A 57,671-nucleotide genomic window follows, 5' to 3' on the forward strand; every position below is an offset into this window, starting at 1 on the left:
CTCAAGGCCGTCTTGCGCGCCAAAGCCGAGCGAACCGTCGAGGGCTTATGGAATACTGTCGGCCAGATCGTCACGCTGTTTGAACCACAAGAATGTGCCAACTACTTCAAATCCTGCGGAGATGACCCCGAGTAAAGTGGACGCGCTCTAGCTTAGATTGTTAAGCTGTGAGGCCATCGAGAAGCGCGACTTTGGCGGCTTGGGTTTATGCATAACGATGCCTGTCTGCGATGATTTTTTGTTGGATGACAGCGGATCACAGATCCATCTTTGTGATCCAATAACTGCCTGCAGACAAGCCGCTTCTGTAACCCTGGCACCGCGATATGGGATCCAACGACGCTATTTTGCGCACGGGTAGGGGCTGGAGCATATTAATTGTACCAACCGTCACCCAAAGTGACTGACGATCATTGTGGCGCAACGCCACTCTAAACAGCTTACCAGATCGACTATGCCACTTTCACCTGCAATTCAATTTACGAGAGCAAAATTAAGATTCAAGTCAATATTAAGATTCCATAATGTTGCTCAACGGTGAACCCATACTCCCTGAAAAACCTCGATAACGCTGATGGTTGCGAGTGAGATGACTCTGCATGGCTTCGCGGGCTTGCACTGCATCGCGTGCGCTGATCGCTTCACAAATAGCGCGGTGCTCTACAACTGTGTTTTGTATATATTCCGGCGTGATCAGAGCCAGGTTGAAATTGCGTGAGAAAGCGGGCTGCGGCAGCATTTTCATGCTCATTACGCTGAAAAACTCGATAAAAGCGAGGTTGTTCGTTGCTTCCGCTATGCAGCGATGGAAAACAAAATCGAGTTCATCCAGCGCCGCTTCGTCATCCTGCGAGGTTTCGAATTGTTTGAGAGCTTCCCACATTTTGGCTTCCTGCGCCCAGGATCTGCGCTGTGCGGCCAGTCCTGCCGCATGAACCTCAAATGCCATTCGCAATTCAAGTAGGTCCATAAAGGGTAGGGATAAAAGACCGAGCGGCTCCAGAATGGTAGATGCTTCACTCTTTGCGTCATTGGTTTTGCCCTGATCGCGAACAAAGATGCCCACTCCATGTTTGGTCTCTAGCAGTCTGTCTGAGCGTAAGGCTGCTATTGCTTCGCGAATAACAGTTCGACTGACGCCAAGTGTGTCGCCGAGCTCTGCCAAAGTGGGGAGCTTGTGTCCATTTTGGAGTGTTCCATCGGTGATTAGCGCTTTACTCTACCGTATTTTTGCAAGGGTGAAGCAGATGACTAACTTATGGAAATTCACCCGCTTCGATGTTGCATTATTGTTGATTGTAAGTGAGACAGTTTTAGATTTTACCGAGACGCTTACGTAATTCCGCATTCTCAGCACGCAGCTTCTCGGCAAGCTCTTTGCGCAGCTTAATGTTTTCTGCTTCAAGAGCTACCAGCGTCGTGAGATCGTCACTTGGAGACTTGGTTGAGGGCGCAGGGGATGTTTTAGCGGCGGCATTTTTCCAGTTATAATAGGTTTGCTCACTCACTTCAGCTTGCTGCAATGCAGTCTTAAGCGTTATTGTCCCGCCTTTTGTTGCTTTTTCAATAGAGGCAAGGATAGATGCACGCTGGGCGGGTGTGTATTTGTTACGTTTGTTTTTTGCAGGCTTTGTTTCAACCGCTGCACTCTTTTCAGGTACTTTAGCGGGTTTGGCCGCACCCTTGGCTGCTGTCGAAGCAGAAGCAGGTTCTGTTACTTTTGTTTTTGACGCTGGCTTTTTCTGCTTTGGGCGTGCCTTTGATGTATCGTTGACAAGCTCAGCACTCTGAGCTTCAGTTACGTTTGTATCGGTGGTTGTGTCATTGGCCATGTAGTGTTTCTCCGTTGTTTAAATCGGGAATTGTTCTGTGGAATAATATACGGGTCTGTGTTAATTGTAAGAACAACATCAATCGCATAACTATCATAAAAATCAATCTGATTGACAAGTTATAGTCGCAAATTGAACCAATTATCAGAATTTGTAAAACGAGGCGCAGAACCTATAATTAGTCGCAAAAACTTGTGAACTCCTTTTATCTTTATTAGGATTGTATATCATAGTGAAAAAACCACTCCGAAATGTTGTTGTCGAATATAAGAATAAACGCTCTCGCAAGGCAAGTGTATCCATTTGGGGAGAGCTAGATTTAAATACTATCATTCGTGACGTCGAGACTAGTATGCAGCAATCCTCTACTAATGTCCGCGCAGGCTCGGATGCTGCTGAGGCGTTTGTAAACGTAGTAGAAGACACAGCTTCAGGCGAGTTGTCACCAATTGCATCTCCCGAGAGGTTGGAGATTGTTCAAGCGGAACCTGCTGCATCTGCCGCCGTCGCCGTGAAGTTTAAGAAGCCGGTAACTACTTCTGATGCGGTCCAAAAACCGCAGGTCGCCGAAGACGTTGTCGGAAGACAGAATAGGCGGCCTGTCCGGCGAAAGGCACAAGCAACTCTATCACCGCAACACGAGGCGGCAACATTTCCTACCAGAGATGCGGATATCATAAATGAATTGTCTGCTCTCGAAATTGAGAATGCTTCTTTAAAGCGCGAACTGATAGTATGGCTGGTTTCGGAAAATAGACATTTGGCGGTGATGCTCAAGCAGGTTGAGAAACGTACGGGACAGAAAAAGTGACATTGCCGTAACAACTCACGGTTCGCGCAGACTGCCGTTGATCTTTCGATTATGTATCAAAATAGTTTTGATTTCTGATCATGAATGTTATCAGCTTAATATCATTTAGTCCGCGCTGGTGTTGTGAAACAGCTCTATATTAAACTTTTCTTGTGCGCACACGGAGGTTGGTTAGCGATGAAATCATGGGGACTCGTATCGTTGAACGTCTGTTTAAGTCGGAGTCGTACAAAGAAGATGTGTTGGAAGATGAAACGCCCGCTGCTGTAAAAACCTTGCAAACCAATTCTCTGCAGCGTGATAATCTGCCAGATGAAGGCCTGCCGATAAAGGATGTTGGCAGAAATTTCTATCAGACAGGCATGGTTGCGCCTAAAAAAGCCGAGCCGATAACAGGCGCCACAAATGTCGCAATGAATGGTGACCAACCACATAGGTTTGACAGTCCGCCACCCGTAGTGCAGCCAGCGAATGAAACTACAGATAAACCTGAGACGAAGTTGTCTGTTCGTGAGGCAGCGCAAATGCTGTTCGATGAAAAGCCTGCCGGACAGGGTACAGCCCTCAATAATGAGAGGAAGCCTAATAAAGGCGGCCCGAAGCGGAGTAGTAGTAAGGTTCAAAAGAAAAAGCGTACCGATGCTCAAAGCGAGGAGCTCGTTCAAACTGAGCAAAAAAGTCGTTCAGAAGAGTTGGTGGTTCAGACACCTTCAGATGCCACGTCGCTATTGAAGCTTGAGCAGGCAACAGCTAAGCATTCGACAATTTATGATGCTAACACGCTGCCTCTGAAGCGCTCCCGCAAACAAAAGCCGAAAGCTGTGGATGAACCGGTTACAGATGAAGAACTGGCTGAACTCGAAGCAGAAAACGCTGGCCTTAAGCTTCTCCTTTATAACAGGACGTAGCCGTTTCATTGAGGCGCATTCACTCGTTCTTTAGCCGAGCGATCGCCATTATGACGAGTTTACCCATGAGTGTGGTGAAGGCTACGGTGCAGATTTCCTAGCTGTTTTCACAGCTATTCAGATGGTTAAAGCAATCTAATGTTAGGACTTATTATGCTGCGAGATCAGTAAGCGAATCGTATGCGAACCATTGTAATTTACGAAATGGTTTTAAGTATTATGTGAACCAATCTAATGCCCGCAATTGTGGTTGGAGTTAAATTAGATGTGTTAGCACCCAATGTATGTTTGGGATCGACCTAATGAAACTATGATCTTGTTGTGCAAACTATTTTAAAAATGTTTTGAGCCTTTACTCCACGCCGATTGAATGTGCTTTTATCAATGATAATATTTTCAGAGACGCCGTTGTTTTTAATAACTTTTTGGAAAAATAGTTGCTAGATAATGAGCCAAGTGTTCACAGCTTAAGCGTCTGTAACCCGCTTTGACAGCTGCTGCGCATGAAGTACAGTTCAGCGAAACCACGTTGCTTGATAATTATTTATAATACATTAAGTCATGATTTCCCAGAGCAGACGGAAAAATGAAATACTTTGAAGCCAATCGCCATGCTATTTTTGTCTATTACGCAAGGTTCTATCAGTTTGTGTAGTCCTCATCGGACGAAAAGAAGAGCTATAAAATATCTCCCTTAGCGTCATGTCCCTCGCTGTCATGGACTGCTCTTTGCCTGAACTGAGCGTCGTACATGGCCCGGACATCGCTGCCAGATGTAAGTGGCTCGACCACTGATTACGCGAATGATTAGGCCACTGGCTAATCTAATTTCAAAAAAAGCCGCAGGGAGACCAGTATGTATCTTTCTAGTAAATCCGTCACCAACAGTTGTAGCAACGGATGCTTCCCGCACTGCGCATAGTGGGGGAGTGAAATTAGTGCCTTTCTTCACAGCGATAGTTTAATTCCTCCCATCTACGTTAAGCTCTTTTCTAAAAGACACAAGAATGGTGCTGCTGGTGCAGGAGCTATTGTTGAAGATGTAATCCGACCGAAGATATGGTTTGTTCGGTTTAAGTTTGCTGGAGAAAAAAGGCGTTGGCCGGGCAGTGACACGGCTATCAAAGTCGCCGAGACACATGAACAGTTTCCGCAACTACCATTATTTTTCCGCGCCGCTATGTCTTTTATTTTTGCAACAAACGACCGACTGCGAACAAAAAATCGGCTGTACTGCTATAAATTGAACCGGGCCTAAAGGCTTCAAGAGCGTTTGTTAGCTTCTCATAATGATGCAATAGCCTAATGAGTCTCTTATTAATAAAAACTATTTTCATATAATAAAATAATAGATCAAAAAATGCATTACGGTGCCGTATTAAACTCAATGATAATAGAAGGATACAGAATGTTCCCACTTATGATTTTGTCAGGCCTTGTTCAGCAGATTGTATCTTTAACTCAGAATATTTCCGCACTTAGCATGATGAAACAGTCAGAGAAGCAGGCTGCGGAACGTCATGAGAAGTTCATGCAGGAATTTGAAAAGCAGCAGAAGAAAAATGCTCAAGACAATAAAAGTCTTTTGGATGCGTTGAAAAGCGATTCTAAGTTAGGCTTAAACGCTGCGCAAATAGTAAATTTTGGCCAGAGACAGGCCGAAATTTTTCAGCAAAACTGCTCTCATAACAACATGAAGTCAGCCGTTTCGAGTGATGGTCGTCAAACTGAGGTCCGTCGCCCGCTAGAACTGATTGCGCAGAGCTTGAACTGGAACTGTGGCGGCTCTAACCGTACTCCTTACGCCGCGTAATCACATGGTTCTTCAAAACGCTCCATTTTGCATTTAATCTTTGAAAGGAAGAACGATGGACCCCGCAATTATCACGATGATGAATCAGCAAAAGCAACAGCATTTAGAACAGATGATGCAAAGCCACATGATGTCGTCGCAAAATAGCGCGCAAGAGCATCAACAAAAAATGCTAGGCATGAGCTATGAGAGCCAGCGTGCTATTACGAATGATCACACGAAACGCTCTAATGAGATGCAGGCTGACTCCATGTCACTGCTTAAAGAAGCTACACAAAAGCTTGATAGTGGTGCATCTGCGTGACGTTATATTCCGCACTGCTTTGACCTAAACACCAGGTAAAATTCCAGCAAGATACCAGTCTGTGACGAGGTAAGTATGATAATAGAAGCGTTGCAGGGTGGTATGCCGACTACCCCCGGAGTAGATCTTGGACTGCAGCATCAGGCCAGAGCTTTTACTTTAGCTCAGTTGCAAAAAACTCGCGCATTGGACCGTCAACTAAGTGCTCGACTAACTACGCATCGCATGAATGTTGCGGGCTACGAAGTCGAGCGCGCCATTGCCAATGATCATTCAAAACGTCTGATGAGCGCGCTCGCTGGAAAATTTAATCTGATATCGAGAATTCAGCAGTCGATGGGTTGAACAGTTACTTTAATATATACGGTCTGGTGATCGCGTTCGTACCTTGGGGATTAATTCATGACCGGATTATTACCAGATATTTTTTATTTGCTTAGCTCTCTCAGTTTGCGGGCTAATTTTCACCGGAAGGCTCTTTCTTATGGGGCGGCATCCGTCGCCTTGTTTCCCGAAGAGACTCGTCATTACGAGAATTACGCTTACGCTTTGCTTTTAACAGGTCAAATACAAGAAGCATCTAGCGTTGTTGCTAAAGCACCTGCGTTATCCGCTAACCTACATTATTTAAAAAGTCGTATTGCAATTGTTCTCAGTGACAAATCTGATGGACAGAAAAATCTACAAAAATATCTGACCTTTGGGATTGTCTAATGAGTGAAGCTGTCAATAAAGTTTCCGTCCAGTCACGTCAGACGGATTATGATAACTATCATGAGAAGATCGCAAGAGCCGCTTCCCCCGGAGCGACTGTTTCGCCATTGTCAAATGATGTGGATGTGACATCCTATTCCGCGTTGCTGGATGAAGCTTATGACGGCGATCTATCGGAGTATATTGCAGTTGGACAAAGCGACCGACGCGCAGCTGATGTTTCGGACGTGCGCCGACCTGATATTGCGGAAGAGTTTGAACAGCAGGACGAAAAAGGTCCTGCGTTTATGCGAAAAGGTCATCTTGAGAAACTAAGCCAAAACAAACAGGTCCAACATATAGAAACGTCAAACGATGGTGCGTCAGAACATCGGCCCCGTATAAGTATTAAAAATGCACATGATCGTTTTATGCTTACATCGTCTCAACTCAACTGCACCGAAGCCGGTTCGCGAGCCTGCCTCAAGGCGTTTTTAACCGTCGTTACTGTTTTGCACCACCCCTCTTGGGAGCGCATGGATTATCTTGAAAGACATCTCGTTCAGAATCAGATGGCGGTTGTTTTGTAATGGCCTTTCACATTAAGTACATTCCATTTCTTAGGTTACTGACTGCAATTATAATGCTCAGCTTCGCAGCATTGCCCAGCATAGCAGATGCTGCGGACCGCATGGCAATTGAAGTCGGCAAAGGTATCTATGTGGAGGGTTTCCAAAATGTAGAAGCTGTTTTTGTCGCTGACACAACAATCGCGGATGTGACAAAATCCCCAGAAAATGCCATTTTTGTTCTCGGAAAGTCAGTCGGCGAAACAACGCTTATCGGTGTTGACGTGGCTGGAAGAAAATTGTTCAGCTACAATCTAATTGTAAGTGAGAACCTTGCCGGCGTGAGAGCAGCACTTTCAAGCCGGTTGCCGAATGCGCGGATTACAGTAGATGCCGCGAAGGGAAGTGTGCTGTTACGGGGGCAAGTCGCAAGCGAACCTGATCATCAGGCTGCTGTGGTAACCGTCCAGTCCATGCTTCCGAACGTTCGTATTATCGACGAACTCAAACCGTTGGATGGTAGGGCCGTGACACTGAAAGTGCAATTCATCGAGGTGGCACAGGACCGCCTTGCGAATTATGGAATTGATTGGAGTGCACTTTCTGCTTCTGATGACACAAAGTCGACGGGCATCTCCGGTTCGGAGGGTAAACGTCTTACGCAGATATTGAACCTTCTTCTTGATCAAGGCGTAGCAACTGTTGCATCTCAATCTGACTTATCGGCGCTCAACGGCTCAAAGGCCACTTTGACTATCGGCAACGAGATTGCACTCCCTAAAATGATGCTTTCCGAGACAGGCGGTCGCCAGACAGTGGGAACCGACTATAAAGCTGTTGGGCTTTCGTTGGACTTCCAACCGACGCTAATGGATAATGAGCGCGTCTCTCTCGTAATAAACTCGGTCATTTCCAGTATTATTCCAGCTGCAAGTGGCAAAAATAACGAAGTGCCTCCCACTTTGTCGACGAGGCGGCTGGGAACTACTATTGAACTCGAAAGTGGCCAGGCATATGCCATTGCCTCGCTATCCCGCATCGATACAATGGCCGAGGTAGATCAGCCAGCAGCCCTGTTCGGGGCAAAGCTTGCTCGCCTTCTGTTTGGCTCGGACAGGACATTAATAACACAGCGTGATCTTATTGTGGTTGTTACACCGCATTTCGGCGAGGCAGTTGTTCCTGCAAAAGTTTTAGCTAAAGGTAAAAGCCAACTCGAAGAGCTTTTAACTCTGAAGGCATCGCGTTGCTGTAAAGGAGATGTATCGCAAATTCGCTTATATGGGCAGCCCGGCTTTTTGTATTAAACCGAATATATGATAAAAATTCAATTGCGCTCCTGCATTTTAGCCGTAAGTGTATTTTTTTGTTCTTTTGCTTTTTGTGACGCTCATTTGTACGCGAGGCCGCTTCCGCAGGCCACGAGTCCATATGAATATACAAGCCATGATCAAAGCCTCGCAGATGTTTTGAGATACTTTGGAAAAAACATTGGCATGTCAGTTAAAATTTCCGGAAAACTCGACACCCCTGTCTCTTTGCCTAAAGATGTGCGCTGGACACGGCAATCTTTTCTGAATTACCTTTCCGCATGGTACCGCCTTGTTTGGTATCTCGATGATTCTTCACTATTTTTTTCATTGTCGGATGATCAAGCAACGGAGCTATTTTCGTTTAAACAGCCAAATACCGGCAATGTTCTCAGCGCGCTTTCTCACATAGGTCTGCTAGAAGGCAAATTTATCCACCGCTATGACCCCAGCAGTAAAATGCTGCTCGTTAAAGGTCCTCTCAGCTATGTCGAGAAAATCAAAAAGGCTTTGATTGTTTTCGAGAAAGCTGACCGGGTAACAACCACGATTTTACGTGGACAGGCAGAGCCAGATGGACAAATCCAAATGCCTCCTCTCCAGGCGACTGAAGACAAAAGGCTTCTCCCATCCTTATAGATAAGTGGCATCGTGAAACTCTCATTCCATATTGAAAATTTCAGGAAAAGTCGCGGTATTGGGCTTGTATTGGCTTTTGCAGTGATCATCTTGATGATGATCCTACCACTGCCTGACATTCTGATGGACTTTTTCATTACCATAAATATAAGTCTATCAATCGTAATCTTAGTAGTCTCATTGCAGCTATCTGCACCTGTGCACTTTTCGACCTTTCCGTCATTGCTTCTGCTTACGACATTGTTTCGTCTCTCAATTTCCATCTCCACGACGAGATTGATTTTGACACAGGGCAGTGCTGGCCAGATTGTTGAAACTTTTGGTGATGTGGTCATCAGCGGCAATTTGATTGTAGGGCTGGTAATCTTTCTCATAATAACAATTGTTCAGTTTCTTGTAATTACCAAAGGTGCGGACCGCGTTGCGGAGGTAGGTGCTCGTTTCACCTTAGACGGAATGCCCGGGAAGCAGATGAGTGTCGATGCTGATGTGCGCGCGGGGAGCCTTGACTATCTTGATGCTTTAGAAGCACGACGCAGGTTAGAAAAGGAGGCTAAACTCTTTGGCTCTATGGATGGTGCACTCAAATTCGTAAAAGGAGACGCGATTGCTGGCCTTGTTATAACCATCATCAACCTAGTCGGCGGTATTGCCATTGGTATGCTTCAACGCGATATGCCTTTTAGCGAAGCATTGAAACTCTATTCGCTGATGACAGTTGGTGACGGTCTCGTTGCGCAAATCCCTGCGCTGCTAATTTCGGTTGCTGCCGGTAACATGGTGACCCGCGTTGCGGACCATCGTGGCGTAGATCTAGGGTTTGAAATAAGCGAACAAATCACACAAAACCCTCGTACGTTATCGGTAGCCGCGCTTACTATTATTGCATTTGGATTTATTCCTGGTTTTCCTTTCCTGCTATTTGCCATTGTTGGCGGAGCAATTCTAGCGGGAAGTCAATGGCATTTACGTTCGAGCAATCAATTGGCTAATCTTGCGTCTACGGATTGGCTTAAAATCCAGAAAGTAAACGCAAAGACGTGTGATGAAATCCAACAGCGCACAGGCCGACTGGAAACCCTTATGCTTACTTTGCCGCCGACCATAAAATCTACTGATGCTATAGCGTTTGCGGCGACGTTCGACAGCATACGAACATCTGTGGCTCAAGAGCTTGGGCTTCCAACAGGTTTCTGGCGATTCGAGATCGACGAGTCTGCTCAAAATGACTACAAAATATCGATTAACCAAGAGTTTCTCGTTCGAGGTGAATTCATCGGTAGCTCAGTGTTTGTCAAAGCTAATCCGAGTTATCTTCAAACACTTGATATAGTTTGTAAATCTCATTACGGCGCACGCGAAGGCGCAGTCGTCGCTGATTCCTTCGTACCTATATTGAAACATGAGGGCATTCCTTATTGGAATGCCACTGAACTCATGCTGCGCCATATCAAAGTAGCAATTGCTGAGAACGCCGTTCGATTCGCATCATTGGAGAATGTCAGTGATCTCCTAAACCGAACAAGGCCTAATCATAAAGTTTTAGTGACAGATGTCACAGAGGCCTTATCTCTAAACACGATTTGCGTGATTATAAAAAACTTCTGCCGTGAAAGATTGCCTTTGACCAGTCTGGTACGTATTCTGGAAGAGGCACTTGCCTGGGCTTCCCACAATCCGGAACCATCTTTTCTCACACAGAAAATCCGGATTGCTCTTGCAGATTTTCTCACCAACAGATTTGCGCCGGATGGTTTCTTACCAGTCATTCTGACATCTCCGACGATTGAAGGTTATCTTCGCGATGGTGTACGAAAAACCGATGAGGGGAATTTTTTACTTTTGGAGCCTTCGATTGCAGAGCTTTTGAAAACGGGAATTAAGTCAATAATTGGTGAAAGTTATCAACGAAATAAACATCCAGTGATTATAACGCAGCAAGACGTACGTCCTCTGCTGTTCAGCGTTCTGCATGAAAATGGTATATTCATCCCTGTATTAGCCTACCAAGAAATTCTTCCAGGCACAGTGATATATCCTGTGAGCGTATTGATGGATGAGTGAGGTGAATGATTGTCATGATCCGCATGGGATGTTTGTCGATTATTAAAATGCCCTATGATCGATTTTGCGAATAGATGAGCCTCAATCTGGGCCAAAAGCAAGCTGAAATATTGCCTATATATATCATTGATTTATAATATCTATTCCCCTTAGACCAGCTGTTAAATAGAAATAGTCGACTTTGATAGAGAAGAGCATATTTAGCTGGCGAAGATGGCTTGGACTGATCAATAAATCAGATCAACATTGTTGGCTTATAGAAATCTGATAGATTCACTATCTTAAAACTATCACTGAGCAGGGCCGCGACTTTATCTGCGTACCAATAACTGAAACGAGGTGCTTTTGAGTATTTATTTCAGCTTAAATACTCTTGCAGAAATTAACGCGGCTTAGATCATTCGCTGGAGCCGTTCAGCGAGCGCGAGGCATTTGCGTTTTCAATCCTTTGCGTAAATTGCAACATAATTGTATCCACGTATAAGTACGATTTTAAACTACTAAAATTTTTTAAGACATAACCTATTCAGAAAGTATTTTAAGTGGACGTTTATGAATTTGAAAAAAGCAAGATTATAATTGAACATCTGTCAATGAAACGAGCTAAGGCGTGGGCGTGCTATCAGGCAGTCTATAAGATAGCTGCATCTGGAAAACTGGATACTTTTCATGTGCGGGCGCGCTTAGTGTTTCAAATTATGCGGCTGTTCTCCTATTCTATACTCACACCGGTTCTCTTGATATTGGCATCGGGAGGAATGATGGCTATGGAATATTTTGCAGACAGCCATGCATTACTCTACGGTGGCTATAATCCTACCAATTGGCCCACAATTTTTACGTTGTTCGGATTTATCGTTTATTGCTTCTGTAGTGTGATAGCTTGGTTCGTGGTGGCGTGTGGGTTTTTGCTCGCAGCCATGCGAAGAATGACTGTTCGGTTATCTATTGGTTTCGTAGTGGGTATCTTGATAATCACATTCGGGATGATTAATTTTTTTGATCTTACCTCTTCGGCATTGTGCTGGTTGCCTTTGCAACTGTGGCGGTTTTGCATAATGCAACATACAGCGATTACGGCAATTTGCTATTGGGTTTTCTACCACAAACAATTTGTATGTATCTTTAAACTTACTAAACCTACATCTGGGGAAGCCGGCTATGACGAGCGCATTTCCTCTGCCTTGTTTGATCGAGTGGTTATTGCACGCGCTTTAGGAAACTATGTTGGACTAACTCTTTCGAATGGAACCCAGATGGAAATCCGACAACGCTTTTCTGAGGTGATTAAACAGCTCAGGGGGCGCGGTGGAATTCAAGTGCATCGCTCCTATTGGGTCAAAGGTGAGGAAATGATATCCTTAAAAAAAACAGAACATCGTTTTGTTGCAATCACCCGGTTTGGTGAGGTTCCAATTTCCAAAAATTATCTCGAACGTGTGAGTGTACTATGTGGCGCGAGGAATAACTAAGAGCTCTTAGTCCGCCATCAATGCGCAGCTGGGGCTTCTGGCGACGGATGTTCATGGACGTCTCTTCCAGCAAGACCAGCCCAAGTTTCAAATTTTTATCACACTGCTTTTAGCGACCTGTGAAAATGAAAGCATGTTCTGTTCGTCATGGAGCAGCTGCAGAACTTCTGTCTTCGTCTGCTCAGGCAAATCGGAATTTGTAATGGTTTGCCCAGCTTGGTCGAGCGCCGCGCGGAGGCTTGAGCTGTCGCAAAATCTGGTGATAATCGTCTTTAAAGGAGGATGTTCGAACGAGAATACATCTGCAATTAGGTTCATGTAATCAGGAAATCTTCCAAAACTGTCATCGAGCACTTGCTGGGGCGCGAGGGTTCGTTCAAACATAGATTTGGTGTATCTGTAGTTATGTTCTTCGTTCATGATTTCCTCCCGATCATTAGGACATTTGGTGATGCACGTCTTGTATTTTGCTTCGCTTAATGTCGTGTGTTGAGCAATTGTCCAATACTTTCGAACTTTTTCCTGTACCCATGCGGCGCTGCCAATCCTAAACAAAGGTGTACTTTACCGCTCGAAAAAGGAATAATCTGTATAGATGGTGTCTTTTTTTGCATATTATCCGCAATCAAACGGGGCAAAAGCAGTGGAACACGGAACTCTTTACATAGGCGTGCAGCTATACCAACAGAGTTGGTTTTTCTGAATTGACTCGATTTTTTTCCCACAGCTTCGAGATTCTGTTTAATTTGATACTGGATATTCGGGCTAGTAGCGGAATATACGATTGTATCCATCGGCAGAGCACTCCACTCCATTTCAGAATTACTGAGGCTTTCCGTGTTGTAGTTAACGAGCACCATTTCGCTGGCACATATGGATATATAATCGAGGTTATTCGGCCGATTAGTTCCCTCTATCAGTGCAATGCAGCTTCTTTGGCTTTGTAACTCGTTGTGGATCTCTTGCCACTGCGCTTCACGAATTGATAAATCTATATCGGGAAAAGTTTCGTTAAAAGCTCGTATCCATTTGGTTGAGATAAGCTCTGAATAAGGTGGCTGTATGAGAAACTGCTGTTCTTTGCAGCCATTACTCAAGCCACATATACAGTCTAAGGTGTCATTATAGAGAGCCAATGCCCGTACAAGCTTATCGTATACCTCTTGCCCGTTAGTGTTGAGTTTTACTGATCGAACCTTGCCATTTCGAATAAACAATTCAGTTCCGGCAACATTTTCGATTTCGTTGATTATACTGACTGCCGCAGGTTGTGAAACATGACAATTTTTTGCCCCAATGGAAAAACTCCCACTTTCTACTGCGGCCACAAAGACGCGCATTTTTTTGATGCTGATGTGTCTCAAACTCATTTGGCTTTCCGGTTACATGTTGAAGTTGATTTTCGCCAACAGCCATGCTGCGACTGGGAAGTCGGCGGCCAATACAATGTGAGGATATAAAATGCCTAGCGTCGGTAAACAAAGAAGGGACGATTTTTTTATTTTTGTCACCAATTTTTAGACCTTGTATAACAATTACAACGCTTTATTGTTAAGCGCGCTGTTCGAGAGTGTGAGGAAAATTTCGTCTAATTGATAAGTATTTCATCCCTGAGTATTGTCATCAGCTAGCCCCATCGAACATCCACCGAGTCACGCCAGAATTGTACTCATCTTCTAAATTTTAGATCGGACGGCACTTCGTTCGTTCAAACCGTAAAAAAGTGCTGATTAAAGTGTTTATCGAAACTCCAACAGTTTATGATGGACGTAGGTGGATCGATGAATAGCCATGTCCTCCCCGCATGCCACCATTTTAACTATTGACCATTTAAGGCCTCGGTAAGGTGTTGTCTTGAATGAAAGGGGTTAAGTAGTTGCTCCGGGTTGATACCCATCATAGCCCAAAATAACTTTTTTCTATTAGAGTATATATATCTGCCGCTCTAGGTTTGCCCCAACGAGGGAATTGTTTATGACTGATAAGGGTTTCGACTCGCTTCTTTTTGCGGGTAGCGGCTTTTCGTTCGACGAGATTGTTAGGACGGTCGCCTGTGGAGGAAAGGTGGCGGTCATCAAATATCTTGAATGTCGCCGTCGTATTTTTATTCGCGAAATGAATAACGATCCTACAGACGATCCGAATGGTCAAGGTTATTTGAGTGTTTTGGCCGCTTTAGATACGGCGCTCTCATTGTTTGATCAGTTTATCGTTGATAGCTCAAATGATGGCGTAGCGCAGGACAGTGATGAGAGTGCATCGTGATATCGGCGTGGTTTTCCTTACCCAATTTTCCACGGCGACACGTATATCTGGCGAATGGCATATCGACAGTCGGCAGTGATCTCACATGTTCAATCGTTTTGTTAGATCCGATGGTAGCGGCCCATCATTTCACATTCAATGTGAACGGCAGCGAGGTCGTTGTAGAAGTAGCACCAGAGGCGTCGATAAGAGTGGAATCTGCGGGTGGTGCAAAAGATTTTGTCCTCAAGGGCGGTGAACATCGGGTCTTATGTGTTGGTGATCGACTATGGATAGGTCAGATGATAGTCGATGTAACAGGTCTATCCGTACGACAGGATGCGGGCGTAAGTTTCGCACGCCGTGATCCGGCCAAAACGAGGATATGGCCAACACTTATGTGCTGCTCAGGGCTGACTCTCTTGGGTGTCTGGCTATTGTCGTCGATATCGGAAAGTTCCGGTGGGGTGAATTCATCTGGGGAGAACTATGCCACACCTACTATCCCCACGGCCATTGAGGCATCAGATGTTATAGGAATCTCATCTCGCCAGAATGTTTTAGATGAGTTCAGTTATGTATCCCTCTCGCCATTCGAGCTCCAATGGCGCAAGGGAAAATGGAGAGCTAAACTCTATGTAACGCATCAGAGTGAACGTGCTGACGTTATTTACAAGATTAGTAACTTTCCATTTGCAATCGATGCACTGGTATATTCTGATCAAGAATTGAAGCGTGTCGCAGAGACTGTGCTTTCGAGTTTAGGGTTCTCACTGGATGTGTGTGTTGAGAAAGGAATAATCAAACTTTCCGGCATTAATCGACAGTACAGAGACAAACTCCGGCGTGACCTAATCGCCGATATACCTGGCCTTAGAGAAGTGACTTTCAAGAATAGTGCAGGAAGAGAGTTGACTTCAGCTGAGTTTGGCGTTGTCGCATTGTGGAATGGAGAGCGCCCCTATGTCGTAACAGCAGACAATCGAATTGTTAGAGTGGGGGAAATCATTACAACTGGAGTAAAACTCGCGCAGGTTAGGTCTGACTACGTGGTGATTGATTTTCACGGCGAGTTTAAAAAAGTGAGTATTTTATGAACTTTGCAACGGCACAGTTAAATGATGATGATATTTTCCTACTGGGTAATATTGCAACCTATGGTGTCTGCGCTGGCTATGGAGAAGAAGCTATCAAAATTCTCCGCCTCATTCAGATGGCACGTCCGGACAATGCTGGTGTTCTGGTGCTGGAGGCAATGTATATGCATTCCATAGGGAAGACGCGCGCTGCTATCGAATTCTTGGAGAACGGATCAGCGTTAGACGCACGTGTTAATCGCGATGAAGCCGTGGCGTTTTACCTATACCTTTTGCAACAAGATAAGCAGTTACACCGTGTAGAGAGCATAGCTCGCACTTATTTTGAACAAGGTTTGATTTCATCGCCTGAAGCCAAGCGTGCAATTGAGTTGATACTTGCAGAAATATCTGATCAGCTATCCCCTATAAGTCAACATAGGACTGCTCCAGAAGAGGGAGCTTTCATTTGAGTTTGATTCAAGTATCTCTCAACGATATTCCGCAAGCCGCTACACAGGGATGGGAAAACGTTCGTAATAAGCTTATATCGAGCCTCAAGGAGCAAGAGACTTCTATCAGCGGGAGCATCCGTAATAGTGTGGATGATTCAAGTGCGCTTATGAGCCTTCCCGAGCACCTTCGCAGCGAGTTCAGGAGACTGGATGCAATGGCTCAGTCACCTGAGCAGCAGAAGTATGTGGCTGAAGTAAAACGCAACGTCTTAGCGCTTCATGAAGCACGCGCAGCCAACATACGTGAAAAAGTTTCGATGAACATAAGTAAGATGAATTTTGAGTTTGCCATGAAAGCAATCTCGAAATCGGTTTCTGCAATACAGCAAGTTCTTTCGTCACAATGATGCGTCCATTGCGCTCCAAGCTATTTTTTTTAATGGCAGTACTGGTGATTTTGGCCGGCTGTGAAGATGAACTCAATCGTGGCCTTGATGAAAGGGAAGCGAATTTAATGATGAGCAACTTGCTGAAGCATAATATTGGCTCATCTAAGCAGTCACAGAAGGATGGTACTGTTAAACTATTTGTTGAGCGATCAAAATTCGCGAAGGCAGTGGAATTGCTTGAAAGTCTCAAACTGCCTCGTCCTAAGTATGTCAATGTTGGCGAGCTTTTTAAAGATACTGGTTTGATTTCCAACCCGCTTCAGGAATGGGCACGTTTCGTTTATGCGCGTTCACAGGAATTAGCTAAGTCGATATCCGAGATGCCAGGAGTAGTATCGGCAGAAGTCCATATAGCAAGTCCTAGAAAAGTAGACCCATTCACCGAGGTGACGCCTCCCAGCGCATCAGTTTTGGTGGTTATCGAGCCTGAGTTGACCGATCCAGCAATTATACCTCAGATTAAATCCCTCATATCTTACAGTATTGAGAATATGAGTTATGACAGAGTGGCTGTTGTCGTATCACGCGTTGAACCAGCTTCTTTTCCAGTTGAGCGTGTCGTCACGGTTGCTGGGTTTTCTGTTCCAGAAGCACAACTTTCAAAGGTGTTTACGTTAATACTCGTGGCGGGACTGGCAATCAGTGTTGCCGCCGGCGTAGCATTTTCGGTTCTATGGCGTATCTTTTTGCGACGCAGAACAATCGACAGATAATTTCTATTCTTAATGGCGGATCACAATGATCTCGTTAGCTTCTTTTAATGAGGAGAAACTGTCTTGTTTCATCAGTCAAATTATATAGTTCCTGACCGGTTTGCCTGTTTGCTAAGCCTTACAGATATAACACTCGCAGATATGCTCCTGAATTGTCGGTTCCTTCAATCAAGTATAGACGATGTGATAAATAGTCTTTTGAGCGATCTTCCAGATACGAAAGATACAACGACAAGTAAGCTATGCAAATATGTAATTTGTTCTTCAATAGAAGACTTAAAAAAAGTATCCCGTATTACAACATTACTTATCAACCAGCAGGCTGTTAGAGCGTCGATAAATGGAGAAGAGCTTCTCGCTTTTGCACAATGGTGTGGAACTGCTGCGCCATTCAGACTGATTAGAGAATGCAAGCTCCCCAGCTTACCTCGTACTTTCACGTTATCAGAAGTGTCGATAGAGACACTCGGTCTGTTCGCTGACCATGTTTTTAATCTCATTCTTGGACTCCTTCCGTCAGGGATATTTGAACGCTTTCAGTTGAATTGCTCGGCAGATCTAAATCCAACTCCGTTCCCTGATAACCAAGAACATCGATTAGCATTCGAAGCACATTGTCTCCATGGTATCGATATATCCCTTTCCGTTCGGGGTGAGCATGCAGCAGATTAGGGGACTACCAACATTACAACGAGGGCAGATCATTGATTGTTGTACCATTCATAAGCTTCTCTCCGCCGAAAATATTATTGAGACAGCGCATCGCACTGCTAACGAAATCATCGAGCAAGCAGAAAAAGATGCTAATGACTTAAGACGGCATGCTCAGCAGCAAGGACTATTAGAGGGAAGAGCTGTCTTTGATGATGTCAGTCGTTATTTTAATGGAATGCGTGACTCACTAAAGTCCCAGGTTCTTGGATTGCTGCAACAGTGCCTTGGTCGACTGCTGAGCGAAATCCCAAGACAAGTGATATTGGAACTAACCTTGGAAACGGCGATGCGGACAGTCCGCGCAATCAATCCGAGGTTGACGTTGCATGTTGCGCCAGAAAATTTTGAACCTGCCAGACGTGCGATCTGTAGCTGGCGCGAGAAGTCCAATGCCTCCACAAAAATCGATGTAGAGATTGGTACAGATCTTCAGCCAAGTGAATGTCGCCTTTACGCGGGAGACGAGGTTATAGAGTCAAGCCTAGATATTATTGCCGATGGGCTGATCTGTGCATTCTACGACGATTCAACGTCGCGTTTTTCCAATGACTGACAATTTTTCCATCGAAACCACAGTTGATAGCGGTCAGTGCAACATTAATATCCCTTTGAGAAGCAAGGGTCGTGTTAGCAGTTGTACCGGCGTGCTCGTCAAAGCCGCGGGCAGCTTTTCGATTGGTCAAGTTTGTCGTATTTCTCGTTCGTCACGTGAATCCATACTAGCTGAAGTTGTGGGATTTGATGGGGGGCAAGCGCTGCTTAGTCCATATGACCGTGTGATCGGTGTTTCTCATAATTCAACGATTGAACCTGTTTCTCAGGCGTTCGATGTCGCCGTTGGTACCGCGCTTACAGGAAGGGTCATTGATGCTTTCGGGAACGTGATTGATGGCCGTAGTCCACTGCAGCTGGTACAACGCTATCCATGCTACCAGGCTCCACCTCATCCCCTTTTACGACCGGCGATCACGCGGCCATTCCCACTCGGAGTGAGGGCTCTCGACGGTGTATTAACATGCGGTGAGGGCCAGAGAATGGGGATTTTTGCTGCTGCAGGCGGTGGAAAATCCACCCTCGTATCGCTGTTAGTGCGCAATGCGCTTTATGATCGATGCGTTATTGCTTTGATCGGTGAGCGGGGCAGAGAGGTGCGGGAGTTCGTAGAGACCCAACTTGGAATCCAAGGCTTGGCCAAATCGGTCGTAATCGTTGCCACGTCCGATCGGCCCGCGATGGAGCAGATTAAAGCAGCTTACACCGCAACAGCGATTGCTGAATATTTCAGGGATCGTGGAGAAAAGGTACTGCTTATTATGGACAGCCTGACACGCTTTGCTCGTGCGCAGAGACAAATCGGACTTGCTGCTGGTGAGCCACCAGCGCGGCGCGGTTTTCCTCCTTCTATTTTTGAACAGCTTCCGATTTTGCTAGAACGAGCAGGAACAAGTCAGGTAGGCTCCATTACGGCATTCTATACAGTTTTGGTCGAGGGCGACGACATGGATGAGCCAATCGCCGATGAAGTAAGATCGCTACTGGACGGTCATATTATTTTGTCTCGTAAACTCGCGAGCACAGGCCACTATCCAGCAATTGATATTGTTGCGAGCGCAAGTCGTCTTGTCACGCAAATTCTCCCTAAACCACATGTGCTTGCCATCAATGCGCTACGTGGTCTGTTAGCAAAGTATGATGCAATTGAGTTACTCATACGTATCGGTGAATATGAAAGCGGTCACGATAGAGTTGCCGACGAGGCGATTGAACGTAAGCCTGAGATTGATAATTTCCTCCGCCAAAGCAATGCCGAATACGACAACTTTGAAGATACAGCGACACGCCTAATGCAAGTGGTCGGCCGTGGTTGATTTTAGTCATATTGTATATCTCCGCGAACAACGAGCGACCAGAGCAAGAAGTCGTGTCGCAATGGCGGCGGAGAACTTGCGCGCACAGCGTGAAGAGCATCAACAACTGGAGACGCAAAGGAAGGCCTTTCTGATCGATATCCATGAGCTCGAAATAGGGCTTGTGAATGCATTACTGGACAAGACAGTAACCATTAATGATGTGTTGCGGGTAGACGAAATAATGAGGGTAGCGACACAGCGCGGGAAAAATTTAGCCGATAAAGTGAATGCAGCACTCCGCAGTGTGGAAGACGCGACTACGCTGTATCAGCAACACAAAGATGCATTGTTACGATTTGAAAGAAAACGCGAGAAGAGCCTAGAGGTATTAGCTAGCATACTTGAGGGTGAACGACTGCGTTTTCTGCGTCAGGATGAGGAAAAGATGGACGAATATGTAGGTTTCACCGTTGCAAAGCGAGCAATGCATGAATGACCTGCTTTCGATGACTCCTGTTTGTAATGCGGGAGTGCAGATACTGGATTTTTTTAGCCGCTATTACTGGAAATATACAATCAACCAATCGTTGTTGCCTGGGCCAGAAGTTCAAATCTCCATCGAGACAACGCATGAGGCTAAATTTACCACTCGTGATGCAATGATCTTTGCTTTGATTGTTGGAGTGCCAGTGTTGGTGCATATAAGCGGGAATATAACTGATGCGCTCAGTGATGCTCTAATTCCCGCATGGCGGGAGCAGTCATCTGCGGCTTTGCCAGAACATTGGCGTATCGTGCTCACGATCACGCGCTTTTGTGAGATCGTATTCCCGAACATGGCGATTGAGAAGTTGCAGCTCAGGTCCGCCCCGCTGGTACGATCATTTAGCACATCTACAGATTGTGTGTGTGCAGAGATTGGTGTCGGCAAACACGAGGGTAGAATTGCAGTCATTTGTGATTTCGTCGCATTGGCAAGCCAACAGATTGATTTCTCGGCGTTACTTCGCCTTCGAAGATCTGCACCATTGCCTCCCTGTCGCATGGATATTGGCTTTTTGCCAACGCGTTTCACAAACGCCGAGTTTAGCGCACTTGCCGTTGGCGATGTTGTTATTATTGGGGAAATTGTCAACGGCGATATGCCCGTGACAGGAAAGATTTTTGGCTTTGGTAAATTTCATCTGCTGATAGCTTCCAGCGGCGGAGCCAAGATAAAGGAGTTGCAAGTGAACATGGAGAATGAGGAGCAAATTGCAATGTCTAGCTTAATAGAGCATGAAACTGCTGGTTCTATGCATCAGATGGCTCAGAACCAACAAGCAGAGCTCGCCGACACCTTTGCAATGCTGCCAGTGACACTTGAAGTGCGCCTGGCCACAATAGCCGTTTCTCTCGAGCACCTTCGCGACTTAGGTCCGGGAGCGGCGCTCAAACATTCTTTTGATCTCTCTGATCCCGTTATAATTTTTGCTAACGGCGTTCGCTTCGGGACGGGAAAGCTTATTCGTATGGACGATATGGTCGGCGTACAAATTAGCCAATGGCCTGTGCAAGCAGTCGGGTAGCGTTATGTTAAACGGATTGGTTCCCGTCGTTCCGACAACGCTTGCAATTATGGCATTGACTTTTCTGCCTCTCGTCATCGTAATGGGAACTGCATTCACGAAAATCTCAATTGTTCTTCTACTTGTGCGTAACGCGATGGGCGTCCAGCAGGCTCCTTCGGGTCTCGTTATTAATTCGATAGCGCTTGTTCTGGCGGCGTTTATCATGGCGCCCATTGCTGTTGGAATTACATTGAAAATATCTGAACTCGATCCCGTGCTTAACGAGTGGCAGAGTGCGGTAGATGTATATTCCATAATCGAGAAGGATTATGGAGAATACCTTACAAAATTTTCGGAAAAGAAAGAGCTTGCGTTTTTTATGGATGCCGCAAAAAAAATGTGGCCTCATGATCTACATGATTATGTTACCGAAAAAAATATTCTTATACTTCTACCAGCACACGTGGTATCCGAAATAACAAAAGCATTTGAAATCGCTTTTCTTCTTTTTCTTCCTTTTGTAATTATTGATTTGATCGTATCAAACATTCTTTTAGCGATGGGCGCAATGATGGTTCCACCCATGCTCATCTCTCTTCCGATTAAAATCCTCTTGTTTGTTGCAGTCGATGGGTGGGCACGCCTTCTGCACAATCTTGTGCTCAGTTATGCGCCAGGGTAAAAAAGAAAATGACATCAGATGAAGTGCTTTTTACTGCAAGTACCGCTGTTCAGCTTATATTTTTATTATCAATGCCAATCATTGTAGTTGTCACTATAGTTGGAATTATAGTTGCGCTGTTACAAACGGTAATCCAGTTGCAGGAACAGACGCTATCATTCGGTGTAAAACTAACCACCGTCGTGATCATGCTATTCGTGATGGGCCCGTCTATGGCGCACCAATTATTGGTTCTCATGGAAAAGATGCTTGATCGTGTAATATTGCTATAATTGGAATGGTTTAAGCGTGCTTGAAAAGAAAAATCCTTAGACAATGTGATCCGATGATGGAGTTTGTGGTGACTTGATCTACAACTGGTTCTTTGCTGATGTTTGACTTTTCTGATAATAATCAGATCTTTGCCGTAAGCCTCGCCACAATTCTAATTGTAGCACGCTTCTGCGCATTTTTTGTGGCGTCTCCCTTATTGTCTAGACGCACCATCCCGCGGTTGCTCGCTCTGGGGTTAGCTCTCGCCATCAGCTTAGTCTGTCTGCCGGCGGCAATCCCAACGCTCACGTCGAATGATCTGCATCCGACCAAACGGGTTATCCTTCTCATCATTAAAGAAGCCGCGACAGGATACCTGATGGGAATTGTACTCTGGCTCCCGGTACGCGGGCTTGAAATGGCTGGTGCTATTCTTGATTCTCAGCGAGGCAGCACACAGGCTCAAGATTTTGACGTAGTTTTTGTTAACCAGACCACACCAACGGCCATTCTTTTGTCCCAAGTGTTCAACGGATTTTTCTTTTCCTCCGGCGGCTTTTTGATAATTGTAAAACTGCTTTATGAGAGCTTACTCCTCTGGCCACCATCAGATTTCTGGCCTGAGATTAGTGAAAAAACACTACAGCTCCTTTTAAAATTTTCAGGTGAGATGCTTCTATCAGGACTCATTATTGTGCTGCCGATATCAGTTTTTATGTTGCTCGCTGATATTGTCATTAGCTTTATCGCAAGGAGCGCACCCAATCTGAATGCACTCACATTTGGTATGCCTGTAAAATCTGCGATCCTTATAATTATGCTTTTTTCGTATTTTCATATTCTGTTTCCAGAGCTTATGAAAACTTTTAGCAACGGTTCGCGCATGATGCTGGAAGTGTTGAAACCATGAGTGATGATAAGACAGAAAGCCCTACACAATTTCGACTGCGAGAACAGCGTAAGAAAGGCAATATCCCACAACGAAAGAATGCTACAGAAGCGATCTGTTTGCTTTCATCAGTTGCTATTTTAGCTGCTCTTGCACCGCACTACAGCGCGGCAACTTTTGTTTTATTTGACATCGCTATGACGAGTCCAACACAATCGTTCACTCAAGGGATTATACAATCGTGTCGGTATGTCTATCCGCTTGCTTACTTTACCCTCGCATTTAGCGTGGGATCGGCGGGCGTAACTCTCCTAAGTACCCTACTTTTCAATAAGTTCAACGTTGCGCCGTCAGCACTTTCACCAAAGTTTGACAAACTCAACCCAGTGAATGGGTTAAAACGTATAATATCAAAAGCGACCCTTTACAACGCACTTCGGCTCACGATTTATTTTGGCGCCATAGCTTGCCTATTATATTTATTTGTTGTGTCAAATATCCATAATGCTCATTATGCGATGTTATATGATGTAGATGCTATCTTTTTATATTTTCTTCGACTATTCCGACATATCGTTATTGGAATTCTATCTATCTTGTGCACACTCGCTGTTTTGGATTGGTGGATACAAAGCCGATTGTTTTTGTCTCAAAGCAAAATGTCCAAAGATGAAGTTAGGCGCGAATACAAGTCCCAAGAAGGCGATCCTCAGATTAAATCAGCGCGCAAAGCAATTGCGCAGCAGGACAGTCATATCCCTCTCGCCAAAGAAGCTACTCATGTAATTTACAGCAATGAACTTTTGGTGGCTATCATTTTTAATGAAACGTCTGGTATGCCGCCGTTTATGGTAGCTCGGGTTAAAGGTTCTGCTGTTGGGGCGGTTAAGCATCTTTATAGGAATCTCCGGATACCAACATTATATATGCCGCGCGTTGCGAATGACTTTTTTAACATGGCTCAACCCGGAAAATTCCTTTTGGCCCGATCAGCCGAAGGAATGTCGGAGATACTTAATTCATTAGAAAGAAAAGTCCAGAATGAGACCTATTAGACGTCATGATGTAGGTTACAACAAAAAGAAACGTAATTGGCACATCGTTGCGCGCATATGTATAGTGATTTGTGCCGTGGATTGTCTGGCATCAATAGCTGGATGTGCGGGGCCTAACTCCAATGCTGATAGCGTGACACGTCAAGTCGCAGCGGGCGAGAGGTTTTTATCTGCTGGAAATTATGCTAAAGGTTATCAGATTCTCGACAATATCGGTGAAAATAATCCAGCTTCTGCCGAAGCAGCATTGAAGGTTGCTGACACCTATTTTGTGCATCACGCCTATCTTCGAGCAAAAGCTCACTACAAAAATGCCATTGCGCGGGGTAACCGCACCGCTGGTGAGCTGGGACTTGGGCGTGTTATGTTAGCGACTAATGAAGCAGTTTTAGCCGAACAACAATTCCTTACCATATTAAATGTCCGCCCGCAGTCTGCGGAAGCGTTGAATGGCCTTGGTGTAGCGCTCGATCTCCAAGGGCGCCACCAAGAAGCTCAGCATCAGTATACCAAATTACTAGAAAGCCTGCCTACCGACAGGAATGGGAATAATAACCTTGCAGTTTCTTATATACTGGCGGGGCGACAGGGAGAGGCATCCAATCATTTGGGGGAGCTTGCACGCTCCTATCTGGATGATCCTGTTATTCGTCAGAATCTCGCGATGGCGCAGGTCTTGACAGGTGATCGTTACGCAGCAGAAAAGACATTCGCTCTAGATATGAGCCGGACAGAAGCGATGCATAATGTCCGTACACTCGAACAGCTATCGCGCCGAGGAGTTCTGACTGCTGTCAGATAATATTGATATTGAGATTCTTGGCGTCCACAAAGATGATCCTACTCAATCGTATTGTTTATATATTTGCTGGAGCGAATGGCGATGGGTTTTCCAGCCGGTCTAAGCCGGCCCGCTGCATCACATGGTAGCATAGCTTCTCTGTTGGTCTGGCTATCACCAATGATACTGTTCACTGGCCTGCCGCGGTGGGCTGGTACGCTGCTTATAAAGCTTTTGGCAGCTCACAAATCACCATCTTTGCAGAAATAGAACTTAACCATATCGCCATATTTACTCAAAAGTTTACACAACGAATTAAATATTAGCGGTAATTCTCTTCTTCCAGTAAAGCAGGAAGTATCCTCACTTTTACCTGTGAAACAGCTGAAACGAAAATGGGTGAAATTCATTTCAATATTAAAGATTATACTGAATTGCGGGGGATATAGCTACGATACAAGAGTAAACATCGGTTATACCGATGTTTACTCTTGTTAGCTCATCCATATGGGATAGCCAAGCGCAAGGCATCCGCGGTTTCAGCCCATTAAAGGGTAGCAGTCTCTTAAAATTCGCAATTGGTTCGAATTTGTAAGGGGATATCCAGAGTTTGAATTCTGTCTTGGATTTTCTAGTAACAGGTATTTCAATTAAGGGAAGTGTCATGGTTGATGCAACATCAAATCAGCGTGGTAGTGGGCAGTTGTTGAAGATCTTGAAAACAATGGGCTCATTGCACCCGATAATTCTGTTGGTAAGATCACGGTTAGTGGCAATTATATAGCCTCAGAGACATAAACCTATGAAGTTAAAATAAATGGTGCTGGGGAAGCGACTAAACCCGCATTATAGGAACCGCTTCTCTTGCAGAGAACGTTTCTGTTTTTATCAATGGCGAAGACAGTGCTTTGGCGGTTAATCATCGTTATACAATATTGTCCGCTATCAGCGGCTTAAATAATATAAAATATAACGATCGCGTATTATGGAGCAGTTTCCGTCCGATTTGTATGTTTGCCCTCAATTGACCTATGACGTGCAAAATGCCTATCTAGTATTAAAAGTCGACACTATGCCGATAGCTAATGCTATGTAAACGCCCAATGAGCATCACGTTTGGCCACAGTGATTGGCGCTCCTCGCTAGAAAAAGCTCTCATATTCCAGATCGATGCCCCGGCAGTAAAGGCTGCGTTGTTAGATTTATCAGGCGAGTTAAAGAGTACGCTTCCGGTCGTGCTTATTGGGGAGAGTCGCTTTCTGCGTGAAGTGATTAACAACCGCTTGCGGGAAGCAACAAAAGCAATCTGCAGTGATACAGCATCTGGCGCATTTGGAAATACTGACGCTACTCCTAGCATAGCAGTTTGGTCGCGACGTCAAGAAGTATTTACAGCTGTAGGGTAAGCGTTATCAAATTCCGAAAGCAATTTATCGCTGCTTTTTATTTCGGCTTTGAAACGAGAAATGCTGTAGTGTTCGATTGAGACAGGGTTTGAACGTCCAAGTATCAGATTGGTAAGGCAAACGCCTACAGCCGGACCAATCTGAAATCCGCCGCCACTGCCACCGAATGCGTGATAGAGCCCCAGCGTCGTTTCAGACGCGCCGATTATCGGGAGCATGTCTGGCAAATAGGCCTCTACGCCTGACCATACGCGAATAATTTCTGCTTTGCTTAACGCTGGAATATATTGCCCAATTGCATGCGTTCCGTTGAGGGTTTTCGTGGGCGGAACGAATGTGTGTTTGCCATCGTCATTAGACATGGTGCGCGGGTAGCCTGCAAATATAAAATTACCACGCGAGATTTGTCTGATAATCAGATCGCCGTCGATGCTATAGACGGACGGTTTCAGAACATAGGGGAGGGGTTCTGTAACAAACTGTGGTGGGCCTGCTCGGAACAGTGGCACTGTTTCACCAAAGCTTTCAGCAATTTTATCGGCCCAGCCACCGGCTGCGTTGACGACGACATCAGAGAAGAACTTTCGTCCATCGACGCTGACCACTTTAAAGCCTGTAGAGCTTTTCTGAATCTGCGTAATCGGGCAGTTTTCAATTATCTTACCTCCGCGTTTTTTAAAGGCGCGGGCAATGGCGGGTGTAGCAAGGCGTGGGTTAGCTACGGCGCATGCCGCAGAATAGGATGCAACAAGCGCATCTTTGCTCAGCCAAGGCAGGTTTCTGCGTAAAGCTTCGCCTTCCCAGACTTCAATCGCAAGACCACACTGATGAGAATTGCTGGCATAATGAAAAAGCTTCTCACGGCTTTTCTCGTTGTGAGCAAAATAGATCATTCCATTGCGTTCATACTCGCAGTTTGAGCCGAACTCGTGTTCGAAGTTCTCCCAATATTGCTGCGCTAATAATGATAGTGGATATTGTGTAAGTGCGCGCCCTTGTAAGCGTAAGCCACCAAAGTTAGCGCCGCTCGAGGCCGCGCCGATATAATTGCTTTCAAGCAGAAGGACGTTCTGGCCAGCTTTTGCAAGGAAATAGGCCGTACAGACTCCGAAAAGCCCGCCACCAACGACAATCGTGTCATGTTTGCTATCCATTTGCCTGTTCCTGCTCACACATTTTCATGTCAGACGGACCAACCGGAATCGGGCGAAATGGAGCTTGTGCTCTTAGTCTACCAACTAACTCTGGCGATTTGCCGGAAGTGCAGATAGCGAGCTCCTGCAAAGTCTGATTACAATAGCGGCCTTGGCATCGTCCCATGCCGCAACGTGTAATCGCTTTGATACGATTGACTTCAGTGTGGGCAATGTTGGATTTCACCGCCTGCCTGATCTCACCTACCGTCACTCTTTCGCAACGGCAGACATAAGTGTCGTCTGCCAGTGATGAGGCATTATCGTGAGGCCACTGGAACGCAGTCGTCATAGCACGTTGAAAATTTCGAAGCCGGTTAACTTTTTTCTGTAGAGCCGCTAAGGCGGCTGGCTCGGTCGATTTTTCTCGTTGTTGCAGCATAGACAGCGCGGCCAACCGACCAGAGGCTGCCGCAGCTTCTGCTCCGCCAATTGCCACACAATCGCCTGCCAGCCAAAGATCATCACGCGCCTGGCCATTTTCTGAAGTCATCGGGAACCATTGTCGGAAATGTGGGTCAAACCCGATTTTGGCTCCTGCAAGTTCGGCCAGCTGGGTTTCTGATCTCAGACCAAAACCAAACGCAGCCGCATCACATTCCAGCCGATGCTTCGTGCCATTCCTGTCTGTATAGTTGATGGCTTCAACGTGATCATTGCCTTGAAACTTATTTAGATGAGCGCCATTTATGATGTTGACGCCACATGATTTGAGTTCTCTGATAAAACGCAATCCATCAAGCAAGGTTTTCAAAGAATAGCGCGCCATATGAAACGCAGCTTTGTACTTGGCGCTTTGAGCGGTCGTATCCAGAATCGTAATATCATTAAAACCGAGGCGCATATATTGTGCCGCTGCAAGGTAAAGAAGTGGGGAAGAGCCGGCAAATACGATCTTTTTTCCAATCGAACTACCATGGGTCTTCAGTGCAACCTGCGCACCGCCGAGAGAGTAAATACCCCCGAGCTGCCACCCTTCAACTGCCATAATGCGGTCAGTTGCACCGATAGCAATCAATAATTGCTGATAAGGAATTTCACTCTGATAACGATCAGAGATCGTCGAAACCGTATTGTTGTAGATAGCCCATGCCATGGTGCCAGAGCGATAATCACAGCGGGAAAGAACGGCGTCTTCATCTTGCTGGCGCAGTAAGATTTTTTTGTAAGCATTCCGGCCAAATATCTCTTGGCCATGTTCTTCGATCCGCGGATGCAGTCGACGTGTACCCTGACCGCCGGGGGAATTAGTCTCTTCCAGTATGATCGGATGAATGCCTGCCGCAACAAATGTCTTGGCGGCTTCAAGTCCTGCCGGGCCTGCTCCGATAATGACCGGCGGTAAGTTGAAATCCCTGGATGTCATACCGGAAATCCATGCATTGGCGCACGGCTGAGGAGCTTTTGCCCCTCCTCAACAGTTGCGCGGCAAGCGCGCAAGCGTTCACCATAGTGTGTCCAGACAGAACAGTCCTGACATGCTCCCATTAGGCAAAAGCCGGCTCTCGGTGTTTTATCAAACTCTGAGAATGACAGGCTTTTCTGCTGCCGTAACAAAGCCGCTATCACGGTCTCTCCGTGATAAGCAGGAATGGAGTGGTCATCGAAATAAATAACGAAGTCCGGCTTTTTGCCTGAGCTTATAGGAAGGAATTGACCTCCGTTCATTATGTTCCCCATTATTGTTATGCAATAACTACTATCTTATAATGGTAAGTATAAGTTTTCCCTATTGTCAATCAAAATGCGCTGGGCAATGCGAATATTAGCTCACCGACATGGAGTGGGCAGCTGCAATGACAAGATTGGCAAACTTTGCAGGTACATCTTCCCGCTTGTAACGCGCAAGCGTCACGGCAACACTGACCGCGCCTAAAACGTCGCCATTTGGATGGGTGATCGGGGCTGCGATTGACGCATCAGCGTGATAAATTTCTTCATAAGCTGTAGCAAAACCAGCTGCGCGAGCTTCAGCGATCATGGCCATAATGCGCTCCGGATCGGTCGTTGTGTCTCGCGTAAAGCTACGCAACTCAGAATTGTTGATTATCTCCGTTACTTTCTCACGAGGAAGGCGAGATAATATAGCTCTTCCAGGTGCCGTACAAAATGCCGGGAGCCGAGACCCAATAATAACATCAGTATTGAGTAGATGCCTGCTCAAAAACCGCGTTACGAATACTATCTCAGATCCATCGAGAACCGTCAGATTTACGGTTTCCTCGGTCTGTTTACTCAGATGTTGCAATATAGGCATCGCTCTATCAACAAGCTTTGAGCTTCCGATAAAGTGATATGCCAGATCTAGAGCCTTAATAGAAAGCTCATACTGGCGATTCTGCGGATGTTTATTCAAATAGCCAAGCTGATGTAATGTATGGGCGAACCTTTGTGCTGTGCTAATATCTATATTGGCCTTCTGCGCGATTTGCGACAAGGTCATAGCAGGGTCATAGCGATCAAAAGCACGAAGTATATTAAAAGCCTTCGCCACAGATTGCACCATTAACGGATCTGTCTTTTTTGGGCTGTTTTCCATCGCTTTCAGCCTTTTCCCTTACTCAACAATCATATGTCGATAACTTAAATCACAATTCAGGAATTTATAGAGCAAGTTCTTGCTGCATTAAACCTCCTGTTTGCTGAAAAAATCGGGGAAGTCGCAACTTTTCCTTGACGTCTACCACCTCTCTTGTTTCTATATAATAAATAATATTGCATTACAATAATGGAGGCGCAGTTGAGCAACTTTATTCTCACGGAGACGATAGGATCTGTTCGTCGCATTACCCTGAACCGGCCTGAAAAGCTCAACGCATGGAACAAGCCTATGCGCGACCAGCTTATTGCGGCACTCATCGAGGCTGAACGGGAGAATGACGTTCGTGCAGTGATCCTTACAGGTGCAGGGGATCGCGCATTTGGCGCAGGTCAGGATCTTAGTGAGAGCAAGACGTTTGATGCGTCAAGTGCAGAAGGCTGGATGGGAGAATGGAAGGCGCTCTACTCGCTGTTCCGTGAGTCTTCCAAGCCAATCGTGGCAGCTCTGAATGGCGTTGCAGCCGGCTCTGCGTTCCAGATTGCTCTTCTATGTGATCTGCGCATCGCTCATGCGGGCGTAACAATGGGGCAGCCTGAGATTAACTCAGGCATCCCAACCGTTACCGGCAACTGGATCATGCGTGAGATGATTGGGCTTTCCCGCACCATCGACCTCACACTCACTGGCCGCATGCTTGAGGCTGAAGAAGCCTATTCCTTTGGTCTCATTTCGCGACTGGTTGATCAGGAGAAAGTACAGAGCGAAGCACTTGAAATTGCCAATCTTTTGGCGTCGAAGCCTCCGGTCGCTATGCGCCTCAATCGGAAGCGAATTGCCGAAGTTACTCAACAGGGATTCGATGACGCAATGCATTCTGGCGTTCTTATTCAGACAGATGCCTACGCGACCGGCGAGCCGCAAGCCATGATGGAAAAATTCTTTGCGGAACGTGCTGCTCGTAAGGTGGAGGCGTAACACCTTCACATAAGCGACCCGTTTCGCGGTTTAACATACAGCAGACGTTGCGCTCTGTAGTTCTCCGAACCAAGCCAGTCCAATGGGTAAGCTAACCCGTTGGACAGCTTAAATGGAAAGCGAAGTGCACGTTAAACGATAAGAGGGAACAATATGAAGAAATCAACTTTTGAGGTCAGTCGCCGCGGCATGCTTCTCGGAGGGGCAGCTGCATTGACCTTGCCAATGATCAATCAGAAAGCATGGGCAAAAGACAGTCTGGTGGTGGCAGATCCCGGTGGACCATTCGCAGAAGGCTATCGCGTGGCTTTTTACGATGATTTTACCGCAGAAACCGGGATAGAAATCCAGAGTGTTGCGCGCGATGCTGAACCAACAGCTCAGTTTAAGTCAATCGTGGAAACCGGCTCTTATATCTGGGATGTTTGTACCTCGACGCTTTCTGCTCGCCTCATTCTAGAGCGGGATGGATTGCTTGAACCTCTCGACATTCCTGCGGCAGATGTCGTTGATGTGATGCCTGAGGCCGTGCATTCCAATATGCTTGGCACGGATGTTTATTCAACGGTTCTCGCCTACAATAAGGAAACCTGTCCAAAAGCTCCGACGAGCTGGGCTGATTTCTGGAAAGTCGAGGAATTTCCGGGACGTCGTTCTTTGCGGAAGAACCCGCTCGACACGCTGGAAATTGCCCTTATGGCTGATGGGGTCGCTCCGCAGGATCTTTATCCGCTTGATCTCGACCGTGCGTTCCGCAAGCTTGATGAGATTAAGGATCATATCGACGTTTGGTGGACAGGAGGAGCTCAATCCACTCAGCTGTTGGAAAGTGGTGAAGTGGATATGATTGCGGGTTGGAACGCTCGTTTCCAAGCTGCAATTGATAATGGAACTCCTGCTGAAATCGTTTGGAACCAAGGTCTATACTCAATTGAGGGCTGGGTGGCTCCAAAAGGTAGTCCAAAAGCCGATCTGGCGCGCAAGTTTATCGCCTTCTGTGCCCAGGCCAAACAGCAGGCAAAGTTCACTGAATATCTGGCTTATGGACCGACAAATCTGAAGGCATATGATTTCATTGCACCGGATCGTGCCGCCATCCTCCCAACAGCTCCGCAGAACCTGAGCAAGATGACACTGGCATCTGACCCGTACTGGCTGGAGCACCGCAACGCGGCGACAGAACGCTTCAATGGTTGGCTCCTGCATTAACGCAAGTCCTCGATGGGAGAGCGTTCGCTCTCCCATTTAATCCCTTCCGCACATTGCTCAAACGCTAATTTGGCTTTGGGAGAAATACCAGACTACGGAGTAGTAATGACTGAGGACATCCGCTCTGAGAAGCTTTTGCTCGATGGAATCTCCAAAAATTATGGGGAATTCACAGCGCTGAAACCCACGCAGCTCTCCATTATGGATGGTGAGTTCCTCACCTTGCTTGGACCGTCCGGGTCGGGAAAAACCACACTTCTTCAGATCATCTCGGGACTGGTGGCGCCGACAACTGGCAAGATGTTTTTTGAAGGCGAAGATTGGACGCATCGACCGGTCAATGCGCGCGGTATGGGCATGGTGTTTCAGCACTATGCGCTGTTCCCGCACATGACGGTTTCTGAGAATATCGCATTTCCGCTGAAAATGCGTGGCATGAGCCAGTCTGAGATCAGCAAAAAAGTTACCGAAACGCTTAACAAAGTAGAGCTTGGCGCATTTGGGCATCGGTTCCCACGTGAGCTTTCCGGCGGACAACAGCAACGCGTTGCCTTAGCACGCTGCTTTGTGTATCGCCCGAAAATCATTCTTATGGATGAGCCGCTTGGTGCATTGGATAAATCGCTGCGTGAAAATATGCAGCTTGAGATTCGCAGGTTGCATCAGGAGTTCGGCACCACAGTCATTTATGTAACCCATGATCAGGAAGAAGCGCTGGTCATGTCGGACCGTGTGTGTGTGATGAACCATGCTCAGATCGAGCAGATTGCTCCACCACGCGAGATTTATCTCAACCCGGAAACCGTGTTCACAGCGTCTTTCATTGGCCAGTCCAATATCATTAAGGGAAAACGCATTTCAGCAAGTGCAAAGACTGCTACGATCGAAACCGCTGTTGGCAGTTTTACCGGACAGTTTACAGCGCGTGACAAACAAGCATCAGATCTGGCACTTATTATCCGTCCCGAGCAAATTTTTGTCGGACAGCCCCAATCTACCGAACAAGACTGTTTGGAAGGCATTCTGGACGATACTGTTTATATAGGCTCTGATGTCCGCCTGCTGGTCAGGCTTTCGGATGGCAGCCAGTTCAGTGTGCGCCATGATCCACTGGCAACCAACCTTCCTTCCAAGAATGACACAGTTCGTCTTTACTGGAACCGGTCTGTCGCGAGGATCGTATCATGACGACAGCCTCGGCTAAAAACTGGAAACCTGATCCGATATGGCTGGCGGCTCCGGCTCTGCTTCTTCTTGCCGTTTTCTTTTTGCTCCCCATGTTTCGGCTACTCGGCCTCAGCTTTACAGATGAAGGTCAGGGAAGCATTTCGCTTATCAATTATCAGCGCCTCGGCGACAGCCTGCTCTACTGGCGAATTCTTGGCATAACGCTAGAAATTTCGGCTTTGACGGCACTGTTCTCAGTACTGTTCGGCTATCCAATCGCGATGTGGCTCGCTGGCCTTGAAGATCGCAAGCGCGGCAATATGCTGATGCTTGTCCTGTTACCCTTCTGGACATCCTATCTGGTCAAAACCTTTGCCTGGATGATCCTGCTCGGTAAAAACGGTGTCTTCAATTCAATACTTCTAGGGTCTGGTGCATCGGAGCGTCCTGTCAATCTCATGTATAATGAGTTGGGCGTATTGATCGGCATGGTTCACGCCATGATACCGCTTGCCATTCTTTCCATGCTTCCGGTTATGTCCGGAATTGATGGTCGTCTCACGCTTGCCGCATCAACTATGGGTGCAAGTCGCTCAGATCGCTTCTGGCTTGTCTATTTCCCACTTTCTATGCCCGGCGTGGTGGCTGCCGGTTTGTTGACCTTCATTACGTCGCTCGGCTTCTTTATCGTTCCAGCCTTTTTGGGCGGTCGTCAGCAAACCATGCTTGCGCAGGCGATCATTACCCAGGTTCAGGAAATCGTTAACTGGCCTTTTGCAGCGGTTCTCGCCACGATGCTGGTCGTTGCAGCGCTGATTGTTATTGTCGGTTACAACAAGCTCTTTGGCTTATCGTCCCTTTCGTCAGGAAGCGGTGCGCAAGGCAAAAAAGCGATGTCGTCCAACAGTCTGTTGCGCAAACTGGGATATGGTCTTCTTGCTATCATCGCCCGCGTTTTCCTACCGCTCGATCGTGTATTCACACCAAAGACGAACGGCAGTCCGGTCAGAACCATTTATGTGGTGCTGGTGATCGCGTTTTTGATGTTGCCGGGTCTGATCGTTATTCCACTCAGTTTTACTTCCGGCAGAAACCTGGCCTTTCCCCCTCCCGGATTTTCGCTGCGTTGGTTTGAACAATATTTCAATTCTGCAATCTGGATGAGCGCAACAATGCGTTCGTTCGGGGTTGCCTTTGCCACAGCATTTTTCGCCACAGTTCTTGGAGGGCTGGCTGCGCTCGCACTTTCGCGCAGCTCATCCCGCCTTAACGGTCTGATCTTTGGCTTGATGCTGGCTCCTATGATCGTACCGAGGATTGTAATTGCGGTTGGCCTGTTCTATCTCCTGGCTCAGATTGGCCTGGTGGCCACTGATACAGGACTTGTGATCGGCCACACACTTCTCGCTCTTCCCTACGCATTTATAACCATTGGCTCTGTTCTCAAAAATTACGACTGGCGTCTTAATCAGGCGGCGGAAACGATGGGAGCGGGCAAATTAACCGTGTTGCGCCTGATCACTATTCCTCTGTTACGGGGTGGCCTTTTGTCAGCCGCACTTTTTGCTTTCGTAACATCGCTGGATGAATTGACGATTGCGATCTTCGTATCGGGTGGGCTGAAAACGACCCTTCCAAAGCAGATGTGGGACGACATGTTCCTGCAATTGAATCCGACCTTGGCCGCGGTCTCTGTCATCGTTCTTCTGATCGTGACAGTGATCCTGCTGCTCGCACGTAAACTCGAACGATAATTCAAAGATAAACTCCCATCTTTGATAGCAAATACTAAGGATGCAAGATGCATATCCATGGACTGGTGCGGTCATTTTTAGACCGCGCGCGAAACAGTGCGCACAATACCTACGCGACTTTAAACGGCCAGTTGTGCAATTTCGACGACCTCTATAAGGCGTCCGAAGCGATTGGCCACGGGCTGGCGCAAGCAGAGCTAATCCCCGGCGACCGTGTGGTCGTGATGATGGCTAACAGCCCCTATTCGCTGGCTCTTGTATTTGCGCTTCTGCGTCGTGGCCTTGTCTGGGTGCCGGTTAATCCGGCTCTCGTAGGCAGCGCCCTAGATAATGTGTTCCAAACGACAGAACCAAAACTCGCTTTCTGTGAGCCGGAAATTGCTGATGTTATGCGCGGCAGCGCAAAACTTACCGGCACGGCTATAGAGATCGTCGCGGATACTTCGTTCCCGGAATATACGTCAGACGCACCCGCAGTCGATTTACCGGGTCCCCATGATCTTGCTGCCATCATGTTTACATCAGGCACCACTGGACCAGCAAAAGGTGTCATGGTGACACATATGATGCTGGAACTTGCCTGCCATTCGGTTGCACTTTGTACCGATTTGAAGCCGGGCGATAAGTTTTTTATGTGGGAGCCATTCTATCATATTGGTGGTGCGCAGGTAATTCTACTCCCTCTGTTCCATGACATAACGCTTACCATGGCGGAGCGTTTCAGTGCGTCTCAGTTCTGGAAGCAGGTTAGCGAAACCGGCTGCACTCACATTCACCATCTGGGTGGTATTATTCAGATCCTGTTAAAGCAGCCTGAGAGCCAATTTGACCGGGACCACAATGCCCGCGTCGCCTGGGGCGGCGGCTGTGCGCCTTCTGTTTGGCGCGCGTTCGAGGAGCGCTTCGGTGTTCAGATCCGCGAATGTTACGGCATGACGGAGTGCTCATCTTTGACGACCTTCAATGATGAAAATGTAGTCGGCTCGGTAGGACGGGCACTACCCTATTTTGAGGTCAGGCTGGTTGATCAGAATGGTAAGGTGTTAGAGCGCGGTGAAGGCAAGGGTGAAATTGTAGTTTCTACTACTTTGCCCGGGGCCATCACCGCAGGCTACTATCGCAATGCAGACGCAACCGCCAAAGCATTGAAATATGATGGTTTTTATACGGGTGATCTCGGTTCGTGGGATGAGGGGGGACATCTCTATTTTCATGGCAGAACTGGCGATTCAATTCGCTGCAAGGGTGAAAATGTTTCTGCCTTTGAAGTTGAAAGTGTTGCGAACCGACACCCCGATATCGAAGAATCTGCTCTTGTCGGTGTTAAAGCAGATATTGGAGAATATGACATCCATCTCTTCATCGAGCCGAGACTATCCAGTGCGCCCGATCCGCTAGAGATATGGTCTTGGCTTTCAACGCGATTGGCTCCCCATCAGCGGCCCAAATATATTTCCATTGTGGAGCGTTTCCCAAGAACGCCTAGTCAGAGAATTCAGAAGCATCTGCTGGACGTGGATCCGGAAGACCGATGGGTGGCACCGCAAGAAGTGAGAGGGAAAGCAATATGAGCTGTGATGTTCTGATTACTGGCACTGGCATGTTTGCAGGGCGTATTGCTCTGGACATAGCTGCGACCGCTAAAACACCGGTCCATGTGGTGATCGCTGGCAGAAATAAGATGCGCCTCGACTGGCTGAAAACTGCTGGTAACGCACGCGCAGCAATGTTTTCGACGCCTGTTTGCTTTTCTACCATCGAAGTCAATATGGTTGCAGAAGGTGCCAGCGACCGGCTGCTGGAAGAATGCGATCCGCGTATTGTTGTACAGGCGGCATCTATTCAAACATCGACAGTTATTTCTGACAAGGGCAATCGCTGGACTCAATTTGTTGCTGAAGGCGGATTGAGTGCCACAGCCGTATTTCAGGCACTTATCTCATCGCGTATGGCAGCAGCAATATCACGCCGTGAAAGCCGCCCAGTGCTCATCAATTGCTCATTCCCCGATGTGGTCAATGGCATCATTAAAGCGATGGGATATGACGTGCTATGTGGCACTGGCAATGTCGCAATCTTGTCGAATGTGTTTGAAGGTGCCTATCAGCATGCACCGTCTGATCCATTGCGTGTGGTCGCGCATTATCAGTGTCTCGCAGCATGGCGAAAGCCCCCGGAAGAACGGATTGGGGCGCAAGCGCCTTTGGTATATGTCGGTGAAAACCAACTGGAAAGTGTTTTCGATATATTTAAACATTGCCAACTGACACCCGAACCGGCGATCGAAATTTCCGGTGCCTCTGGTGTGACGCTTATTCTCGCGTTGGCCGCTGGAACGACATGGCGTGGCCACGCACCGGGGCCAGATGGTTTGCCTGGTGGTTATCCGGTGCAGCTCGAAAATAACAAGCTCGTTCTCGATCTTCCGGCAGCCATCACTAAAGAAGACGCGATTGCATGGAGTAGCGAATTTGAGCATAAGAATGGGCTTGTGATAGAGGGCGAAACTGCACGCTACTGCGGCAAACTTAGATCTCTGCTCGAAGACGAAAAATTCCAGTACGCGGAAGGGTTCATCGCTAAAGATTTGGAGCAGGTATGCAAGGATATGATTTCCTTACGTGACCGATTGATGGCCCAGAGGGTTTGACAGCAACTGCTTCTCTACTGACTACCTATGATCGATGCGGGGAATGCAAATTTTCGCGATACGATGCGTCGTTTTGAAAGCCTCAAAGACAGTGGTCTGACCTTCATTGGCATGGGTGTTTCCGGCTGTGAAGAAGGCGCGCGGCATGGTCCTTCGATCAGGGTCGGCGGCGCAGAGGAATCTTACAATCGCGTTCAGTCGGTTTTGAAGTCGATTGCTGCAAAATTTAAAGATGAACCATGCGTCGCGTGGCTTGGTGAAAATGGCGCGGGTCATTTTATGAAGACCATCCATAATGGCTTTGAATATGCCGATATGCCGATGATCACTGAAATTTACGGTGTCTTGCGCGATGGTCTGGGCATGTCGGCTGCTGAAATCGGAGAAGTTTTAGGCAAGTGGAACAAGGGATGCCTGAATTCCTATCGGATAGAAATTACAGAGAAGGTGCTGGCTGCAAGCGATCCGGCCACTGGAAATCCGGTTGTCGATGTCATCCTTGATAAAGCAGGGCAAAAAGGCACCGGAAAGTGGTCTGTTATTGAAGCGCAGAATATGGGCGTTGCAGTAACCAGCATTGAAGCTGCCGTTGCTGCGCGGTGCATTTCCTCGCTCAATGAAGAGCGTATCGCTGCGGAAGATATTCTCGGACTGCCACCGGTTCCAGCTTTGTCAGTTGCCGATGAGGCGGCTTTCATTGATGATCTGGAAAATGCTCTTCTGGCAGCCAAGATTGACGCTTATGCGCAGGGATTTGCGACACTTTCCGCCGCCTCTCGGGAGTTTAACCGGAGCCTGCCAATGCCTACCATCGCCAAGATCTGGCGTGAGGGTTGCATTATTCGATCGCAGTTCCTTGATGAGATTGCGAGTGCATTTAAAGCTGCACCAGATGCGGCCAATCTCATTGTGACACCAGCTTTTCTGCTCTCATTAATGAAACAGATGGGGCATTGCGGCGCATTGTTTCGATTGCTGTACTGGCTGGATTACCAGTGCCAGCGCTCGCGTTTGCACTTGGATATTTTGATAGCTATCGTCGTGCGCGTGGCACAGCCAATGTCATTCAGGCGCAGCGTGATTTCTTTGGCGCCCATGGTTTCGACCGTGTTGACGGCAAGGACATTCACCATGGCCTCTGGAGCGCCAATAATCGAGTTTGAGGGGTAGAAAATTGTCGACAGAATTTTATAGAAAGGGGCGCATGTTCTTGATTGGCAATCAGATGATGGGCTCAGTCTATATGCTCACGTTTGTCATTAATATATCTTACTTTTTATAATGTCGGCTATTCTTTCGGCAATCATGAGCGTGGGCATATTGGTGTTTGCACAAGGGATTGTGGGCATGAGCGACGCATCGCAAACGCGAAGCCGATCAATTCCGTTAACTTTACCGCTCGCATCAGTAATGGAAAGTGGATCATCCGCCATGCCCATGCGGCATGTGCCGGAAGCGTGCCAGGTACCGCCAACATGCTGACGCACGAAACTGGTAAGGTCCCCATCATCTCCTAACAGCGATTTGATACTGACACCCGATGTAATGGCAGTATGAACGAGGGCCGTTCGCAACGGTCCCGCTGCATCCAGCATGGCTGACAGGGTGCCGCGCTGAAATGCGTTCCATGTTCCGGGTGTGGCAATTTTTGCCACGCGTGGCGTGTAGCTGGAGGGGAAAACCGTGTCAGCAAACTCGCGCATATTCGGATCAGAGAGGACTGCGGCACCTTTTCGGACAGCATCCTTTAAGCGCGATAGATCACGCTCATCGCTCAACATACGAAAATCAACATCCGGTTCTGCGTATGCATCGGGAGAAGAAAGCGAAACTGCCCCCCGCGAATAGGATTTATTGACCCAAAAGAACAGGCTGCCGATGCGCTTGCCGACCGAATGCCATCCAGAACGTGCAAGAATTGCTGCATGCATATCACCGGATGGCGTGCCGGGGAGGCCAGATGAGTATCGCCAGATCGCTTGTTCATGGTGTTCAAGTGGATCGTGGTTGCGTGCCAGCGGCGGCAAATATGCAGCGACCGCGATGGAAGGATGTTCCATCAGGTTTTGACCAACACCTGCAAGCGCATGAATGACCGGGATTTCAAGGTTATTAAGGTGCTGACCGTGGCCAATACCGGAACGCATTAGCAAGGCAGGTGAGTGAATTGCGCCTGACGAAACGATGACTTCATGTGCGTCGAGTTTAATATCGTCAGTGTCTTGGTTATTGCTTCTGATAATAGCGCCGGTAGCTCTTTTTCCGTCAAACGTGATCTTTACGGCTGCAAAGCCGGTCATAATTTTCAGATTGGGTCGCTTACGAACCTTGTCAGTTAGATAAGAAACGGACGTGGGAAGTCGTTCACCGCTATCACTAACGGCCATAGCTCCGCGATATGTCCCATCGCGCCATTCGCCATTCTGATCCTCACCAATCGGCCAACCATTTCTGTCTATTGTGTGCATCACCCGATCAACGAATGGCGATATGCTTTTATCGTCGATTCGACGGATTGAAATTGGTCCATCATGCCCATGCAGAGGTCCAGAAAAATCACGATCCGCTTCAATTTTACGAAAATAGGGAAGGCAGTTTTCCCAACTCCACCCCTGTGCGCCGAGCTTCTCCCATTCGTCATAATCCGTAGGTGCACCGCGATTGGCCATTAGCGCATTAATTGCTGAACCGCCGCCGAGAATTTTAGCTTGTTCATAGCGGCGTGGGGGGCGATTATCGTGGTCATTACCAAATGCTCCCATACGGGCTTTAAGTTTAGCCCAGATGTTGTTTGTGTCGAGATAAGCGCGTCCCGGATAACGGCTGCGAATGGCATCGGGCATCTCAGATGCACTGATGTCACGGCCTGCCTCGACAAGTATCACGCGCCGGTTCGGGTCTTCGGACAACCGAGCAGCCAGAACGCAACCCGCAGAACCGCCGCCGAGTATGAGGTGGTCGGCAATCATGCTGCTGCATGCTCCTTAGGCTGCCGACCGCTACTCAAGGCTGCGAGCATGACGACGATAAAGGATACTGCGGTCAGGAGAGAACTGATCGATGCAATGGTCGGATCAATCTCGTCACGAAGTGCTGTGAACATGCGTTTTGTCAGCGTCTGATATTGTCCCCCGGAAATAAACAACGAAACAACAGTTTCGTCGATAGCAGAAATGAAAGCAAACAACAGGCCCGAGATAACGCTTGGTTTAATTTGTGGTAATGTGACAGCAAAGAAGGCTCGAAAGCGGTTCATACCGAGGCTACGGGCCACCATTTCTTGTGTGGGATCGAATTTGCGCAAGCCCACCAAAACTGACGTGACTACATAAGGAAGGCCGAGCATCACATTGGCAAGGATGAGGCCTGAAAGTGTTGCTAGTAATCCGACCTTTGCAAAGACAAAGAACACGCCCACGGCAGTGATGACGATGGGCACAACCAGTGGCAGAAGCAAAACCACCTGCATACTGCGGACAAGCCTGGAGGATGTCAGGTTGAGCGCGTAGGCGGCAGCAGTGCCGATGATCGTGGAAAGAATTGCACTTGCTATCGCAACGATCAGACTAACTTTTGTTGCCTGCATCCATGCGCTGCTGGCGAGATACGCTTCATACCAGCGAAACGACCAGCTTGGCGGCGGAAAGGTTAAAAATCGCGTTCCTGAAAAAGACATGGGAACAATTATCAGGATCGGGATGATGAGCCAGACCAGAATAAGCGAAACGACTGTGATAAGGATTGCGCGGGAAATTGACATGATCTTACTTCGTCCCCATAATCCGTTCAAACGGGATGACCATGCTGGTTAACCGGAAGATCAGGAACACACAGATCAATAGCACAACGCTGATTGACGACGCAGCGCCCCATTCATGGTAAACTTCGATATTGCGGGAAACGAGCATGGAAACCATATAGGTTCGCCCGCCGCCAAGCAGCTCCGGTGTGATGTAGAAGCCGAGTGTAAGCACAAACACCAGCACCATACCCGCAATCATTCCCGGTAGGGATAAAGGCAGAAAAACTCGCGTGAAGACATAAAACGGCGTGCCGCCAAGGCTTGATCCGGCCATCGAAAGTTCACGCGGTATTTTCTGCATTGTTGCGTAAAGTGGCAAGACCATAAACGGTAGCAGAATATGGATTGTTGCTACGACAGTTCCAAATTCATTGTTTACGAGAAGCAGCGGTGCATCGATTAGGCCAAGCGACTTTAGTGCCGAGTTGACCAGACCTGTTCGTTGCAAAAGGATAAGCCATGCATAAGCACGCACGAGCACGCTGGTCCAGAACGGTAAAATGACCATCGCGAGAATAACGATGCTCCATTTGTGCGGGACGGTTGCAGCGAGATAAGCAATCGGATAGCCAAGCAAAAGGGCCGCTATTGTGACGATAAATGCAATCTTGAAGGTTTGCAGAAATGTCATCCAATAGACGTTTTCGGTCAGAAAACGCTGATAGTGAACGGCGGTGAAACCACCGTCTTGCCAGATGGATTGCCATGCAAGCCAGCCAAGTGGCACAATCAGAAGAGCAGTGACGACTGCCAATGCGGGCGCCAGAAGAAACAGCATCAGCCGCATTTCTTTGCGTCGATAGAGTTCACTTGGATTTAAGGCCAGACTGCTCATCAATATCACCGTGAAATGCTGAATCGCTCAACTGCGAAAAGCGCGCACACCATAACGGCATGCGCGTTTACTGATGTTACTTCTGAATAAATTCGGCCCAGCGCTTCTGAGCGTCTTCACCCGCTGGCGAACTCCACCATTCATCTGAAATGAGAACCTGTTTGGCTGCGTTATCCGGTGAGCTTGGCATCTCGGTCGCGCGTTCAGGCGAGATCTTACCTGTCTTATAGGCAGCAGGGTTTGCCGGGCCATAATCGATGTAAGCGGGGAAGTTCGCCTGAACCTCTGGGTCTAAGGCTGCATTAATGAACTTCACGCCAGTTTCGAGATTGGGCGCGCCTTTTAGAATGCAAAGCGACGTATATTGCAGGAAGCCCTGATTGAAGGTGTAGCCAATCGGCAGACCTTCTTTCACTACGGCTGAAACACGACCGTTCCATGCCATTGTCATATCGACTTCGCCATCGGCAAGAAGCTGTGCCGATTGTGCACCGGATGTCCACCAGACGGTGACGAACGGTTTGATTTCCTCAAGCTTTTTAAAAGCGCGATCGACATCAAGCGGGTAAAGCTTATCCATTGGAACGCCATCCGCAATCAGAGCGGCTTCAAGTGTTGCCAGCGGATGATTGCGCAAGGCGCGGGTTCCGGGGAATTTTTTCACGTCCCAGAAGTCAACCCATGTCTTTGGTGCATTATCGCCAAACTTATCTTTGTTATATGCGAGCACACTCGAGTAAAATTCATAAGCGACCGAATAAGGGGACTTATATTCTGCTGGCATGTCTTTGACATTCGGCAGCTTGGAGAAATCGAGCTTTTCGATCATGCCTTGCTCGCCGCCGCGAATGCAGTCTTTTGCTGGCGTATCAATAACATCCCAAACCGGCTTTCCGGTCTCAGTCTGCGTTTTGATCACAGGCCATGCATCTGGCGAACTATCTTGATTGATCGTGATGCCGAGCTTTTCCGCAACTGGATCCAGAATGGCTTTGGTCTGTGCTTCCTGATAAGCGCCGCCCTGTGAAACGAAGGTGATCTGTTCAGCAGATGCTTGACTGATACCTGTGGCAAACGCCGCTGAGGACAGGAGGAATGCGAGAGTTCGTATGCGCATGTTCGTTCTCCTCTATGTGGACTTTCCGGGTCCATTCTTGTCTACCGGCTTGATTAAAACAGCTGCTCCGGCGCACAGCTTCGATCTCCCTCAACGACCGATGGCGTCGAGAAACTGATACCAGCCTGCAACAACACGAACGGCTGGTGCGCGCAGACCATAAAAAGGTATTTGTTTGAGCGGGAGTTGCGTGAGCAGACCTAGATCAACTCGGTTGCCAGTGACAAGTTCAGCCACATGCTTGCCAATATATGACGACATAGCGACACCTGTTCCGTTATAACCGACCGCGTAAACAATCCTGTCATCGAGACGTCCGACATGGGGAAGACTATCGAGTGTCATAGCAACAAGGCCTGACCAGCGATGCGTGACCTGAACGGATTGAAGTTCAGGAAACTGTTTCACCATCGCTTTCTGCAAGGCCGTAAATGCTGCTTCGGAATCCGATTTTCCAAACGCGCCGCGGCCGCCATAAATAAGCCGATCGCCAGACTTGCGGAACCAGCGCATCATGCGCCGGGTTTCGGTATAGCTTCGCCCGTTTTTAAGAAGGCTTTCACCCGCTGTGCCAGTGAGTGGTTGCGTTGCGATCATTGCCGAGCGGAATGGGATGATTGCCTTTCGTACAGGTGCGGTAGCTTTGGTCAGGTCAGAATAAGAGTTGGTTGCGATAACAACCGTCTGTGCACGAATGGCAGCGTTTTGTGTTTCGACAATGACACCGTTTGTTTCCCGTTTGATGCCTGTCACAGATGTATTTTCGCAGATTGTGATACCTTCAGCCTGCACGCCGTGTGCTAATCCTAAGACAAAATTGAGCGGATGAATAATGCCGCCGTGGGTGTTGAGCATGCCGCCGACGAAATCATTCGTACCCGTCTCTTCTGCTAGTTGTGTAGCAGATTGTATCGAACAAGCCGTGTCGCCGAGTGCTTCATTTAGCCATGTGCATTCCGCTTTGATTGCATCAAGCGAGACCTGATTATGCGCGCACCGGAGAGAGCCTGTGGCGTGATAATTTGCATCTTTGATAGCGTAATTGCGGACCAGTTCGCCGACATGTTCTACGGCTTCAATGCTGATGTCGTGCATACGCCGTGCGACATCAATGCCGAAGCGGCTGGCAATATCACGATATGCCAGCCGGAATTTAGCAGAGACGACCCCACCATTGCGCCCACTTGCGCCCCATCCGATACGGCTTGATTCCAGCACGATCGCTGACAGGCCTTTGCGTGCTAGATATCGCGCTGTTGACAGGCCGGTATAGCCACCTCCGATGATTGCGACATCATATTGGCTTCCGCCTGCAATCGCTGAAAATTGCGGGCGTTCAACGGCTGTTGCCTGCCATAGGGATTTGATGTCATTGAAGGGAGGGCGTGTCGTCATGGCGGGGTGACGCTCCGATCTATGCTGCGTTTGCGACTGACGCTGAAAGGAGCTCAGCGTCAATTGCGTCGGCAAGCTGCTTCAGTGTCGAAAAGTGGAAGTCAGGCTTTGTTACGCTCTTGGGTGTCGGCGTGCCACCAAAGCCATTTTGTCCCTGACGACGTTCGATCCAGCATGTTGTGTAGCCTAGCTCTTTGGCAATACCGATATCGTGGTATTGGCTCTGAGCTACATGCAGGATTTCAGACGGTTTGAAGCCGAAGGCAGACTGACGACCTTTGTTGTAAGCAAAGAAATTTGGATTTGGCTTTGCATATCCAGTTTCATCGCAGGTCACACTGTCATGGAACGGATTTTCGAGTGTTTCCGAATAAGCCGAGAACGTTGTACGGTCGGCGTTGGTCATGGCGACGAGGCGGAAGTTTTTACGCAAACGCTTGAGTGCTTCAATGGAATCGTCAAAAGCGGGATGATGCAGAATGGCGAACTGAAACAAGTCTGCCGAAGCTTGATCGTTGTTGATGCCGAGTTCTGTTGCCATATGAAGGTATACATCCTTCATTGCCGACGACGAGCGACCGTAAAACTTATCGCGCCCACGAATATAAGGGCCGAATATTTCATCGTCGGTCAGCTTGGCAGCCTTTTCGCCGCCAACTTTGCGGGTTGCGTTCAGAACGCCGCTTTCAAAGTCGATCAAAGTGCCCACGACGTCAAAGGTCATCACTTTAAAATCTGTGATCTTCATTGCTGTTTTCCTCGTAATACTGATGCTTGATCGTTAGTTGGCTTGCGGCACAATCACCGTATCTTCCGGGTGAAGTGCAATTTCGATTTCTTCGCCGGGAGCGCGCAACTGTGCACGGCCTGCATGATTGGTTGGCAGGCGGAAACTTAGTTTTTCACCAGACGGCAACTGCATGAAAACGCGGATGCTTTCGCCTTGATAAAGCGCATCAATGACCATTCCGCGCAGACGATTTACATGATCGCTTCCGGGATTATCGTTGACAGTTAGTTTTTCGGAATGGAGGGCGAGATAGAGTTTTTCGCCTTGCGGTATTGGGTAGGCTGAACGGAGCGTTGTGCCTGCGAGGCTGACACTATTGTCGCCATTTCTCATGACGGGCAGAAGCGTGGCTTCACCGATGAAGCTTGCGACGAAAGAGTTTATTGGTCGGTCGTGCAGCATTTCCGGCATGTCGATCTGCTCGATCTTGCCTTTATTCATGATCGCAACACGATCACTCATGGTGAGAGCTTCCCGCTGGTCATGCGTTACATAAACTATCGTCGCACCGAGTTTGCGATGCAGTTGTTTGAGTTCAATTTGCATGTTCTCACGAAGTTGCTTATCGAGCGCTGAAAGCGGCTCATCCATCAGGATAAGGCGTGGCTCGAAGATCATTGCACGGGCAAGCGCAACACGTTGCCTTTGGCCACCTGACAATTCGTCAATCTTGCGGCCTTCAAGTCCTGTTAGTTCTACCATCGCCAACGCATCGCGCAGTTTTTCTGGCCAGTCCGATTTTGGCATCCGGCGCGCGCGCAATGGAAATGTGATATTGTCGGCAACGTTCATGTGTGGAAACAGGGCATAGTTCTGAAAGACAATGCCAATGTCGCGTTTGTGCGGTGGCTCCAATGTAATATCGCGGTTACCCAACCATATGGAACCAGACGTCGGCTGAACGAATCCGCCAAGAATGCCAAGAAATGTTGTTTTACCGGAACCAGATGGTCCCAGAATTGAGACGAATTCACCGGGCGCTACATCAAGACTGACTGAATCAAGTGCACAGAAAGCTCCATAGGTTTTTGTCGCTGAACGGATGGACACTCCAACACTTGACGATTTTTTAGTTTCAGTCATTTGATTCCACTAAATTATTTTATCGACTGATCAAATAATGGTCAGGATCGATCTGTTGCATTCAATGGAAGAGCTAAACATTGTTTGTGCGCTTGGCTGCTTTAGTCCTGAGCGCTTACAAATGCTTTGTTCCCCTGACGACAATGAAGGATTTTCTCCTTTCTTGATTAGTAGGAGAACAAATAACTGCGAAAGGCGCAATTGAAAAAAGCTTGAGGCGATGTTACAAAATGTAATGATGATTTTGCGACGCGCTCTTCCTTCGATGAATGGCCTTTTCACATTAGAGGCAGCAGCGCGGCATGGAAATTTTTCCAAAGCGGCACAGGAGCTGAATGTGACGCCTGCCGCTATCAGTCGTATGATCGGGCGACTTGAAGAGCATCTGGACGTGCAGATTTTCATTCGTACGACGAGTGGTGTCACGCTGACCGAGTACGGTAAGATTTTACATGATGCGATTGACCGAGGCTTCGCTGGTATTGAACAGGCATTAAGAGAAATCAGCGACCGCAAACAGGGTGTTCAGACGGTAACGCTCTCGCTTTCAACGGGCTTCACAACGCATTGGGTGATGCCGCGTATGGCAGCTTTTAAGAAGACTTTTCCTGGCGTTGATCTAAGGTTCGAGCTGATCATGGGACCGTTGGCTGGCCCAGTGAACGACGTAGATCTCGGTATGAGATTTGTAGAAGGTGGCGATGATAATCACGAAGCCACTTTCGTTATGCCCGAAATTCTTGTTCCGATTTGTAGCTCGACTTATCAAAGAGAGCATGATGAGGCGGCTTCGGTTCTTGATCAGCCTGTGACAACGCTTATCAATCTCAGTGAAGCGCAGCCGAACTGGCCGGATTTTTTTCTGCCCGCGCGGGGTCATGCAGCTCACGCTGAAATGCTTTTCTCTGACTATGCCATAGTTGTGCAGGCCGCATTGCTGGGGCAAGGCGTGGCGATTGGCTGGTTAAATGTCGTTGCGCACTGGCTGCGGACAAACGCATTAATCCCAGCCCAAAATCGGCTACTACCAACACATCGCAAATGTCATCTTGTGCGTCTGCGTGACAAGCCTGTTCGCCCCATCGTGGCGCAGGTTCGGGACTGGCTTATCACAGAGTTGATGGATGATATTAGTGCTATTATAGCGATGTATCCATCACTTGGGCTTCAAGAGGCCTTAAAGTCTGGTGAGTCTAGCTGAATGGGCTATCAGCCCCAGCCATGGGCTGATAGCCCGTAAATCCAAGGCTTGTTCGCCCCTCTGTTCAAAAACAGTTTGCCCTTCGACATGGTTGTTACCGTGCTGTACACACCGAGGCGGCATTGCTCTAAGAAGTCGGCGAATGGGCCAGTTTTTTCACGCGTATCAACGCGCGCAAATTTGCCTTTAAGATTTTTCAGGTGGACTGCGGTCAATTGAATGGCATCTTCGTCGTTGCTTGCAACGATGGGGCCAATAACTTTCCCGCGACCAAATTCGCGACAAAAGGAATAGCCGATAATCTCATCGTTTCTCTTTAAGCCGTAAATATCAGCCGTGTCGGAGATGAGCTTAAGCAAGTGCATACGGTTTGTGCCAAAGGCTTTGCAGTCGATCTTGGAGACCTTTTCGATTTCCTCTGCTGAAAGGGCTATAAGTTCTCCATTGGGCGCTGGTATGGCCGGAAGTTCGAGCCCGACTTCTCCCTGATGCTGATAAACTGTCGCCTCATCGGTAAAGCCAAGCGACAGGTAAAGGTTATACGCGGCTTGGGTTGCATTTAGGCTGAGATTGCGACCTTTGCATCGCTCCAGCACCTGTTCCATTAACCAGCGACCATTGCCTTGCGCTTGTGTGCGAGGGGAGGTGATGACCATGCCAATAGTTGCGAAATCGTCACCGTAAGGAAACCACATAGCGCTACCGAATACCCGACCGATCCCGTCAATGGCGACCAGCCCTTGCCCGGTTTTCAACATGAGATCCCAATCATTCGGGCGATGTGGCCAGCGAACACCCATCGAAAGACCATGAAGTAGGCTCTTGTCCACATCTGCTATGTCATGTGCGATCAATTCAAACGATTTCAGCCGTACTGATTTTTGCATATCAGCCAATCCGATCCTTACCCGCTGCCCAAGCTCGACTTGCGGACATTCAGCTCTCAAGACACAGTGTTTTGATCCTGCCGCGCAATGCAATGCTTTGGGCAGGGGTATTTTGCCGCATTATTCCATAAATACCTCCGCATAATTAGCTGCTTGATCGCCGCTATTCACAATCTTTGTTTGAACCTGCAGCATATTCGGCACGGAACACTGCCCCAACAACATATTCTGATAGAAATCCGAAGGTCTGACTTTGAATGTGGTATTTATGAACGTCGAAGAAATCCTTGCAGCTTTGATCGGCTTTCCATCGGTTGTTGGCACTCCCAATAATGCGATTGTTGGCTGGATCAGTTCTTACGCTAAGTCTGCGGGTGCTGACGTATCGATTTTGCTCGGACCTGAAGGTGACAGGGCAAATCTTTTTATCACTATCGGCCCCCGTGATGTGCCGGGTTACATTCTTTCTGGTCATACGGATGTGGTTCCCGCGGGAGAGTCTGAATGGACGACTGATCCGTTTGAGCTGCATACAGATGGCAACAGACTGTACGGGCGCGGGACGTCAGACATGAAGGGCTTTCTGGCTTGTGCGCTTGTTGCTCTGCCGATGCTCGCCTCTCGTTCGTTGCAAAAACCCTTGCACCTGGCTTTTTCTTATGACGAAGAAGCGGGCTGTCGTGGTGTGCCGCATTTGCTTGCAGCGCTTCCTGATCTTTGTGCCAAGCCGCTGGGTGCCATTATCGGTGAGCCAAGCCGCATGCAGGCTGTGCGTGCGCATAAAGGAAAGGCTGCAGCTCGGTTGGAAGTCATTGGGCGCTCGGGCCATTCATCGCGTCCCGATCTTGGGTTGAATGCCGTTCACGCCATGGCTGGCGTGATTGCAAAAGCAACTGCTTACGGTCAAACGCTGGAAAGCGGGCCTTTCGATAAGAGTTTTGAGCCGCCTTATTCATCGTTGCAGTTTGGCGTCATCTCTGGCGGACAGGCGGTTAATATCATTCCTGATCGTTGCACAGCCGATATCGAGGTGCGTGCCATTTCCGGCATATCGCCAACCGAATTGCTGGAGCCAGTTAAAGCAGAACTATTTGCCCTGCGGGATTGCGGGTTTAAGGTACTTTGTCATGAATTAAGCGCTTATCCTGCACTCTCTCTTTCAGATGATAGCGCGCTTTCTCAGTTGATGGTTGAGCTTACGGGGCAGGATACACTTGCCGCCGTGAGCTATGGTACGGAGGCGGGATTGTTCCAGCAAGCAGGCATTGACGCAATCATCTGCGGTCCCGGTGATATCAGCCGCGCCCATCGCCCCAATGAATATATCGAAATCAACGAGCTGCATGCGTGCCAGAAGATGATTGAGAATCTTGCCACGCGCCTTACCTCTTAATCGGAAGCAATCATGGCGTTTCTTTTCAATTCCGATGTAGTCCGTGGTGCTGTTTTTCGTGAAGCGTTTTCAAAAGCGCTGCCGGACATCGAGTTTTTTCAGGCTGGCGATGAGGTTGATCCTGATAAAATTCGCTTTCTGATTAGCTGGGTCGCCCCTGATGATATTGCGCGCTATCGTAATCTCGAAATTCTGTTTTCGATTGGAGCTGGCGTTGATCAGTTCAAGCCCGGCAGCGTGCCTGAGCATGTGAAGCTCGTTCGCATGGTTGAAGACGGCATCATTCGCATGATGCAGGAATATGTGGCGCTAGGTGTGCTGACATTGCATCGTGAAGCAATTGCCTATCGCCAACAACAGCAGGCGCAAACATGGCACGCCATTGCGACACCGCAAGCATCAGAACGACGAATTGGCTTTTTAGGACTTGGTATGCTGGCGCAAGCCGCAATCGAACGGCTCAAGCCATTTCAGTTTCCGCTTTCCGGTTGGAGCCGCAGCCAGAAACACATTGAAGGCGTTGTTTGTTTTTGCGGCGAAGACCAGTTTGCGAGCTTTCTGCGCCAAACAGATATTCTGATTTGCTTGCTGCCGCTGACCGATGAAACACGCGGCATTCTGAATGCAGACTTGTTTGCTTCGCTGCCAAATGGTGCACGATTATTGCATACCGGGCGCGGGCCACAGCTTGATCAAAATGCACTGATTGAGGCACTCGATAGCGGTCATCTTGCGGCGGCTATGCTTGATGTGACTTATCCCGAACCGCTTCCATCTGGGCACCCGCTTTGGTCGCATCCGAAAGTGCTGATCACGCCGCACGTTGCATCTGTCACGCAACCGCATACGGCTGCGAAATCCGTCATTGAAAACATTCAGCGCCATCTAGTTGGAAAAGAACTGATCGGTCTGATCGATCGCAAACTTGGCTATTAAATGAAGGGAACCATCATGTCACTTTTGATTACCATCGATCCAAATCCAGATTTCGCACCGAAAGAGGCGCTGCCTACTGAAGACCGCCTGATCTCTGGCACGCCATCGTTTAAGACATGGGCGCAGGATGCGTCGAAAAGCGATAAGGTTCTAACAGGCGTTTGGGAGGCAACACCGGGCGAAACGCATTCTATCAAGGGCACAACATTAGAGTTTTGCCACATTCTGTCCGGCCTTGTCGAAATTGAAGAGAAGGATGGCGAAACTAAGACCTATCGTGCAGGCGACAGCTTTGTCATGAAGCCGGGCTTTGTTGGTGTATGGCGCACGATTGAAACCGTACGTAAAATTTATCTTTGCGTTTACGAATAAGCATTTCGTATCCAGAATAATCCGCCGCTTTAAACCCGTCTGACGCGATTCAAAGCCGTCAGGCGGGTTATTCTCAATCAAAAATGCGGCGCGTGTGGCTCTAATCTTTCATCATAGAAAGTGCGAGGTGCGCCATGACATTAAGCTTTGATCCTGAAACGATTAAACTGCCATTTTATCATTATATTGGCGGGGAGCGCGTGGAAGCTACCGGCGCGATGGAAATGCACCGGCCATCGGACGGTAAAGCCTATGGCGATTGTCCGATTGCGGATGATGCATTGGTCGATCGCGCCGTCGAGAATGCCAAGGCCACTTTGAAAACCAGTGGCTGGGCTGACAGCCGTCCGCGTGAACGGCTCAATGCCATGCATCGTTGGGCCGATCTGATCGAGCAGGAAGCGATGACGCTGGCGCGCATGGAAGCTGTTTCATCAACACGCCCAATCGCCCATCTCATCGAAGGCGATATAGCCGTCACTGCCGAGCAAATCCGCTTCTTTGCAGAATTTGCCGACAAGGAAGGCAGCGAAGTTGTGCCAACCAGCACCAGCACGTTCGGCATGACCTTGAGCGAGCCTTATGGTGTGATTGGTGCGATTACACCGTGGAATTTCCCGATCTCGATGGCTGGCTGGAAGCTGGGACCGGCGCTTGCTGCAGGCAATGCTGTTGTCCTCAAGCCATCTGAAATAACGCCGTTTACCACGCTTTATATAGCGGAACTCGCAGTAAAAGCCGGCATTCCAGCAGGGCTCATCAACATCGTTCTCGGGGATGGGCCAACCACCGGCAATGCGATTACCGGGCATCACGATATTTCCAAGGTGAGTTTTACTGGGTCGACGGCAGCAGGTGCGGCGATCATGGAGAATATTGCGCGCACCGGCATCAAGCCTATGACGCTGGAACTTGGCGGTAAAAGTCCGCAGGTAGTCTTTGCTGATGCTGATCTTGAACTAGCCGCAGCTGCTATCACGCGAGGTGTCATCTCCAATGCCGGACAGGCCTGTGTCGCGGGTTCGCGTCTGATCGTTGCGGAAGAAATTGCGGATGCATTGAGCGAGGCGATTGCGCGTCATATGGCGTATATCAAGCCGGGCGTGACGTGGGACGAGAATACCCAATATTCTCCAATCATCTCCGAACGCCAGATTTGTCGTATTGATAAGATTGTGCAGAAGGCTGTCAGCCTTGGCGCAGAAAGCGTTGTCGGTGGCAAGCGAATGGATTGTGAGGGCTATTTTTACGAGCCAACGCTACTTCGTGGTGTCGATAAAAACTCCCCAGCTGTGACCGAAGAAATATTCGGTCCTGTGCTGACACTTCAGACATTCAAAGACGAAGATGAGGCATTAGCGCTTGCCGACCATCCGACTTATGGATTGGCAGCAGGTCTTTTCACCCGAGATTTGTCTCGTGCGTTGCGTGTCACCAAGGCTTTGCAAGCAGGAACGATCTGGGTCAATCGCTATGGCCGTTCGCGGGATCATATCCTGCCGACTGGCGGCTATAAAAGCTCTGGCATTGGCAAAGATCTTGGCCGTGACGCCTATCTTGCGAACCGCAAAACGAAAAGCGTACTCATAGATTTATAAGGGAACGACGAATGGCAACCTATTCGATTGCACTCATTCCGGGCGATGGCATCGGCAAAAGCGTAACCGATGCGACATGGCAAGTTTTGCAGCAGGCGGCAAAGCGCAATAGATTTGCATTGGAAGGCACCAGCTTCCCGTGGTCCTGCGAATATTATCATGAGACCGGCGCAATGATGCCAGCAGACGGTATCGAGACGTTGCGCAAGTTCGATGCGATTTATCTTGGTGCGGTTGGCTGGCCAGCCGAAGTGCCAGATTCGGTGTCGCTACACGGATTGTTGCTGCCGATCCGCAAAGCCTTTGTGCAATATGCCAATATTCGCCCCCATCGACTGTTGCCGGGTGTAACCGGCCCGCTTCGTTCGGAAGGCTTTGATATTCTTTGCATTCGTGAAAATACGGAGGGTGAATATTCGGGGGCTGGTGGGCGTGTGCATTCCGGGACCAAGGATGAAGTTGCGGTCGAAACTGCGATTTTCACACGCACAGGTGTTGAGCGTATTATCCGCTTTGGTTTTGAGCAGGCACGTTTACGCCGCAAGAAGCTGGCCTCGGTGACAAAATCCAATGCGCAGAAATATTCGATGGTTTTTTGGGACGAAGTGACAAAGGATGTTGCCAAAGAATATCCCGATGTTGAGGTCTCCCACTATCATATTGATGCCATGGCGGCACGCATGGTCATGGCGCCGGAAAGCCTTGATGTGGTCGTTGCCTCCAATCTCTTTGGCGATATTTTGACTGATCTGGGTGCTGCTATTCAAGGCGGTCTTGGCTATGCGGCGTCTGCCAATATCAATCCGAATCGTTCAGCACCTTCGATGTTCGAGCCGGTTCATGGCTCTGCGCCCGACATTGCGCATCTTGGCATTGCCAATCCAATTGCAGCGATATGGTCGGGTGCGATGATGCTTGAGCATCTTGGAGAGCACCAGGCTGCAAAAGATGTGATGGCAGCAATTGAAGAAGCGACGGGTAAGGGTATCGGAACGGTTTCGGGCAAAGACAAGACGGATGCGATTACGCAGGCCGTGCTCGGCGCGCTGGCATAATAAGGGAACATATAAATGTTAAAAGAACAGAGTCTTTTCCGCCAACAGGGTCTTATTGGTGGCATTTGGCAAGATGCAGCCTCCGGCGCAACTGTCGATGTTACCAATCCTGCAAGCCTCAGCACTTTGGGTACGATCCCCGATATGGGGGCCAAGGAAACGCGCGCGGCAATCGACGCTGCTGCGGAAGCTTTCAAGCCATGGAAAAAGAAAACCCATGCTGAGCGTGCAGCTCTACTTGAACGCTGGTTTGCGTTGATGGTCGAGCATGAGCAGGATCTTGCTCTTCTGCTGACATTGGAGCAGGGTAAGCCGCTCAATGAAGCACTGGGCGAAATCCGCTACGGCGCATCCTTTGTTAAATGGTTCGCTGAAGAAGCGCGTCGCATTGATGGCGGCAGCATTCCTTCGCCAACTGCAGATCGCCGTATTCTTGTATTGAAAGAAGCCGTAGGTGTTTGTGCGATCATCACACCGTGGAATTTCCCGAATGCGATGATCACCCGCAAGGTAGCACCTGCTTTGGCTGCTGGTTGTACCGTTGTCATCAAGCCTTCGGAGTTCACGCCATTTTCTGCACTCGCACTTGGCGTTCTTGCTGAGCGGGCAGGGATACCTGCTGGTGTCATCAATATCGTTACCGGCATGCCAACGGAAATTGGCAATGAACTGATGGCCAATGAAACCGTGCGCAAAATTTCGTTTACGGGTTCAACGCGTGTGGGTTCGCTGCTGATGAAAGGTGCTGCCGACAGCATCAAGCGCTTGAGCTTAGAGCTTGGTGGCAATGCGCCATTCATCGTGTTTGACGATGCTGATCTGGATCAGGCGGTTGAAGGCGCTATCGCCTCTAAATTCCGTAACGGTGGACAGACATGCGTTTGCTCAAACCGCATTCTCGTCCAGACTGGCATTTATGATGCCTTCGCAGCCAAACTTTCAAGCCGTGTTGCGCAGATGAAAGTTGGCGTTGGCACCGAAGAAGGCGTTGTGATTGGTCCGATGATCAATCATTCAGCGATTGAAAAGATCGAGCGTCATGTGAGCGATGCTTTGGGACGCGGTGCAAAAATTCTTGGACAAAGCGAAATAATGCCGGAAGGTCGTCAATATGCACGTCCGATTGTTCTGGGTGACGCTACAATCGACATGCTGCTTGCATCGGAGGAAACCTTTGGCCCGGTCGCACCACTTTTCCGTTTTGAAACGGAAGAAGAGGCTATTGAAATTGCGAACGGAACGCCTTTTGGTCTGGCGGCATATTTCTTTACTGAGAACCTCAAGCGCTCTTGGCGTGTCGCGGAAGCGCTGGAATTCGGGATGGTTGGTTTGAATACGGGGCTGATTTCAACCGAAGTCGCGCCTTTTGGCGGCATCAAACAGTCCGGGCTTGGCCGTGAAGGATCGAAGCTCGGTATTGATGAGTATCTGGAAATCAAAACGCTGCACGTTGGTGGGCTTTAAGACAAAAGAAAAGGGCGGTTAATCCGCCCTTTTTTGATTACTGAAACTTGTCGAGCATTTTATAATAAAAGCCCACCATCGGCAAAAACCATGGTTTGCCGGAATAGCCCGGAATGGTTGGCCAATCGAGACCGGAAATTGGATTTTTGTCGCCGCGTCCGAGGATCGCATCGGCAAGATAGATGCCCATCTGGGTGGACATCTGTGCGCCATGGCCCGAATAGCCCATGGCATACCACACGCCATCGGCAAAGCCTGCGCGCGGATAGCGATCCTGCGTCATGTCAACGAGCCCACCCCAGCAATAATCGATTTCAATATTGGCAAGATGTGGGAAAATCTTGACGAGGCTGTCGCGTAAAATTGCACCGCTTTTGTTGTCGGATTGCTGGTCTGAGGTCGTCGAGAAGCGTGCGCGACCGCCAAAAATCATCCGGTTATCGGGTGCCAGCCGGAAGTAATTGCCGATATTCATCGACGTCACATAAGTGCGGTTGCCGGGCATAGTGGCGGCAATTTCGCTTTGTGTCATTTGTCGGGTTGCGATGATGAAACTGCCGACCGGAATGATACGTTTGCGGAAATAGGAGAAACTGTCGGTCGTATAGGCACCGGTTGCCAGAATGACGTTATCAGCGCTTACAGTGCCGCGCGACGTGACGATCTGCTGCTTGCTGCCCGTTTTTTTGCGCTCTTGGACCGTGGTGTTTTCAAAAATGAAAGCACCGTGACGTGCTGCTGCCGCAGCCAAGCCAGTCACATAGCGCCCCATATGCATCATGGCGCTTTTCTTGGAAAGCATGGCACCATGAAAATCATTGGATCCGACTTCGCCTGAAAGCTGATCGGCGCGCAGCAAAGCTGTGTCGGGATCAACTTCTGTATGAATAGCTTCAAAATTGCGCGCAAGTGCATCAAAATGGGCTGGCTTTGAAGCCAGTTTCAGCTTGCCTGCGCGTCGGAAGGAACAATCGATATTTTCCTCTGCAACGATGCGTTCAATCGTGTCAACGGAAGCGTCAAAGGCTTTGTAGAGAGCCTTGGCGCGTTCTGCGCCAAGGTGTTGTTTTGCCGCGATAAAGCTATGCGCGAGGCCATTGTTGAGATGCCCGCCATTGCGCCCTGAAGCGCCGGAGCCAACAAGCCCTGTTTCAAAGACAGCAACGCGGCTGCCCGCTTTGGCGAGATGCAATGCAGCCGAAAGGCCGGTAAAACCTCCGCCGATGATGGCGACATCATAATGCCCTTCCGGCGGGTTCTTTTCCGCATCGGTGAAAGGCGGTGTGGTATCGTGCCAGTAGGGTTTAAATTGCATCTTGCTATGCCTTATTTACAGTCCAACGACACCGGCGAGACCGGAAATATCTTTGATTTCGGCATAGCCGTAATAAGGATTTGCTGGCTCGTGACCGCGATTGACCCAGACCTTGTTTTTGATACCAAGATCATGTGCCGACATCAGGTCATAGCGGAATGATGACGAGACATGCAGAATGTCTTCCGGGTTGGCGTTGAGCTGGTCGAGCATATATTCAAATGCCTTGAAGCGCGGCTTGTATGCCTGTGCCTGCTGTGCTGTATAAACGGCATGAAATGGTGCACCGAGCTTGTCGACATTGTGGTGAATCTGCTCGTTCATGGCGTTTGAAAGAATGACGAGCGGTATTTCCTTTGCAACCTTGGAAAGACCGGCTGGCACATCCGCATGTGGTCCCCAAGTTG

General features: G+C 48.2%; 58 protein-coding genes and 2 pseudogenes (1 of these 60 running past the window's edge). 42 read left to right on the forward strand and 18 right to left on the reverse strand.

Annotated elements, in window-relative coordinates; all coding sequences use genetic code 11:
- Window positions 1–135: pseudogene (locus tag H5024_RS18535) on the forward strand (IS630 family transposase); the annotation flags it as partial.
- A 376-nt stretch (window positions 136–511) separates the two neighbouring features.
- Here the strand turns inward: H5024_RS18535 and H5024_RS18540 are convergent.
- Both H5024_RS18540 and H5024_RS18545 read right to left on the reverse strand, forming a co-directional pair.
- The gene (locus tag H5024_RS18540; protein WP_348770729.1) at window positions 512–1,207 is read right to left on the reverse strand and encodes a FadR/GntR family transcriptional regulator; all 696 of its coding nucleotides are present in this window, start codon (window positions 1,205–1,207) and stop codon (window positions 512–514) included.
- 106 nt (window positions 1,208–1,313) lie between these two features.
- A complete protein-coding gene (locus H5024_RS18545) occupies window positions 1,314–1,832 on the reverse strand; it encodes a transposase (RefSeq protein WP_187548706.1) in 519 nt (172 codons plus the stop codon).
- 232 nt (window positions 1,833–2,064) lie between these two features.
- On the opposite strand from H5024_RS18545, the gene H5024_RS18550 reads away from it, so the two are divergent.
- From H5024_RS18550 to H5024_RS21645, 11 genes are all read left to right on the forward strand, one after another.
- The gene (locus H5024_RS18550; RefSeq protein WP_187548707.1) at window positions 2,065–2,643 is read left to right on the forward strand and encodes a hypothetical protein; all 579 of its coding nucleotides are present in this window, start codon (window positions 2,065–2,067) and stop codon (window positions 2,641–2,643) included.
- Between the two features lie 167 nt (window positions 2,644–2,810).
- Window positions 2,811–3,551 carry a hypothetical protein gene (locus H5024_RS18555; RefSeq protein WP_187548708.1) on the forward strand — a complete coding sequence of 247 codons (741 nt, stop codon included), beginning with the start codon at window positions 2,811–2,813 and terminating at the stop codon, window positions 3,549–3,551.
- A gap of 1,408 nt (window positions 3,552–4,959) precedes the next feature.
- Window positions 4,960–5,364, forward strand: coding sequence for a hypothetical protein (locus H5024_RS18560; RefSeq protein ID WP_187548709.1), 405 nt, complete (start codon window positions 4,960–4,962; stop codon window positions 5,362–5,364).
- A 55-nt stretch (window positions 5,365–5,419) separates the two neighbouring features.
- Window positions 5,420–5,668 (forward strand): hypothetical protein, encoded by a 249-nt coding sequence (locus H5024_RS18565; protein ID WP_187548710.1) that lies wholly within the window; start codon window positions 5,420–5,422, stop codon window positions 5,666–5,668.
- A gap of 75 nt (window positions 5,669–5,743) precedes the next feature.
- Entirely contained in the window at window positions 5,744–6,013 is a 270-nt protein-coding gene (locus tag H5024_RS18570; RefSeq protein WP_187548711.1) for a hypothetical protein, read from the forward strand.
- 57 nt (window positions 6,014–6,070) lie between these two features.
- Window positions 6,071–6,382 carry a hypothetical protein gene (locus H5024_RS18575; RefSeq protein WP_187548712.1) on the forward strand — a complete coding sequence of 104 codons (312 nt, stop codon included), beginning with the start codon at window positions 6,071–6,073 and terminating at the stop codon, window positions 6,380–6,382.
- A complete protein-coding gene (locus H5024_RS18580; protein WP_187548713.1) occupies window positions 6,382–6,951 on the forward strand; it encodes a hypothetical protein in 570 nt (189 codons plus the stop codon). Before H5024_RS18575 ends, H5024_RS18580 begins: the two co-directional genes overlap by 1 nt.
- A 53-nt stretch (window positions 6,952–7,004) precedes the next feature.
- Entirely contained in the window at window positions 7,005–8,237 is a 1,233-nt protein-coding gene (locus H5024_RS18585; protein ID WP_187548714.1) for a pilus assembly protein N-terminal domain-containing protein, read from the forward strand.
- Between the two features lie 189 nt (window positions 8,238–8,426).
- Window positions 8,427–8,879, forward strand: a complete 453-nt coding sequence (locus H5024_RS18590; protein WP_187548715.1) for a hypothetical protein — start codon at window positions 8,427–8,429, stop codon at window positions 8,877–8,879.
- 12 nt (window positions 8,880–8,891) lie between these two features.
- Window positions 8,892–10,943, forward strand: coding sequence for a flagellar biosynthesis protein FlhA (locus tag H5024_RS18595; RefSeq protein ID WP_187548716.1), 2,052 nt, complete (start codon window positions 8,892–8,894; stop codon window positions 10,941–10,943).
- Between the two features lie 542 nt (window positions 10,944–11,485).
- Window positions 11,486–12,415: a LytTR family DNA-binding domain-containing protein gene (locus tag H5024_RS21645; protein ID WP_187548717.1), complete on the forward strand. Its 930-nt coding sequence runs from the start codon at window positions 11,486–11,488 to the stop codon at window positions 12,413–12,415.
- An 87-nt stretch (window positions 12,416–12,502) separates the two neighbouring features.
- Here H5024_RS21645 and H5024_RS18605 read toward each other — a convergent pair whose 3' ends face one another.
- Both H5024_RS18605 and H5024_RS18610 read right to left on the reverse strand, forming a co-directional pair.
- Window positions 12,503–12,835, reverse strand: coding sequence for a hypothetical protein (locus tag H5024_RS18605; protein ID WP_187548718.1), 333 nt, complete (start codon window positions 12,833–12,835; stop codon window positions 12,503–12,505).
- Between the two features lie 56 nt (window positions 12,836–12,891).
- Complete coding sequence (locus tag H5024_RS18610) at window positions 12,892–13,785, reverse strand: LysR family transcriptional regulator (protein WP_187548719.1); 894 nt, start codon at window positions 13,783–13,785, stop codon at window positions 12,892–12,894.
- A 604-nt stretch (window positions 13,786–14,389) separates the two neighbouring features.
- Here H5024_RS18610 and H5024_RS18615 point away from each other — a divergent pair.
- The 16 genes from H5024_RS18615 (at window position 14,390) to H5024_RS18690 (ending at window position 26,531) form a co-directional block, all read left to right on the forward strand.
- Window positions 14,390–14,680, forward strand: a complete 291-nt coding sequence (locus tag H5024_RS18615; protein ID WP_187548720.1) for a hypothetical protein — start codon at window positions 14,390–14,392, stop codon at window positions 14,678–14,680.
- Window positions 14,681–14,790: 110 nt separating this feature from the next.
- Window positions 14,791–15,756: a hypothetical protein gene (locus H5024_RS18620; protein WP_187548721.1), complete on the forward strand. Its 966-nt coding sequence runs from the start codon at window positions 14,791–14,793 to the stop codon at window positions 15,754–15,756.
- Window positions 15,753–16,208 carry a hypothetical protein gene (locus H5024_RS18625; protein WP_187548722.1) on the forward strand — a complete coding sequence of 152 codons (456 nt, stop codon included), beginning with the start codon at window positions 15,753–15,755 and terminating at the stop codon, window positions 16,206–16,208. Before H5024_RS18620 ends, H5024_RS18625 begins: the two co-directional genes overlap by 4 nt.
- Window positions 16,205–16,597, forward strand: coding sequence for a hypothetical protein (locus tag H5024_RS18630; protein ID WP_187548723.1), 393 nt, complete (start codon window positions 16,205–16,207; stop codon window positions 16,595–16,597). Before H5024_RS18625 ends, H5024_RS18630 begins: the two co-directional genes overlap by 4 nt.
- Window positions 16,594–17,352, forward strand: coding sequence for a type III secretion inner membrane ring lipoprotein SctJ (gene sctJ, locus H5024_RS18635; protein WP_187548724.1), 759 nt, complete (start codon window positions 16,594–16,596; stop codon window positions 17,350–17,352). Before H5024_RS18630 ends, sctJ begins: the two co-directional genes overlap by 4 nt.
- Before the next feature lie 63 nt (window positions 17,353–17,415).
- The gene (locus tag H5024_RS18640; RefSeq protein WP_187548725.1) at window positions 17,416–18,024 is read left to right on the forward strand and encodes a hypothetical protein; all 609 of its coding nucleotides are present in this window, start codon (window positions 17,416–17,418) and stop codon (window positions 18,022–18,024) included.
- Entirely contained in the window at window positions 18,011–18,619 is a 609-nt protein-coding gene (locus tag H5024_RS18645; protein ID WP_187548726.1) for a hypothetical protein, read from the forward strand. Before H5024_RS18640 ends, H5024_RS18645 begins: the two co-directional genes overlap by 14 nt.
- Complete coding sequence (locus H5024_RS18650) at window positions 18,612–19,934, forward strand: FliI/YscN family ATPase (RefSeq protein ID WP_187548727.1); 1,323 nt, start codon at window positions 18,612–18,614, stop codon at window positions 19,932–19,934. The genes H5024_RS18645 and H5024_RS18650 overlap by 8 nt, the downstream gene beginning before the upstream one ends.
- Entirely contained in the window at window positions 19,927–20,412 is a 486-nt protein-coding gene (locus H5024_RS18655) for a hypothetical protein (protein WP_187548728.1), read from the forward strand. Before H5024_RS18650 ends, H5024_RS18655 begins: the two co-directional genes overlap by 8 nt.
- Complete coding sequence (locus H5024_RS18660) at window positions 20,405–21,484, forward strand: FliM/FliN family flagellar motor switch protein (protein ID WP_187548729.1); 1,080 nt, start codon at window positions 20,405–20,407, stop codon at window positions 21,482–21,484. Before H5024_RS18655 ends, H5024_RS18660 begins: the two co-directional genes overlap by 8 nt.
- A gap of 4 nt (window positions 21,485–21,488) precedes the next feature.
- Window positions 21,489–22,148 (forward strand): type III secretion system export apparatus subunit SctR, encoded by a 660-nt coding sequence (gene sctR / locus H5024_RS18665; protein WP_187548730.1) that lies wholly within the window; start codon window positions 21,489–21,491, stop codon window positions 22,146–22,148.
- A gap of 8 nt (window positions 22,149–22,156) precedes the next feature.
- On the forward strand, window positions 22,157–22,420 hold the full coding sequence (locus H5024_RS18670) for a flagellar biosynthetic protein FliQ (protein WP_187548731.1): 264 nt from the start codon (window positions 22,157–22,159) through the stop codon (window positions 22,418–22,420).
- Window positions 22,421–22,518: 98 nt separating this feature from the next.
- The gene (locus tag H5024_RS18675) at window positions 22,519–23,310 is read left to right on the forward strand and encodes a flagellar biosynthetic protein FliR (protein ID WP_187548732.1); all 792 of its coding nucleotides are present in this window, start codon (window positions 22,519–22,521) and stop codon (window positions 23,308–23,310) included.
- Window positions 23,307–24,344, forward strand: a complete 1,038-nt coding sequence (locus H5024_RS18680; RefSeq protein ID WP_187548733.1) for an EscU/YscU/HrcU family type III secretion system export apparatus switch protein — start codon at window positions 23,307–23,309, stop codon at window positions 24,342–24,344. Before H5024_RS18675 ends, H5024_RS18680 begins: the two co-directional genes overlap by 4 nt.
- A 133-nt stretch (window positions 24,345–24,477) precedes the next feature.
- Window positions 24,478–25,146 (forward strand): hypothetical protein, encoded by a 669-nt coding sequence (locus tag H5024_RS18685; protein WP_187548734.1) that lies wholly within the window; start codon window positions 24,478–24,480, stop codon window positions 25,144–25,146.
- A 1,082-nt stretch (window positions 25,147–26,228) separates the two neighbouring features.
- The gene (locus tag H5024_RS18690) at window positions 26,229–26,531 is read left to right on the forward strand and encodes a hypothetical protein (protein WP_187548735.1); all 303 of its coding nucleotides are present in this window, start codon (window positions 26,229–26,231) and stop codon (window positions 26,529–26,531) included.
- On the opposite strand, the gene H5024_RS18695 is transcribed toward H5024_RS18690, so the two are convergent.
- The 4 genes from H5024_RS18695 to H5024_RS18710 form a co-directional block, all read right to left on the reverse strand.
- Window positions 26,504–27,685, reverse strand: coding sequence for an FAD-binding oxidoreductase (locus H5024_RS18695; protein ID WP_187548736.1), 1,182 nt, complete (start codon window positions 27,683–27,685; stop codon window positions 26,504–26,506). The genes H5024_RS18690 and H5024_RS18695 overlap by 28 nt on opposite strands.
- Window positions 27,678–29,090: an NAD(P)/FAD-dependent oxidoreductase gene (locus H5024_RS18700; RefSeq protein WP_187548737.1), complete on the reverse strand. Its 1,413-nt coding sequence runs from the start codon at window positions 29,088–29,090 to the stop codon at window positions 27,678–27,680. Before H5024_RS18700 ends, H5024_RS18695 begins: the two co-directional genes overlap by 8 nt.
- Entirely contained in the window at window positions 29,087–29,404 is a 318-nt protein-coding gene (locus tag H5024_RS18705) for a (2Fe-2S)-binding protein (protein WP_348770721.1), read from the reverse strand. The genes H5024_RS18700 and H5024_RS18705 overlap by 4 nt, the downstream gene beginning before the upstream one ends.
- An 85-nt stretch (window positions 29,405–29,489) precedes the next feature.
- Window positions 29,490–30,263 (reverse strand): IclR family transcriptional regulator, encoded by a 774-nt coding sequence (locus H5024_RS18710; RefSeq protein WP_247875387.1) that lies wholly within the window; start codon window positions 30,261–30,263, stop codon window positions 29,490–29,492.
- A 201-nt stretch (window positions 30,264–30,464) separates the two neighbouring features.
- Here H5024_RS18710 and H5024_RS18715 point away from each other — a divergent pair, with 201 nt between their 5' ends.
- The 7 genes and pseudogenes from H5024_RS18715 to gndA all read left to right on the forward strand — a co-directional run.
- On the forward strand, window positions 30,465–31,241 hold the full coding sequence (locus H5024_RS18715; RefSeq protein WP_187548739.1) for an enoyl-CoA hydratase/isomerase family protein: 777 nt from the start codon (window positions 30,465–30,467) through the stop codon (window positions 31,239–31,241).
- A 153-nt stretch (window positions 31,242–31,394) separates the two neighbouring features.
- Window positions 31,395–32,450, forward strand: a complete 1,056-nt coding sequence (locus H5024_RS18720; RefSeq protein WP_187548740.1) for an ABC transporter substrate-binding protein — start codon at window positions 31,395–31,397, stop codon at window positions 32,448–32,450.
- A gap of 105 nt (window positions 32,451–32,555) precedes the next feature.
- Window positions 32,556–33,638, forward strand: coding sequence for an ABC transporter ATP-binding protein (locus tag H5024_RS18725; protein ID WP_187548741.1), 1,083 nt, complete (start codon window positions 32,556–32,558; stop codon window positions 33,636–33,638).
- Window positions 33,635–35,371 (forward strand): ABC transporter permease subunit, encoded by a 1,737-nt coding sequence (locus H5024_RS18730; protein ID WP_187548742.1) that lies wholly within the window; start codon window positions 33,635–33,637, stop codon window positions 35,369–35,371. Before H5024_RS18725 ends, H5024_RS18730 begins: the two co-directional genes overlap by 4 nt.
- Window positions 35,372–35,418: 47 nt before the next feature.
- Window positions 35,419–36,942 (forward strand): AMP-binding protein, encoded by a 1,524-nt coding sequence (locus H5024_RS18735; protein ID WP_187548743.1) that lies wholly within the window; start codon window positions 35,419–35,421, stop codon window positions 36,940–36,942.
- Window positions 36,939–38,021 carry a hypothetical protein gene (locus H5024_RS18740; protein ID WP_187548744.1) on the forward strand — a complete coding sequence of 361 codons (1,083 nt, stop codon included), beginning with the start codon at window positions 36,939–36,941 and terminating at the stop codon, window positions 38,019–38,021. The genes H5024_RS18735 and H5024_RS18740 overlap by 4 nt, the downstream gene beginning before the upstream one ends.
- A 27-nt stretch (window positions 38,022–38,048) precedes the next feature.
- Window positions 38,049–39,184 (forward strand): annotated as a pseudogene (gene gndA, locus H5024_RS18745) (NADP-dependent phosphogluconate dehydrogenase); the annotation flags it as partial.
- Window positions 39,185–39,280: 96 nt separating this feature from the next.
- Here gndA and H5024_RS18750 read toward each other — a convergent pair.
- From H5024_RS18750 to H5024_RS18780, 7 genes are all read right to left on the reverse strand, one after another.
- The gene (locus H5024_RS18750) at window positions 39,281–40,990 is read right to left on the reverse strand and encodes a GMC family oxidoreductase N-terminal domain-containing protein (RefSeq protein WP_187548745.1); all 1,710 of its coding nucleotides are present in this window, start codon (window positions 40,988–40,990) and stop codon (window positions 39,281–39,283) included.
- Complete coding sequence (locus H5024_RS18755; protein WP_187548746.1) at window positions 40,987–41,781, reverse strand: ABC transporter permease; 795 nt, start codon at window positions 41,779–41,781, stop codon at window positions 40,987–40,989. Before H5024_RS18755 ends, H5024_RS18750 begins: the two co-directional genes overlap by 4 nt.
- A 4-nt stretch (window positions 41,782–41,785) precedes the next feature.
- A complete protein-coding gene (locus H5024_RS18760; RefSeq protein ID WP_187548747.1) occupies window positions 41,786–42,658 on the reverse strand; it encodes an ABC transporter permease in 873 nt (290 codons plus the stop codon).
- A 76-nt stretch (window positions 42,659–42,734) separates the two neighbouring features.
- Window positions 42,735–43,775, reverse strand: a complete 1,041-nt coding sequence (locus H5024_RS18765; protein WP_187548748.1) for an ABC transporter substrate-binding protein — start codon at window positions 43,773–43,775, stop codon at window positions 42,735–42,737.
- Window positions 43,776–43,865: 90 nt separating this feature from the next.
- Window positions 43,866–45,170, reverse strand: a complete 1,305-nt coding sequence (locus tag H5024_RS18770; protein ID WP_187548749.1) for an FAD-binding oxidoreductase — start codon at window positions 45,168–45,170, stop codon at window positions 43,866–43,868.
- Window positions 45,171–45,189: 19 nt separating this feature from the next.
- The gene (locus tag H5024_RS18775; protein WP_187548750.1) at window positions 45,190–45,918 is read right to left on the reverse strand and encodes an HAD-IA family hydrolase; all 729 of its coding nucleotides are present in this window, start codon (window positions 45,916–45,918) and stop codon (window positions 45,190–45,192) included.
- A gap of 33 nt (window positions 45,919–45,951) precedes the next feature.
- Window positions 45,952–47,043, reverse strand: a complete 1,092-nt coding sequence (locus H5024_RS18780) for an ABC transporter ATP-binding protein (protein WP_187548751.1) — start codon at window positions 47,041–47,043, stop codon at window positions 45,952–45,954.
- A 235-nt stretch (window positions 47,044–47,278) separates the two neighbouring features.
- Here H5024_RS18780 and H5024_RS18785 point away from each other — a divergent pair, with 235 nt between their 5' ends.
- The gene (locus tag H5024_RS18785) at window positions 47,279–48,244 is read left to right on the forward strand and encodes a LysR family transcriptional regulator (protein ID WP_187548752.1); all 966 of its coding nucleotides are present in this window, start codon (window positions 47,279–47,281) and stop codon (window positions 48,242–48,244) included.
- 8 nt (window positions 48,245–48,252) lie between these two features.
- On the opposite strand, the gene H5024_RS18790 is transcribed toward H5024_RS18785, so the two are convergent.
- Window positions 48,253–49,131: a GNAT family N-acetyltransferase gene (locus tag H5024_RS18790; protein WP_187548753.1), complete on the reverse strand. Its 879-nt coding sequence runs from the start codon at window positions 49,129–49,131 to the stop codon at window positions 48,253–48,255.
- A 268-nt stretch (window positions 49,132–49,399) separates the two neighbouring features.
- On the opposite strand from H5024_RS18790, the gene argE reads away from it, so the two are divergent.
- The 6 genes from argE (at window position 49,400) to H5024_RS18820 (ending at window position 55,949) form a co-directional block, all read left to right on the forward strand.
- Complete coding sequence (argE, locus tag H5024_RS18795; RefSeq protein WP_187548754.1) at window positions 49,400–50,524, forward strand: acetylornithine deacetylase; 1,125 nt, start codon at window positions 49,400–49,402, stop codon at window positions 50,522–50,524.
- Between the two features lie 12 nt (window positions 50,525–50,536).
- Window positions 50,537–51,460, forward strand: a complete 924-nt coding sequence (locus H5024_RS18800) for a glyoxylate/hydroxypyruvate reductase A (RefSeq protein ID WP_187548755.1) — start codon at window positions 50,537–50,539, stop codon at window positions 51,458–51,460.
- A 15-nt stretch (window positions 51,461–51,475) separates the two neighbouring features.
- Window positions 51,476–51,832 (forward strand): cupin domain-containing protein, encoded by a 357-nt coding sequence (locus H5024_RS18805; protein WP_187548756.1) that lies wholly within the window; start codon window positions 51,476–51,478, stop codon window positions 51,830–51,832.
- A gap of 134 nt (window positions 51,833–51,966) precedes the next feature.
- Window positions 51,967–53,430, forward strand: coding sequence for an aldehyde dehydrogenase family protein (locus H5024_RS18810; protein WP_187548757.1), 1,464 nt, complete (start codon window positions 51,967–51,969; stop codon window positions 53,428–53,430).
- A gap of 11 nt (window positions 53,431–53,441) precedes the next feature.
- Window positions 53,442–54,485, forward strand: a complete 1,044-nt coding sequence (locus H5024_RS18815; RefSeq protein ID WP_187548758.1) for a tartrate dehydrogenase — start codon at window positions 53,442–53,444, stop codon at window positions 54,483–54,485.
- Window positions 54,486–54,500: 15 nt separating this feature from the next.
- Entirely contained in the window at window positions 54,501–55,949 is a 1,449-nt protein-coding gene (locus H5024_RS18820; protein ID WP_187548759.1) for an NAD-dependent succinate-semialdehyde dehydrogenase, read from the forward strand.
- 37 nt (window positions 55,950–55,986) lie between these two features.
- Here H5024_RS18820 and H5024_RS18825 read toward each other — a convergent pair whose 3' ends face one another.
- A complete protein-coding gene (locus H5024_RS18825; RefSeq protein WP_187548760.1) occupies window positions 55,987–57,264 on the reverse strand; it encodes an FAD-binding oxidoreductase in 1,278 nt (425 codons plus the stop codon).
- Window positions 57,265–57,279: 15 nt separating this feature from the next.
- Window positions 57,280–57,671, reverse strand: partial view of a haloacid dehalogenase type II gene (locus tag H5024_RS18830; RefSeq protein WP_187548761.1) — the 3' portion only. Its footprint extends 277 nt past the window's final position; the window shows 392 of its 669 coding nt (coding positions 278–669); its start codon lies off the right edge, out of view; its stop codon occupies window positions 57,280–57,282.

Origin of the sequence: Ochrobactrum sp. Marseille-Q0166 (assembly GCF_014397025.1) — a bacterium.
Classification (GTDB): Bacteria; Pseudomonadota; Alphaproteobacteria; order Rhizobiales; family Rhizobiaceae; genus Brucella.

Bases quoted from the DNA above. Each gene is read 5' to 3' on its own strand.
- H5024_RS18605 (WP_187548718.1), bottom strand. From the start codon at position 12,835: ATGAACGAAGAACATAACTACAGATACACCAAATCTATGTTTGAACGA.
- H5024_RS18770 (WP_187548749.1), bottom strand. From the start codon at position 45,170: ATGACGACACGCCCTCCCTTCAATGACATCAAATCCCTATGGCAGGCA.
- H5024_RS18695 (WP_187548736.1), bottom strand. From the start codon at position 27,685: ATGGATAGCAAACATGACACGATTGTCGTTGGTGGCGGGCTTTTCGGA.
- H5024_RS18820 (WP_187548759.1), top strand. From the start codon at position 54,501: ATGTTAAAAGAACAGAGTCTTTTCCGCCAACAGGGTCTTATTGGTGGC.
- H5024_RS18800 (WP_187548755.1), top strand. From the start codon at position 50,537: ATGGCGTTTCTTTTCAATTCCGATGTAGTCCGTGGTGCTGTTTTTCGT.
- H5024_RS18730 (WP_187548742.1), top strand. From the start codon at position 33,635: ATGACGACAGCCTCGGCTAAAAACTGGAAACCTGATCCGATATGGCTG.
- H5024_RS18750 (WP_187548745.1), bottom strand. From the start codon at position 40,990: ATGATTGCCGACCACCTCATACTCGGCGGCGGTTCTGCGGGTTGCGTT.
- H5024_RS18785 (WP_187548752.1), top strand. From the start codon at position 47,279: ATGATGATTTTGCGACGCGCTCTTCCTTCGATGAATGGCCTTTTCACA.
- H5024_RS18545 (WP_187548706.1), bottom strand. From the start codon at position 1,832: ATGGCCAATGACACAACCACCGATACAAACGTAACTGAAGCTCAGAGT.
- sctJ (WP_187548724.1), top strand. From the start codon at position 16,594: ATGATGCGTCCATTGCGCTCCAAGCTATTTTTTTTAATGGCAGTACTG.
- H5024_RS18620 (WP_187548721.1), top strand. From the start codon at position 14,791: ATGGTAGCGGCCCATCATTTCACATTCAATGTGAACGGCAGCGAGGTC.
- H5024_RS18790 (WP_187548753.1), bottom strand. From the start codon at position 49,131: ATGCAAAAATCAGTACGGCTGAAATCGTTTGAATTGATCGCACATGAC.
- H5024_RS18825 (WP_187548760.1), bottom strand. From the start codon at position 57,264: ATGCAATTTAAACCCTACTGGCACGATACCACACCGCCTTTCACCGAT.
- H5024_RS18700 (WP_187548737.1), bottom strand. From the start codon at position 29,090: ATGACATCCAGGGATTTCAACTTACCGCCGGTCATTATCGGAGCAGGC.
- H5024_RS18615 (WP_187548720.1), top strand. From the start codon at position 14,390: ATGACTGATAAGGGTTTCGACTCGCTTCTTTTTGCGGGTAGCGGCTTT.
- H5024_RS18775 (WP_187548750.1), bottom strand. From the start codon at position 45,918: ATGAAGATCACAGATTTTAAAGTGATGACCTTTGACGTCGTGGGCACT.
- H5024_RS18710 (WP_247875387.1), bottom strand. From the start codon at position 30,263: ATGGAAAACAGCCCAAAAAAGACAGATCCGTTAATGGTGCAATCTGTG.
- H5024_RS18570 (WP_187548711.1), top strand. From the start codon at position 5,744: ATGATAATAGAAGCGTTGCAGGGTGGTATGCCGACTACCCCCGGAGTA.
- H5024_RS18680 (WP_187548733.1), top strand. From the start codon at position 23,307: ATGAGTGATGATAAGACAGAAAGCCCTACACAATTTCGACTGCGAGAA.
- H5024_RS18580 (WP_187548713.1), top strand. From the start codon at position 6,382: ATGAGTGAAGCTGTCAATAAAGTTTCCGTCCAGTCACGTCAGACGGAT.
- H5024_RS18760 (WP_187548747.1), bottom strand. From the start codon at position 42,658: ATGAGCAGTCTGGCCTTAAATCCAAGTGAACTCTATCGACGCAAAGAA.
- H5024_RS18755 (WP_187548746.1), bottom strand. From the start codon at position 41,781: ATGTCAATTTCCCGCGCAATCCTTATCACAGTCGTTTCGCTTATTCTG.
- H5024_RS18705 (WP_348770721.1), bottom strand. From the start codon at position 29,404: ATGGGGAACATAATGAACGGAGGTCAATTCCTTCCTATAAGCTCAGGC.
- H5024_RS18720 (WP_187548740.1), top strand. From the start codon at position 31,395: ATGAAGAAATCAACTTTTGAGGTCAGTCGCCGCGGCATGCTTCTCGGA.
- sctR (WP_187548730.1), top strand. From the start codon at position 21,489: ATGTTAAACGGATTGGTTCCCGTCGTTCCGACAACGCTTGCAATTATG.
- H5024_RS18585 (WP_187548714.1), top strand. From the start codon at position 7,005: ATGCTCAGCTTCGCAGCATTGCCCAGCATAGCAGATGCTGCGGACCGC.
- H5024_RS18660 (WP_187548729.1), top strand. From the start codon at position 20,405: ATGAATGACCTGCTTTCGATGACTCCTGTTTGTAATGCGGGAGTGCAG.
- H5024_RS18575 (WP_187548712.1), top strand. From the start codon at position 6,071: ATGACCGGATTATTACCAGATATTTTTTATTTGCTTAGCTCTCTCAGT.
- H5024_RS18625 (WP_187548722.1), top strand. From the start codon at position 15,753: ATGAACTTTGCAACGGCACAGTTAAATGATGATGATATTTTCCTACTG.
- H5024_RS18645 (WP_187548726.1), top strand. From the start codon at position 18,011: ATGCAGCAGATTAGGGGACTACCAACATTACAACGAGGGCAGATCATT.
- argE (WP_187548754.1), top strand. From the start codon at position 49,400: ATGAACGTCGAAGAAATCCTTGCAGCTTTGATCGGCTTTCCATCGGTT.
- H5024_RS18670 (WP_187548731.1), top strand. From the start codon at position 22,157: ATGACATCAGATGAAGTGCTTTTTACTGCAAGTACCGCTGTTCAGCTT.
- H5024_RS18675 (WP_187548732.1), top strand. From the start codon at position 22,519: ATGTTTGACTTTTCTGATAATAATCAGATCTTTGCCGTAAGCCTCGCC.
- H5024_RS18650 (WP_187548727.1), top strand. From the start codon at position 18,612: ATGACTGACAATTTTTCCATCGAAACCACAGTTGATAGCGGTCAGTGC.
- H5024_RS18590 (WP_187548715.1), top strand. From the start codon at position 8,427: ATGTCAGTTAAAATTTCCGGAAAACTCGACACCCCTGTCTCTTTGCCT.
- H5024_RS18810 (WP_187548757.1), top strand. From the start codon at position 51,967: ATGACATTAAGCTTTGATCCTGAAACGATTAAACTGCCATTTTATCAT.
- H5024_RS18690 (WP_187548735.1), top strand. From the start codon at position 26,229: ATGAGCATCACGTTTGGCCACAGTGATTGGCGCTCCTCGCTAGAAAAA.
- H5024_RS18735 (WP_187548743.1), top strand. From the start codon at position 35,419: ATGCATATCCATGGACTGGTGCGGTCATTTTTAGACCGCGCGCGAAAC.
- H5024_RS18805 (WP_187548756.1), top strand. From the start codon at position 51,476: ATGTCACTTTTGATTACCATCGATCCAAATCCAGATTTCGCACCGAAA.
- H5024_RS18565 (WP_187548710.1), top strand. From the start codon at position 5,420: ATGGACCCCGCAATTATCACGATGATGAATCAGCAAAAGCAACAGCAT.
- H5024_RS18725 (WP_187548741.1), top strand. From the start codon at position 32,556: ATGACTGAGGACATCCGCTCTGAGAAGCTTTTGCTCGATGGAATCTCC.
- H5024_RS18815 (WP_187548758.1), top strand. From the start codon at position 53,442: ATGGCAACCTATTCGATTGCACTCATTCCGGGCGATGGCATCGGCAAA.
- H5024_RS18780 (WP_187548751.1), bottom strand. From the start codon at position 47,043: ATGACTGAAACTAAAAAATCGTCAAGTGTTGGAGTGTCCATCCGTTCA.
- H5024_RS18740 (WP_187548744.1), top strand. From the start codon at position 36,939: ATGAGCTGTGATGTTCTGATTACTGGCACTGGCATGTTTGCAGGGCGT.
- H5024_RS18560 (WP_187548709.1), top strand. From the start codon at position 4,960: ATGTTCCCACTTATGATTTTGTCAGGCCTTGTTCAGCAGATTGTATCT.
- H5024_RS18765 (WP_187548748.1), bottom strand. From the start codon at position 43,775: ATGCGCATACGAACTCTCGCATTCCTCCTGTCCTCAGCGGCGTTTGCC.
- H5024_RS18610 (WP_187548719.1), bottom strand. From the start codon at position 13,785: ATGAGTTTGAGACACATCAGCATCAAAAAAATGCGCGTCTTTGTGGCC.